Genomic DNA, 57,671 nt, shown 5'->3' with positions numbered 1-57,671 from the left:
ATTTAGGCTGTGTTGCTGATCGGATTATCCGCCTCCAGCACGGTAAATATCTTAATGAAGAGAGTAATCATCATGTGGCGTAAAACGGTCGGTTTATGCGCTTTACTGTTATTGCTGAGCGCGTGTAAGCAAGAAGAAGTTGCCGTGGGGGAAGTTGCCCCCCAATTGGCGGCTTATGATCTGCAAGGTAAACCCGTTGCACTTGAACAGTGGAAAGGCAAACAAGTTTACCTCAATTTCTGGTCAGCAAGCTGTGGTGGCTGCCTGGCAGAGATGGCAGCGTTGGATAAATTAAGTCAGCAATATCAGCAGGATATTGTGGTGGTGGCTATCAATACTGATCCGGAGCAGGTGGATATTGCCCCAGTACTGGCGCAGCGTAACATCAGTTACCCTGTCATTCGCGATCAACTGGGCATCACCCAGGAGCGCTATCAAGTCATTGGCACGCCAACCTCTTTTATGATTGACCGCAGCGGTAAGGTGACGGAGTTGCATCAAGGGGCGCGGGATGAGAAAGCGCTGACCACATTGTTCCAACAATGGGTGGCGGGGGCATAATGAAAGTCTTGTTACTGGCTACGTGCATAATTGTGTTTAGTGCCGCAGCTCAGGCCGCCACTGACGGCGAACATATCTATAAACAAACTTGTTCAAGTTGTCATGGGCGCCTGGCCGATCGAAAAGGACTTGATAAAGCACCGCCACTGATATCGTTATCTCGCAATGAAATCGTTGAGGGTCTAACCGAGCGGCGTGACGGCAAGATTGTCGGCAGAGGTAATAAGGCAAAGGCACATTTGACTGATGATGATATTCAAAAATTGGCAGACCATATCGAGAGCTTAAAAGCGGCTAAGTCCACAACCCCATAAAGTCATTTTACGCGATATTCTACTGATTTTATGAGTTGGATAGGCTGAAGCCTTGCTGCTGACAAACTCCAAAGACTCGATCTTGTAAGGTGAGGACAGGTAGAAGAGTAAAGCGTCCGTGCCAAGGATGGCGCGGGGCGATCCCCCAGGGAGGGGTTTACGGCGTCTTTACGATCTGCCTGTTTTCACCGTTACGGGCACTTTGTCATTAACCTCAAGTTTTGCTGTGAGCTTGCCTGGCAGGGTAGCTTCATTTAATAAGATTTATGCTGTACTATATGTTGCATATTAAATGCATCTTTAAATTATCTGAGGAATATCAGCATGGAAAATACATCAGCCTTGCTTTGCTACAAACAGTTACCTGTCTGGAATAGCGCTGGCGTACCCGCGATGTTTCGTGAAAAGCACAATACCAAAGCCGGAACATGGGCCAAATTAACGATTCTGAGTGGAGAAATGGATTTTTTGATCCTTGATGAAGCGGGTAACACGCTGGAAAGACACTCTTTCTCTTGTGAGAATCAGCCTCCCTTTATTGAACCACAAGTTTGGCACCGTATTGCCGCGTGTTCAGATGACCTGCAATGCCAACTCAGTTTTTATTGCACACCAGAAGATTTTTATCATAAGAAATACAATTTAACACCCACTCATTCTGAAGTGATTGAGGCCGTGAAAACGGTGAAACCCGGAAAAGCATTGGACTTAGGCTGTGGCTCCGGACGTAATTCGTTGTATCTTAATTTATTAGGTTTTGATGTGACTGCTGTAGATAAGAATGATGAAAGTATCAGCCGCTTGCAGCAGATCATTGAGCAGGAACAACGGTCGAATATTACCGCCAGCACTTATAACATCAATGAAGCCAGCCTGGATAATCGCTACGACTTTATTCTTTCAACCGTCGTGTTAATGTTCCTACAGCCAGAAAGAATCCCTCATATTATCAAGAATATGCAAGAGTGTACCTTACCTGGTGGTTACAACCTGATTATCTCCGCAATGTCGACAGATGACTTCCCTTGTACAGTGCCGTTTTCCTTCACATTAAAAGCGGGTGAATTACGCCATTACTATAAAGATTGGGACATCCTTAAATACAACGAAGATGTTGGGCAATTGCATAAAACCGATGCACAAGGTAACCGGATAAAATTGCGTTTTGCGACCCTGCTGGCGAAAAAAACGGCATAACCTTAGCAAATTCGTAATATTCAACGCTCCGTTGGGTAATCTCTTATTTAGCGGAGCGGTAAATTGGGATCATCACGTAATCGACCGACAATATAATCAATAAAAACACGAAGTTTGGCGGGTAAATAGCGTGTTGGAGGGTAGAGCAACCATAAACCCCCGCTATATGAGCTGATAAAGCACCATTCGGGTAATACCTGCACTAGCTGTCCCTGCTGCAAGGCTGTTCTGGCGGTAAAATAGGGTAAACTACCAATACCGATATGTTGTAATACGGCATCTAGCCTGACACCGGTGTGATTCGCGGCGTAGCGGCCCTTTACTGCAACCGTGATAGCCTTAGTCCCTTGACGAAACTTCCAACGTGCATCCCCCGGTGTTTCTCCGAGATAAATACAGCTATGTTGAGCTAAATCATGAGGATGCAGCGGTGTACCCTGGGCAGCAAGGTATTCAGGGGTTGCGCACAGTAGATGTTCGATATTCATCAGTTGCCGCCCGACCATCCCCGGAGGGGGTTGGTCAGTAATCCGAATGGCCAAGTCTACATTTTCATCAATCAAATCGACATAGCGGTCATCTAATATTAGCTGCACATCTATTTTGCTATAGCGCTGTAAAAATTCCGGCATATGAGGGTGAACTACAAATCTACCCACCGCTTTTGGCACACTGACGCGAATAAGCCCTTCCGGTTCCTGGCTATATTGGCCACTGATCTCCATCACCGAGTTGGCGGCATTGAGCATGGTGTTACAACGTTTAAAAACCTCTTCGCCGCTTTCACTTAAACGCAATTTACGCGTCGTTCGTTGCAATAAACGGGTTGCCAGTGCTTTTTCAAGCCGACTTACGCTGCGGCTAATGGCTGAGGGTGAAACCCCCAATTGGCGGGCGACAGCTGAAAAACTGCCAGTTTCGACGACCTTAACAAAAATAGCCATTTCACTCAGTAAAGCTAGCGGAAGATTTGTGCTCACAGCGCAATAGTCCTTTGAGTATGTAGCGGATTATCACATCAGACTGACAGCAATATAATCATAATGGAAATGATAAAAGGATAATGATTATGACGACCCGTCTATTTTTTGAGAACGATACGCTGACAATGGATGTTGATGTACTGAGCTGTACGCCGGATGGCGAGGAATTTGCTGTGCTATTGCTGGCGACTATTTTCCATCCGCAAGGTGGGGGGCAACCTTCTGATATCGGTTATATCGGCGATAATCAAGTGTTGCGGGTTGTTCAGCAGCAGGAGCAATTAGTTCATTATCTGGCGAAACCCATTAAGCCAGGAACCTATTGTGCTCGTGTGGACAATGAGCGCCGCCTATTAAATACGCGTATGCATTCAGCGGGGCATCTTATTGGAAATATTGGTGAAGGTTATGGTTGGCAGCCTGTGAAAGCACATCACTGGCCAGGGGAAGGGCGAGTATCATTTAAACGGACACAAAACCCACAAGTACTTGATATTGATATTATTCAGGCGGCGTTGGAACAGTTTATCCGGCAAGATTTACCCAGACATATTTCAGTACAAGATAATTTCCGCGAAGTTGGTTTTGGCGAATTATCGGTCTATGCCTGTGGTGGCACCCATGTCAGTTCATTGCGAGAACTGGGTAAGGTTACTGTGCAGTCAATTTCGGAGAAGAAAGGTGTTTTGTCGGTTAATTATCGGGTTGATTAGCCTGTGAACATAAACGACATAAGCAATTTCTGATATGACCTGCGAGGATGATTATTTTAGCATTTAATGCTGTTGAGAATTATTAATTAACTTCATTGATAATCATTATCACTGAGTGTAATAATATCATCCATATGAGTTTCGTGGAGTATGGATTGTGGCGAATGCAGCTGAAGTGATTTACCCTTCAACAACTGCGATTTCTGATGAAATCGCCAGTTTGTTCGCCCGTACATTCGTGCACTTCTCAGAATCGTTTTATGTTGATGCGATAGAAATACCTAAAGACAGTGTATTGCTTGAGCAGTGGGCGGCAGAAAATAGCCTACCCACGTTGATGCAAAACTATGAAAATCACTATTACAGCGATACTGATCTTAATCCGAATCAGAAAGCGCTGTACTCGTTATGGGGGCAATGGTATTTCGGTTTGGTTATTCCACCGATGATCTTGATGTTACTGGCATTACCTATAACGATAGATACCCGTCCAGAAAGAGTTCGCATAAAATTTCATGTAACAGGGCGGCCTGAAGCTATTTACTACCAACACGACTGGTTAGATAGCTCGCCGTCATCTTTGCTGCAACGGCTCTATTTATTACTCGATCATCATATTATTCCTGTTATGAAGAGAATCGAGCGCCAACCAAAAGCCAATACCCGGCTGATATGGAATAACATAGGTTATTTGATGTTTTGGTATCTGCGCGAATTTGCAAATAAGTTAGGCCCTATTGAGGGTTATGACGTCATTATTGAAAATCTTTTTCTCACCTCAAACTTGCCTGATGGAAGAGATAATCCGCTCTATCGCACTGTTATTCCGCGTAATGGGGGGATGGAGCGCCGTACTTGCTGCCAGCGTAATAAACTTCCTGGTGTCGGCAGTTGCCTTGATTGCCCGTTAGAATCTCGTCCATAACCGGTATATCATTCAGCTTACAGATAAAGTAAGCCCTGAAGGATGTTCCGGTGAATAAAGAAAAAATTGCTCATTTAAATGCGGTCAGTTGTAAAGCTCGTACGGTCATGGAGCGAGAAGGGCTTGATGCTTTGGTTGTCACCGTCTGCGATAATTTCTATTACCTGACCGGTTTTGCCAGTTTCTTTATGTATACCTTCCGGCATACCGGTGCAGCTGTCGCGATTATGTTTCGTGATGAAAGCATTCCATCTCAAATCATCATGAATGAATTTGAAGCCGCCAGTACGCATTTTGATATGCCCAACATGGAACTGAAAACCTTCCCGGTGTGGGTGGATGTTGATGACCCGCGCAACCCACTGAATCATCAGAAAAAACGTGAACGCCCTATTGGTCCGCCGATCGAGGCTGTCTTTGGTTTGGTGAAAGATGCCCTGGAGAGCGCAGGAGTGTTGGATAAGGCCATTGCGATTGAATTACAGGCTATGTCTAACGGTGGTAAAAGTGTGTTAGATAAAGTGGCCCCAGGGCTGAAGTTGATTGATTCAACTGCGCTATTCAATGAAATACGAATGATTAAAAGCCCATGGGAAATTCAACATCTGCGAAAAAGTGCTGAGATTACCGAGTTTGGTATCGCCAGCGCGGCTAAGCATATCCGAGTGGGGTGTACTGCGGCCGAATTGACTGCTGCATTTAAAGCGGCTGTCATGACTTTCCCTGAGACTAACTTTTCTCGCTTTAATCTTATTTCAGTTGGCGATAATTTCTCACCTAAAATGTTCCCTGATGAAACCCCGGCAAAGCCTGGCGATTTAATTAAGTTCGACTGTGGAGTCGATGTGGCGGGTTATGGTGCTGACCTTGCCAGAACATTTGTTTTGGGGGAACCGGATAAACTCACACAACAGATATATGACACTATCAGAATCGGCCATGAACATATGCTCTCAATAGTAGCTCCGGGCGTTAAGTTAAAAGACGTGTTTGATAGCACTATGGATGTGATCAAAAAGTCCGGTTTACCGGATTATAATCGTGGTCATCTTGGCCATGGCGATGGTGTATTTTTGGGGCTGGAAGAAGCACCTTTTGTTAGCACATTGGCAACAGAAACATTCCGGCCAGGTATGGTGCTCAGTCTGGAAACACCTTATTACGGTATCGGAATTGGTTCGATTATGCTGGAGGATATGATTCTCATTACCGAAAGCGGTTTTGAGTTTTTGAGTAAAATGGATCGTGATTTGTGTCGTTATAATTAATTTTGTCCCCGGCCTCATTATATGTGAGTTAAGTGCATCCCTAAAATAGACTCTGGTTTTCTAACGGAGTCTATCTTTAATATGAAAAACACTCAGATTGACTCACAAGGAAATAATAAAATTCACATATTAAATATAGAGTTAAAGTAGAATCGTGATTTCATGCTGAACCAGGGCTATTATGTTGAACCATTAAAAATGAAATCATTCTGTTTTTGACTATAACGCGAGTGATAATCGCTAACATCCATGATTGTATGATTTTATATAGATGGATGCATAAAGAATATTTTAGAAAATCAAATTTCGAAGCGGCGAATTTCTCCATAAACAAATTGAAAACCAAATTGTGCTATCTCTTTGCAGAACACTCTGTCGCAGCATTCCCTTAGTAAAAAAATTTAGTCTTTAAATTTTGTCTTTTGGTAGCATATTTGACTAAGAATAATCTTAAACCAACCTGGATTAACGCCCATACTACTTTTTTTCCTCTATTAATCGCTGGAATAACAATATTCTATAATAATTACGCAATAGTATTTTCTTTCAACTATCCTATGTAACATGCTGTAATACATTCCAAGGACTTCATTTCATCATAATTCCATAATGAAAAATGGATGTTCGTGAAGTAGCTTTTCTTGAAAACCAAACAAGTTGCTGGCTTAAGGGTTATATAATGTATAACGCATTCACGACACTGCTGCGCCCGTTGCACCGGCACAGAATTACTTTATTAGCGCTATTAATTTCCGGCCTTTCAGTTAATCCAGCTTTGGCAGAAACACAGTATGATTCATTGATCATCAAAGCCAGAGCTGGGGATACCGCGCCGGTCCTTGATTATTTACAAAAAGAATCTAAAGCCGGGCCGCTTAATAGTGGTCAGGTTGATGACTGGCTGCAAATCGCCGGTTGGGCTGGGCGCGATCAGGAGGTCATCGATGTTTATGAGAGATATCACTCCTCGGTGAATCTCTCCTCGCGTGGGTTGGCCTCTGCTGCGCGGGCTTATCGCAATGAAAAACGTTGGGATCAAGCGCTGGCATTGTGGCAAAGCAGTTTGAAGAAAGACCCCACCAACCCTGATCTCATTACCGGTATGATCATGACGCAGGCCGATTCCGGCCGTGGTGGTGCGGCGTTACAACAGGCAAAAGAGTTGGCCGAGAGCAACCCTTCCGCACAAAATTATATGACCCTGTCATATCTCAATCGTGCCACTAATCGCAATTATGATGCGTTGCAGGCCTCCAGTGAAGCGGTGCGGTTGGCACCTGAATCTGAGGAGGTATTAAAAAATCACCTCGAGATATTACAACGAAATCGTATTGCTGATCCGGCATTGCAGCTGGCCAGAGAAAATCCGAAATTAGTGACGGCTGAACAGTATCGGCAACTTGAAAGAGATGCGGCAGCTGAACAAGTTCGTATGGCGGTACTACCAACACGCAGTGAAACTGAGCGTTTTTATATTGCGGATCAGGCATTAGCGGATTATCAGGATTTGTTAACTCGCTGGAGTAAAGACCCTGACGCACAGTCAGATTATCAGCGGGCGCGTATTGACAGACTCGGCGCGTTATTGGTACGTCGTAACACCGCAGAGCTGATTAAAGAGTATGAAAGTATGGAAGCTGAGGGCTATAAAATGCCTGACTATGCCCGCCGTTGGGCCGCTTCTGCATATATTGATCGCCGGATGCCAGAAAAAGCCGCACCGATCCTCACCAGTCTCTATTACGCCGACGGAAAAACATTCCGCAATAGTGATGATTTGCTTGATGCTGATGACCTCTATTACGCGTTGAATGAAAGTGAGCAATTGGATAAGGCTCATCAATTCGCCAAGAACTACAGCGAGCAAACACCTTATCAGGTAGGGGTATATGGCCTGCCGGGTAAAGAACCAAATGATGATTGGATGGAAGGCCAGACTTTGCTGGTTCAATCTTTGGTGGCACTGAATGATTTGCCTGCTGCCCAGAAAAAACTGGAGACGCTATCCAGCACCGCTCCCGCTAACCAGAACTTACGTATTGCTTTGGCGAGTGTTTATCTGGCCAGAGATTTACCGCGCAAGGCGGAGCAAGAACTGAAAGCGGTAGAGTCGTTGGCACCACGCAGCCTTATCCTGGAACGTGCGCAAGCCGAAACAGCGATGGATTTGCAGGAATGGCGTCAGATGGAATTGTTAACTGATGATGTCATTGCGCGATCCCCGGAAGATGTCCCTTCGCAAGAGTTAGACCGGCAACGCAAAGTTCATAATATGTATGAATTGCGCGTAACGGGTAACCGCGTCATCTCCTCTGGAAGCCCCATTACCGGTGATAAAGATTACGGTCTTGAGGCGATTTTATATAGCCCACCAATTGCCGATAACTGGCGCGTATTTGGCGGCGGGAGCTTTGATAATGCCCAGTTTGAAGAGGGTAAGGGTATCAATCGTGCGACCCGATTAGGGGGCGAATGGACTTCCCGTGACCACTGGGCGGAAGCTGAGGTGAATAATCAGAATTATGGTTTTGGCAATAAAACCGGATTCCGTTTAGCAACCTGGTATGACTTTAATGACCATTGGCGTGTGGGTGGTCAGGTGGAGCGACTGGCAAAAGATACGCCGCTGCGGGCGATGAAAAATAATATCACTGCCAACAGTGCCTCTGCCTTTGTATTGTGGAAAGCCGATGATCGCCGTGATGTTGAATTTAATGTCACCCCATCTGATTTCTCTGACGGTAACAACCGTTGGGAATACGAATTGAATGGGCGTCAGCGCATCTGGACAGGGCCTTATCTGACGGCTGATTTCAATTTAGGTTTGGCCGCCAGCACTAACACCAAAGAAGACGTGATTTATTACAACCCAAAAAGGGATTTCACCTACCTACCTGCGGTTACCCTGAATCATATTATGTATCGCCATTATAAAACTATCTGGAGCCAGCAAGTGCAACTTGGTGTAGGCGGCTACTGGGAGAAAAACTACGGTAATGGCCTGGTCACTACGGCAAGTTATGGGCAACGAGTTCAATGGAATGATGTCGTCGATACAGGTTTAGCAGTTACCTACGACAAGCGCCCCTATGATGGTGTTCGTGAACATGACCTCTCACTCGCTTTTGATTTGAATTACCGTTTCTAAGGGAAGTCGCTATGGCGAAGATACTATTTTTTATCCGGATATTTGTAGTTGGAATGATAACGTTGCTGGCTTCCGTCTGTTATGCAGAGAAACCAGTATTTGTTCCACCTGCCGAGCGCGCATTACCGCTCAGTGAAAGGCCGTGGCAGAAGAATACATTTGTGGTGATTGCTTATCATGATGTTGAAGATGAGTCAGCTGACCAACGTTATTTGTCGGTAAGAAGCAGTGCATTAAGCGAACAACTGGCCTGGTTGAAGGACAACCGCTATAACGTGGTTTCCGTCGATCAGATTCTGGCAGCACGTAATGGCGGCACTCCTTTACCTAATAAAGCTGTTTTACTGACATTCGATGATGGCTATAGCAGTTTCTATAATCGCGTTTATCCCTTATTAGAAGCCAATAATTTAAGCGCTGTGCTGGCTCCAGTGGGAACGTGGATAGATACACCACCCAATAAAAAAGTCGATTTTGGTGGCTTAAGCACCGATAGAGATCGCTTTCTGACCTGGAAACAGATCAGTGAAATGGCGAAATCAAAGCTGATTGAAATCGGCGCACATACTTATGCTTCACACTATGGGGTGATTGCCAACCCGCAAGGGAACACTGAACCGGCAGCAGCCAACCTGATGTATGACCCCAAAACCAAAAAGTATGAGACCGAAGCCGCATTTAAGCAGCGGATGGAAAAAGATATTTCGTTGATAACCGAGCGCATTATTAAAGCGACCGGTAAACAGCCGCGGGTTTGGGTGTGGCCATACGGCGCACCAAACGGCACGGTGCTCAACATCTTGCGCCAACATGGCTACCAGATGGCAATGACACTGGAACCGGGTATTGGTAACGTCAATGACCTGATGAATATCCCACGTATTCTGATCAGTAATAACCCGTCATTGAAAGATTTCGCCCAGCTCGTCACATCGGTGCAGGAAAAAGATATTATGCGGGTGGCGCATGTCGATTTGGATTATCTCTACGATCCAGATCCGGCGCAGGAAAAGGAAAATCTGGATAAATTAGTTCAGCGAATTTCCGATTTACGTGTCACTACCGTGTTTTTACAAGCATTTTCTGACCCGAAAGGGGATGGCAATATTCGCCAGGTTTACTTCCCGAACCGCTGGATCCCGATGCGTCAGGACTTGTTTAACCGCGTCGCATGGCAATTAGCTTCCCGCCCGGATGTCGATGTTTATGCCTGGATGCCGGTATTGGCGTTTGAGATGGACCCATCTTTACCGCGCATTCAACGTATTGATCCGAAAACCGGTAAGACCAGCATTGATCCGGACCAATATCGCCGTCTGTCACCGTTTAACCCGGAAGTGCGGCAGCGCATCATCGATATCTATCGCGATATGGCTTATAGCGCGCCAATTGATGGCATTCTTTATCACGACGATGCCGTGATGTCTGACTTTGAAGATGCCTCACCCGATGCGATTCGCGCATACGAAAAAGCCGGTTTCCCAGGTTCCATTGCAGAAATACGTAAAGATCCGGAAACCATGGCCCGCTGGACGCGTTATAAGAGTAAATATTTGGTTGATTTCACCAATGAATTGACCCGTCAGGTCCGTGATATCCGTGGCCCGCAAGTCAAATCAGCCCGTAATATATTTGCTATGCCGATTTTAGAACCGGAAAGCGAAGCATGGTTTGCGCAGAATCTCGACGATTTCCTGGCTAACTATGATTGGGTTGCCCCGATGGCAATGCCGTTAATGGAGAAGGTGCCGTTATCAGAGTCTAACGAGTGGCTAGCGCAACTGGTGAATAAAGTTGCGCAGCGCCCAGGCGCACTGAATAAAACTGTTTTTGAACTGCAATCAAAAGACTGGACCAAACCAGAGGGCAGCAATGCCATCAGTGGCCCAATACTGGCAGGATGGATGCGCCAGTTGCAGTTAAATGGCGCGCAAAATTTTGGTTACTATCCGGATAACTTTATCACTGGCGAACCACCGCTAAAAGATGTCCGCCCTGTGCTATCTTCTGCCTGGTATCCTTTATATGATCGATAGAATTATTGCATTACTCATCCTATGCCTGGTGCTGAGTATTCCCGCGGGAATGATCCTGCTCTTTACCGGCGACGTGTTGCTGAATTTTGTCTTCTTCTATCCGCTGTTTATGTCCGGTATCTGGATAACGGGCGGTGTCTATTTCTGGCTAAAGCGAGAAAGACACTGGCCGTGGGGCGATGATGTGCCGCCCCCGGAGTTGAAAGGCAATCCACTGGTGTCAATTCTAATCCCTTGTTTTAACGAGGGGTTGAATGCGCGGGAAACTATTCACGCAGCATTGGCACAGACTTACACCAATATCGAAGTTATCGCTATTAACGATGGCTCCAGTGATGACACGGCGCAAGTGCTGGATGCCTTATTGGCTGAAGACCCACGCTTGCGTGTTATTCACCTGGCTCATAATCAGGGTAAAGCTATTGCCTTGCGGATGGGGGCTGCGGCAGCGCGCAGTGAATATCTGGTGTGTATTGATGGTGATGCTTTGCTAGACAGTAAAGCGGTGCCTTATCTGGTCGCGCCATTGATTGCTAACCCGCGTACCGGAGCGGTAACAGGGAATCCGCGCATCCGTACCCGTTCGACCTTGATTGGCCGGGTTCAGGTAGGGGAGTTCTCTTCTATCATTGGGCTGATTAAACGAACTCAACGGGTTTACGGGCAAGTCTTTACCGTTTCTGGCGTCGTGGCGGCTTTTCGCCGTAGAGCATTGGCGGATGTCGGTTACTGGAGTCCGGATATGATAACTGAAGATATTGATATCAGTTGGAAACTCCAGATAAGACATTGGTCAGTATTCTTTGAACCACGGGGCCTGTGCTGGATTTTGATGCCAGAAACCTTAGGGGGTTTGTGGAAGCAGCGCCTACGCTGGGCGCAGGGTGGGGCAGAGGTTTTCCTGAAGAATATGTTCAAGCTGTGGCGCTGGCGTAATCGCCGGATGTGGCTACTGTTCCTTGAATATTCACTGTCTATCACTTGGGCCTTTACTTACCTGTTCAGTATCATCCTGTTCCTGCTGGGTCTGGTTATTACCTTACCACCAGGCATTCATGTACAGACGGTGTTCCCGCCAGCCTTTACCGGCATGGTATTGGCACTGACCTGTCTGTTGCAGTTTGCTATTAGTTTGGTGATTGAACGGCGTTATGAGCCTAAACTGGGCAATTCGCTATTTTGGATTATTTGGTATCCAATGGTTTACTGGATGCTAAGTTTGTTCACCACCGTTGTGTCGTTCCCAAAAGTGATGCTGAACACCAAACGTAAACGTGCACGCTGGGTCAGCCCAGACCGCGGGATCGGGAGGGTTAAACCATGAGTGCGCCTCTGATTCATACTGAGCAGCGACTGCTACCGCGCTTAATTGATATAATCATTACCGCTTTGGCTTGGTTCGGTTTTATCTTCCTGTTTGTGAAGGGCTTTTTGGATATGATCCACCGCGCCCCGAACATGGGGCCGATCCCGTTCAGAATGTACATTTTGGCCGGTCTGACGACGTTGGCGCTATATGCAGCCATTGCGGCATTTAATGCCATTGTGCTGATTGTTTGGGCCAAATATAACCAAGTACGTTTTCAGGTGGAGCGCCGTGGGCACCGTCCTCATTTGGATGACGATGAACTCGCCGATAGCATGGAAATGACGGGGGAGATGATTGCCCAATTAAAAGCCGGTTCGTGTCTCACCCTGTATAACGATGAGCACGGGCAATTGTTGGAAGTCAAAGAAGGGTTACAACTTCCCGAAGTCGCACCGGTCGTTAATTTGCGACGAGGGTGATAAGCAATCACCGCTGAATACCTGATAGCAGGTCGCTCTGTGCTGATATCAGGTATTCAGAACCAACCAGTCTGTTATTTCCACCTAAGTTAATCGTGCCAAATCTCACTTTTAGGCCCCCCCTTTCTTTATATATTGCTATGATTTAGCCGGTATTGTTACGGGCAGTCATAATGAACATTCCTATGGAAGCGACATGACAAACGGGAGCACACAGTGAATCAAAACCCTTTTGGACAAATTATTGGTGCAGAATTACCACAGTGGCAGTCAGCGTTGCGGCCTCAACGAGAAATTTTACCCGGACATTTTTGCTATTTGGCCCCGGTTGACTCAGATAAACATGAAGCATCTTTGTATCAGGCATATCACCTGATTCCCGATGCCAGTGACTGGACCTATTTTTATTGTGAGCGGCCAGAGAATGAAAATGATTTCCAGCAGTACCTGCAAACATTAATTAATGCGAAGGATGCTTTGCATTATAGCGTAATGGATGCGCAAACCGATGTGGCGTTAGGAACGGTTGGCTTACAACGAATTGATGAAAAGAATGGTGTGATTGAGATTGGCTCAGTTAATTGGTCACCGCGCTTAAAACGCAATTCAGCGGGTACTGAGGCCATCTATTTGCTATTACATTATGTATTCGACAAATTAGGCTATCGTCGTTGTGAGTGGAAATGTGATTCCTTAAATGGGCCTTCAAATGCGGCGGCAATGCGATTTGGTTTTCAGTATGAAGGGCAATTTCGGCAGGCGATTGTGACCAAAGGGCGCAATAGAGATACCAATTGGTATTCCATCACCGACCGCGAATGGCCATTAATTAAACAGGCATTTAGCGATTGGTTAGCGATGGGAAACTTTGATAGCCAAGGCAAGCAAAAGGCACGTTTACAGGATTTAAGGATCAGTCGCTAATGCTTATAAAATGATATAGCGCGATATTAAAAATAATTAGAGTAAAAAATGAGCAAGCTAAAAAGTTATATTTTTTTACATTTTGATATCGCGAATTTTAAGAGTGTCATTATACTGTAATCATCTGGCGGTATTTTTCACACGGTGCACAGCTTAGGCTGTTATCTATCACTGCGGGGATCGCTAATGGTAAAGTCCATGATTGGGCTGTTAAGAAAAAATCAAAGTTTTATCCAGGCGACTCGTTGTTACGAGGGCATAAGCTCCGACTCTCAAATTCCAGTATTACCATCATCATGTGCTGTTAATATATTATCGTCACTCGTATTCCCGTCCCCAGTTTCAACATCACGTAATAACTCCCCTTGCGATATTGTTTCCCTCCGGCTATTGAACCGGGTGTCGACTCTATTCGCATTTTCATTGGCTATTATTGGCTGCAAAGGAAGCCAAAACCGCATCTGTATGTGAAACATAATCGCGCAGGCTTTCCTGCTGCGGTAGTTGAATCAAACTGAAAGGTGCCACTATGGGAAGACAGAAAGCAGTGATCAAAGCTCGTCGTGAAGCGAAACGCGTTATTAGACGTGATTCACGTAGTCATCGTCAGCGTGAGGAAGAAAACGTGACATCGTTAGTGCAAATGGGCGGTGTTGAATCAATAGGTATGGCACGGGATAGCCGTGATACCTCCGTTATTCAGGCGCGTACGGAAGCTCAAGGTCATTACTTATCAGCCATAGAAAGTAAGTTGCTCATCTTCGCCACCGGTGAAGCAGGGTGTGGTAAAACCTTTATTAGTGCGGCCAAGGCTGCTGAAGCATTAATTCACAAAGAAGTAGATAGGATAATTGTGACGCGACCTGTATTACAGGCAGATGAAGACTTGGGTTTCTTGCCCGGTGATATTTCTGAGAAATTCGCGCCTTACTTCCGCCCGGTGTATGACATTCTGCTGCGCCGACTCGGATCTTCTTTCATGCAATATTGTTTACGGCCGGAAATCGGTAAAGTCGAAATTGCGCCTTTTGCGTATATGCGCGGGCGTACCTTTGAGAATGCGGTGGTGATCCTCGATGAGGCACAAAATGTGACCGCCAACCAAATGAAAATGTTTCTTACCCGCCTCGGTGAAAATGTCACTGTTATCGTGAATGGTGATATCACTCAGTGCGACCTGCCGCGTGGGGTGAAATCAGGTCTTAGCGACGCACTGGAGCGTTTTGCTGAGGATGAAATGATTGGCATTATTCGCTTTGATAAACAGGACTGTGTCCGCTCTGCACTCTGCCAACACACCTTGAATGCCTATTCATAACTCAAGGTTATGAATGGATGACCCGATAAAAAAGGGCAAGCGCATCAAACGCTTGCCCTTTGCTTATCCCCTTACGGGGATATCGACAAAGAATTGCCGCTACAACATAATTTCGCTACAGCATAATCGTCATCATATACGCGGCAAACAAGGCCAGATGGGCGGTGCCGTTGAGCACGTTGGTTCTGCCGGTCGAGAATGAGATTTGCGACAGAATCAAGACGCTGACCATGACCACGATATGTGGCGCTTCCAGGCCAAAGTTCAACTCCTGCCCAGTCAGTACGGCAATTAAGGTTACCGCTGGCACAGTTAGGGAAATCGTAGCCAGCACCGAACCGAAAAACAGGTTCATCGCCCGCTGCACCTGATTGGCCAATACTGCTTTTAATGCACCCAACCCTTCCGGTGACAAGATAAGCAAAGCAATCAGGAAGCCGGTAAATTTAGCCGGTGCATTTAACTCTGTCAGCAGCGCTTCCAGTGGGTTGGCATCAAATTTAGTCACTGCGATTACCGCAACCAAATGAATCAACAGCCAAAATGTGTGCCACAGGCTACTGTGAGATGACGGTTTACCGTGATGCGGGTCACTTGGGTCATCCCCTTCGTCTTCATGTTCGTAGACAAACAGGCTTTGGTGAGTTTTGGTCTGAATCAGCAGGAAAACGCCATACATCGCCGCCGAAATCGCGGCGACTACCAGTGACTGTGCCACGCTAAAGTTGCCACCGGGCAGGGTACTAGGCAATACCAACACAATGATAGCCAGTGGGAAGATAGCCATCAGATACTGTTTGATACCGACCAGATTGACATGCTGGGTGGCAAATTTACGCCCACCGAGCAGCAACGACACACCCACCAATCCCCCGATAACAATCATAATGATGGAGTAGAGAGTGTCGCGCATCAAGGCGGGGGCGGCATCACCTGTTGCCATCATCGCCGAGATCAAACTGACCTCCAGCACTACCACCGACAGACTAAGAATCAATGACCCATAGGGTTCACCCAAACGGTGTGCCAAAACGTCAGCATGGCGTACCACACTGAAAGCACTACTCAGGATACCGACCAGGGCAATTAAGTTGATAACAATGACGGCAGCGAAATTGCTGGTATCCCCCCAGAGATTAAGAATAACCAGCGCAATAATAGGCAGGATAAGGGAGTATTCGTGATGGCGAGATTTAGATCGGCCAGGATCATTTTGCGACTTCATTTCGAGCACGCTCCTAATAACTTTACTGCATTAAACGGGCATTAGAGCCATTTAACGATAATTAAGCGCCATATTGCAGGCTAAGTAGCTTTAAGACTAACAAATAACAAGGAATTGTCGCAGGAAATTTACAAGGCTTTAACGGGGAACGGCAAAAAAAAGTCAACAAAATGGACATCAGAGGATAATGTCCATTGATTTTAAAGATATTAATGAGATCTAGTTGTCAATATTGTCCATGACTTCATGACGTTGGTGATGATAGTCCTCCTCATTGAGGCCTTCACGCCAATAGGGGACAGCATAGAGTTGTTGGCGCTCGCAGCCTTTCTCACGACGGAGATAACGGCGCAACTGCACCACCATTCTATCTTCACCGGCCAGCCAAAATGTAGCTTCCTCCATCGGCAGTTCGAGTGCGCAGAATTGGGTGATAACTTCATCGGTTTTTTCAGTACCACCAATGACCCAACTCAGTTCAACACCTGCTGGTTTCACCAGATTGAGCACATCCTGTGGGGTATCGACACGAATAATGACATGACCCTGCGCATCGGAGGGTAATGTTTCTAACAGTGCCGCAATGGCAGGTAATGAAGAAGGGTCACCAACCAGATAGCTGTATTCAGCCGCTGGCAGCATGGTTTCAGGGCCGCCGGGATTGGTAATGCCTATCCAGTCACCTGATTTAGCGTTACGGGCAAAATTAACCGCAGGACCGCTGTGATCATGAAGCGCAAATTCAATATCTATCTCACAAAGCTCAGGTCTGACGGCCCGAACAGAGTAGGTTCGAACAATCGGGCGTACTTCTGCTGCTGGCCATTGCGGGCCTTTCTCACCAAGCACTGGCAGTTCCGGCTGTGTTTGGTGTGCTAATGGCAGGAAGACTTTTAAATGCGCACCGGCACAATCTGCCGGGTAATTGTGTAACGTTGGGCTGTAGAAAGTGATTCGGCGTAGGTGTGGGGAAGTGTCTACCACCTTTTTGACTTGCACCAGGCGTGGAGGGGTTGGACGGTATTTGGGTTTTGCTGCGGTTGCTTCTGTGGTCACAGTTTATCCTTCTTATCTTATGGCGTTTTATTCTTGTTCATCAGCAGCATGGATGCGGCTTATCAAGGCATAAATTATACCACCAACCAATGTTAATGATAATTATTTGCATGAATGGAATGTAAGGAAAATGAAAAGAGTGAGTTGCCCCACCGGAGTGGAGCAACAATGTGATTTACCGAAGAATTAGCTGATAGGCTGCACGATAGCCACACGGCGAAAATGCATGCGTAGTCGCAACATGGTCACCAGAGCAACAATCATCACTGCCATGGCGGCAAGAGGGAGTTGCTGTAAGTGCAAGCCAAATGCCAGCAATGTGCCACCGAGCCAGGCTCCCAACGCATTGCCTAAATTGAAAGCACTCTGATTAAAGGTTGATGCCAGATTAGGAGCATCTCGGGCTTGATCCACCACCAATAGCTGTAACATCGGGCAAAGAGCAAAAGCCACTATACTCCAGATAAACAAGGTCAGAACTGCCGGTAAGTAAAAACCAATGGTGTAATGCAATGCCAGCAGAATACCTATCAAAATGGTTATTAGACGTGTCATTGAACCGACCAGATTTTTATCACCTAACCGGCCACCCAGCACACTACCAATGGATAATCCAACGCCGAGGATCAATAAGACAATTGTGACACCATGTTCAGAAACACGGGTAACCTCGCGCAGCAGAGGGGCAATATAGGTGAAAACGGTAAACAAACTGGTATTGGTTAATACTGATAGCAGTAAAGCGGTTTGCACTTTTTTCTGCATCAACGTTTTGAACTCTAATTTTGGGCTAATTTTCTTCATCGGAATATTGCTAGGTAACCAGGCGATCACGGCGATGATGGCGCCAATACCAATGGCGCTGACGCCCCAGAATGCGGCACGCCAGCCGAAAGCCTGCCCAATGGCCGTGCCCAATGGCACACCCAGCACATTTGCCAGCGTGACCCCCATAAACACTAATGCAATTGCACGCGCACGGCGATTGGGTTGAACTAAATCAGTGGCGACCACAGAAGCTAACCCAAAGAATGTGCCATGACACAACGCCGCAATAATACGCGCTGCCATCAGCAAGTTATAAGTTTCAGCCAAAGCACAAAGAATATTGCCGAGAATAAATAAAACAATTAAACCCAACAGGGTTGATTTTCGCGGTACTCGTGCTGTTGCAATAGCCAACAATGGAGCACCAATCACCACTCCCATGGCATAAACTGATACTAACATTCCGGTTTTAGGGATACTGACCCCGAGATCATGAGCGACTTCTGGTAATAGTCCCATAATGACAAACTCGCTGGTACCAATGCCAAAGGTAGCAATGGTCAGCGCGATAATAGCCAACGGCATGAATAACTCCTGAACCGGCTCAACGGGCATGAAGAGACTGAAGAATAGTCTGTGCAGGTAAATTTATCGGCCGATTCTAGCACTGCTCCAAAAGAGCGTCTAACAGCAAAGTGCTATATTAAAAAGTTATTTAATATAGCTGATTTTATTTTTGTGTATTAATTTGCGTGAAGCTGGCCATTTTCTACAAATTTTTATTTTTTTGATAATTAAGCCTATTTTTCAATCTTTCGGTTATATCCAACTTTCTGTATAAGCCATTCACTTTGCTTAGTACAAAAAAGCATAAACAACGGTTTTTTTGTATTTGTTTGTCGCTATTATCCCCGCGATTCTGTAGATCAATCAGAATGAAAGGGGCAAAGTATGAATTTCCAACAGCTTAAAATTATTCGGGAATCGGCCCGTTGTAATTACAATCTGACTGAAGTGGCAAATACATTATTTACCTCGCAGTCGGGTGTGAGTCGGCATATTCGCGAGTTAGAAGAAGAATTGGGTATTGAGATATTTATTCGGCGTGGAAAACGCCTGTTGGGAATGACGGAGCCGGGCAAAGAGTTACTGACAGTCGCGGAACGCATGTTAAATGATGCCAATCAAATTCGCCGCCTGGCTGATGTTTTTAGCAACAATGATAGCGGTCAGTTGCATATTGCGACCACGCATACTCAAGCCCGTTACAGTTTACCGCGGGTAATCAAAGAGTTTCGTCTGCTGTATCCACAGGTCAAACTGGTTATTAGCCAGGGAAATCCACAAGAAATTGCGGCGATGCTCCAATCCGGTGAGGCTGATATCGGGATTGCCACTGAAGTGTTGATGAGTGATGAGTCTGTCGCGGCGTTTCCTTATTACCGTTGGCATCACGCGATTGTGGTGCCCGAAAATCACCCATTAACACAAGAGCCGAACATCACGCTGGAAACCCTGAGTACCTTACCATTAATTACTTATCGACAGGGGATCACCGGCCGATCACGGTTGGACAATGCCTTCAAAAATGCCGGTTTAACCCCCGATATTGCCCTTAGCGCACAAGATTCTGATGTGATCAAAACTTATGTGGAGCTGGGCATGGGCGTGGGTATCTTGGCGGATATGTCCTACGAAGCGCATCGTGATAAGGGGTTGGTACGAATTAACGCAGAGCATCTTTTTGACGCGAATACCGTGTGGTTAGGATTAAAACGGGGGCAGTTACAACGTAACTTTATTTGGTTTTTTATCCAACTCTGTAATCCAACACTTTCTCTGCATGATATTAAAGAGAAAGTGTTGGCAGAAGCGCCAGACGAAGTTGTGATTGATTACCAGATTTAGTTCGTATGTCAGGCGGTGATTAGGCCACATCGTCAGACAAGGTCATTATTGTCTGGCGTAAATCGCACCTGTACCTCTGTCCCGCCGACGTCTCGTTGATGAATATCACACTGCCCATTCAGGCTAGCGGCTCGGTCTTGCATAATCATCAGGCCATAATGGTTTGGCCGTTTATTGGTTTGACCAATCCCACAACCATTATCAATGATAGACATAACGACATCGCCTTGCTCAGCCGTGACTTTCACCACGGCTTCAGTGGCATGAGCGTGCTTATAGATATTGTTCAATGCCTCACGGGCAATGTTTACCATATGAATGGCTTGATGGTTAGGAACAAAGTCTGACGGTAAATTGAAATCGAGAGTAATGGGTAAGTTGGCGCGCTCGCTGAATTCATTGACTAAGTTTTGGAGTGCGGCTTGCAATGTTGCTTCATTGAGTTTCAAACGGAATGTGGTCAGCAACTCCCGCAGTTGGCGGTAGGCGATATTAAGTTCATCACGCATCTGCTGTATCAATAGCTTACTGGGTTCGGGCAAATCCGGAACTTGCATCTGCAAACAACTAATTTGTATTTTCAGACAGGAAAGTGATTGCGCGATGGAGTCATGCAGTTCGCGCGCAATGGCTGAACGCTCCTCCATCAACAAGAGTTGCTGCTGATGTCTCGCCTGGCTTTCCAGCGCCAATGTGCTGGTCAATTGCTCGACCAACATATTTACCAGTTGTTGTTGATCGGAATTAAGTGGCGTTTCTGATGGGAGCTTTGCCAGTAATAAACCATATTGACCCAGCTTGTCGCTTAAACTCCAACTCAGTGATTCCCGCGCTGTCGGCGGGTTCACGGCAATGAATGACCCGCTAATAGTTAATTGTGTTGGGCGATTTTGCGGCGGTAAATATTCACCATCTAAATTATCAGCCAGTTGTGAGCGATAGAGGTGATTCTCGTATAAACAGATTTGTACATTTTCCAGCGGTGTCAGTGTTTGCAACTGTTCGATGACCGGCACCAAACGTTCACTTAATGGTTGACGTGTATGCAATTGGCGGCTGCTATGATAAAGAAACGCCAGCACCTGGTTTTTCTGCTGTAAATCAGCCGTTTTTTGCGTAACTCTCTGCTCCAGATCACTGTATATCACTGACAGTTCTTGTGACATTCTATTTAGCGCTGTGCCCAACATCCCCATCTCGTCTCGCTGATGAGGTAGAGTAAAGCGCTTGCTGAAATCACCGCGTCCAATCGCATTCGCCATCGAGAGCAATTGCAGCCATGGGCGCAATAAACGGCGGCGAAGGTAATAAATGGTGGCGAGCATCAACCCCAGAGTCAACACAATGAATACCAACTGAATCATCATCACCAGCTGTAAACGCTGCTCGGTTTTATGGTCAATGGCTAATACCAATGCATCAAGCTGGTGGACAAAATCGGCCACACTGGTGGCAACATCATCGGGCTGCTTAGCTTGTAGCAGTTGTGGTTTTAAGGTGGTTTGCCAGTAACGTTCGATTTGTTGGTATTGATTGGTTAACCCCTCCCGCTGGAGGGCGTGTTGCAAATCACCGCTGGTTTTGTCTTGTTCCAATGCCGCTAAATAGGGCAGTTCCCCTTTATCTAACGGCACCATGGAAAGCAGCCGGTAACTTTGCATTCGCAAAGATCCCGCTTTATTGATGGCATGTGCGTTACCTTGAATACTTTGAGCCATCCATGACGAAATCGTCATGCCAGCCAACCCCAACATACCCAGTAGCATCATCAGCAAAGCAATCTGATTAACTAATGGAATTAGGTAACGTTTCATAAAGCGGGATCCCTGTCATTTAATAAGCTGGCAACCTTGCCGTTGTTCATCCCGCAATGTGAGCGCTAGTGGGATTTCATGCCGGCGGCTGTCATCATCATACGGAACAGCATAGAAACTGCCAATAAAGCCAGCACACTGCCGCACCAGATAAGTAACATCCAACCGACTCTCTTCCACCAAGGAGATTTTACTGGTTCAAGTGGTTGGGATGGTGATGGTGATTTCATCATTCAGTGATAACCCTGTTCGTGATTGATTTTCCCTCGGAATACGTAGTAGCTCCAGAAGGTATAAACCAGAATGATCGGAATAATAAAGAGTGCGCCGACCAGCATGAATCCCAAACTTTGCGGAGGAGCTGCGGCCTGCCATAAGGTAATTGATGGCGGAATAAGATAAGGCCAAATACTGATACCCAAGCCGCTGTAGCCCAAAAACACTAACAACAGGGTCAACAGGAAGGGGGCATAATGCCCGCCATGCTTGACTGCGCGCAGTAATGCCCAACTGGCGAAGAGCACCAATATAGGCACCGGTAGGAACCAGAACAAATTGGGCAGGCTAAACCAGCGTGCAGCAATCTGTGGGTGAGTCAGTGGTGTCCAAATGCTAATAATGGCAATAATGAGCAACATCATCAGGGTGAGTGGGCGCGCCAGTTTATGCATCACTTGCTGCACATGGCCGTCAGTTTTCATGATGAGCCAGGTACAGCCAAGCAGGGCATAGGCAATGACCAGCCCTAAGCCACAAAACAGTGCAAAGGGGGTAAACCAGTCAAATGGCCCACCACTGTAACTGCGACCGGTGACTGGGAATCCGTGAATAAAAGCACCAACTACCATTCCCTGAGTAAAGGTGGCAATCAGCGAACCGCCAATAAAGGCTTTATCCCAGATATGCTGTTTCTCCGGCGTGGCTTTAAAGCGGAATTCGAACGCGACACCGCGGAAAATCAGCCCCAGCAGCATTAAAGTCAGCGGAATAGCCAGCGCATCAAGAATCACCGCGTAAGCCAGCGGGAACGCCCCCAGTAAAGCCGCGCCCCCAAGTACCAGCCAGGTTTCGTTGCCATCCCAGACTGGGGCGACACTATTCATCATCAAGTCCCGGTCACGGCTATTTTTTACCAGTGGAAACAGGATGCCAATGCCTAAATCAAAACCATCCATCACCACGTACATCATGGTGCTGAATACAATGATGACAAACCAAATCAGTGGAAGATCGATACCCATAGTTAGCTCCTGTTTTGGTTATTGTCAGTGGTCAAGACGCCGCTATCAGCATTGGCGTCGCTGACTGCCGACAGTGGTCTGGCAGGTGTTGCGTGTTGGCCGGGCCCGCCGCTATCTTGTTGGCGACCTTCATGGGCGATTGGCCCTTTGCGGATAAGCCGCATCATATAGGCGTAACCCACACCAAAGACTGAGCCATACACCAGGATAAATATCAGCAAGCTGATGCTCATATGCATTTCACCGTGGGACGACACTGCGTCACTGGTGCGTTGCAAGCCATAGACAATCCACGGCTGGCGACCCACTTCGGTGGTAAACCACCCCGCCAGAATGGCAATCAACCCTGATGGCCCCATCCACAACACAAAATAAAGGAAGGGACGAGACTGATACAAACCGCCACGCCAACGCAGCCATAAACTCCAAAAACCGGCCAAAATCATCAACATGCCTAATCCGACCATAATGCGGAAAGACCAAAACACGATGGTTGAGTTAGGGCGATCTTCGGGTGGAAAAGATTTCAGTGCTGGGATCTGCTTATCCAGGCTGTGAGTCAGGATAAGGCTGCCTAAATAGGGGATCTCCAGTGCGAAACGGGTTTTTTCTTGCTTCATATCTGGCCAGCCAAACAGAATCAGCGGTGTGGGTTCGCCCGGTTTATTTTCCCAGTGGCCCTCAATGGCCGCAATTTTAGCTGGCTGATGTTCCAGCGTATTCAGGCCGTGGGCATCGCCAATAACTGCCTGAAGAGGGGCGACAATCAATGCCATCCACATCGCCATCGACAGCATTTTTCGCATCGCCGGAGTATCGCGTTTACGCAGTAAATGCCAGGCGGCAGAGGCGCCGACAAAGAAGGCTGAGGCCAGGAAAGCGGCGGTTGACATGTGCAACAGGCGATAGGGGAATGAGGGGTTAAAGATCACTTTTAGCCAGTCAACTGGCACCACTTGCCCATTAATGACTTCAAAACCTTGTGGTGTCTGCATCCAGCTATTAGAGGCCAGAATCCAGAAGGTTGACATGAGTGTTCCCAATGCCACCATGCAGGTGGCAAAGAAGTGCAAGCCGGGGCCAACACGATTCCAGCCAAATAGCATCACACCCAAGAAACCGGCTTCGAGGAAGAAGGCGGTCAAGACTTCATAAGTCAGCAGCGGGCCAGTGATGCTGCCAGCAAATTCAGAGAAAAAGCTCCAGTTGGTACCAAATTGGTAGGCCATAACCAGGCCGGATACCACGCCCATACCAAAGTTGACGGCAAAGATTTTTGACCAGAAATGGTAGAGGTCGCGGTAATCTTCATTTTTGGTTTTTAGCCATAAACCTTCGAGTACCGCCAGAAAACTGGCAAGACCTATAGTGATGGCCGGGAAGATAATATGGAACGAAATGGTGAAAGCGAATTGGATTCTGGCCAACTCGAGAGCGGTTAAGCCAAACATAGCGACCTCGCTAAAAACATGGTACTGCCTCATCAAACTATAGAAGAAATCGTGCCACAGCGGCGATTGGGTGACACCGCCACGGGCAATTATTTCGCGGAGTAAACTTGGCAGTTAGTTAACCATAAGTTAAAGTGGCTATAATAGTGACAATTAATTCAATATCACCTATAACAGTTGGCTTATGACGCGATATGAACAGTTAGCGCAACAAATCCGTGCGCAAATACAATCCAAGGTCTGGCAAGCGGGTGACAAACTGCCGTCGCTGCGGGAAAGTTGCAGGCAATCGGGTTTAAGTTTAATGACCGTGGTGCAGTCCTATCAGTTACTGGAAAGCCAGGGATGGATCGTGGCACGCCCGCAATCGGGATATTATGTTGCTTCGCGTCCAACCCAGTTGCCGCAACCTCAGCGGGGGAAAAAACTGCATCTGGACGAGCAAGTAGACATCAATACTTTTATTTTTGATGTATTACAGGCGGGAAAAGATCCGGCCATCATGCCATTTGGCTCGGCATTCCCCGATCCGAGCTTATTGCTGCAACCTCGCCTGTCACGTGCTCTGGCGGGGGTTGCGCGTAAAATATCACCGCAAAGCTCGGTGACAAACTTGCCGCCGGGTAATGAAAGTTTGCGCCGTAATATTGCTCAGCGTTATGCCGCCAGTGGGATGAATGTTTCACCCGAAGAAATTGTGATTACCGCCGGTGCGATGGAGTCCCTTAGCCTGAGTTTGCAGGCGGTGACGCAGCCTGGCGATTGGGTTGTTATTGAATCGCCAGCGTTTTATGGTGCGTTACAGGCCATAGAGCGCCTGCGCTTAAAAGCTATTGCCATTACCACGCACCCGCAAAATGGGATGGATCTTGACGCTCTTGAACAGGTCATCAACCAGTATCCGATCAAGGCGTGTTGGCTGATGACGCACTTCCAGAATCCACTTGGTAGCACCATGTCCTGGCCTCAGAAAAAACGGCTGGTGGCGCTGTTGCAACAGAATAATATTTCGTTAATTGAAGATGATGTTTATGGTGAGTTGTACTTCGGTGCTGAGCGCCCCTTGCCGGCCAAAGCACTCGATCAGCACCGCCAAATTCTGCATTGCTCCTCTTTTTCAAAATGTCTGGCTCCGGGATTTCGAGTCGGTTGGGTGGCGGCGGGAGAACATGCACAGCGGGTGCAACATTTGCAACTAATGAGTACCGTTTCGGCCAGTGTTCCGACTCAGTTAGCTATTGCTGATTACCTTAGTCAAGGAGGGTACGATACTCACCTGCGCCGGTTGCGCCGTATTATGGAGCAGCGGCTAAACGCACTACGCCAGGCGGTGGTTGAGCACTTTCCCAAGAACGTCAAAATCAGCCATCCATCTGGAGGCTACTTCCTGTGGCTGGAATTGGAACCGCCATTTAATGCCAGTGAATTATACCGGCGTGCATTGGCGCAGGGCGTCAGTATTGCGCCGGGACGGATGTTTACCACTGGCAATCAGTTCGATCACTGTTTTCGCCTCAATGCTTCATTTGCCTGGTCGGAGCAAAGTGAAAAAGCCATCCGAATTCTGGCTATGCTGATAACTCAATTGACCAGTGGTGTGGATAACCGCTCGCGCTAATCCTGTCATTTCCCCTCCTTAAATCGGTTAATACTGATGGCTCCAGAAAATGGAGCCATAACCGCATGATCTGCTGTTGAACTAACCGCCTTATTGTTGCGCTTGTTATGCATAAACGTCTTTGTCCATCCTTTTATCCTCCCTTTCCCGGTAGCAGAAATGCACCCAATTGATGCATTGACTGCTCATTTATAGGGCGTGAAGAATCTCCAGTGTTGTTTTTATGTTGCAAAAGTGTGATCTGATAGAGCAAAAATCAACATTGGTTGCCAATGCATACAATTTCGAGCTAAACCCCTCTAATGGGTCATTTTGATGGTCAATAGACCGTATGAATGCGAGTGTTTTGCATAATTATGCATTGTAAAACTTTGTTTTAATGAGATTTATACATTTTATTCACATTGTGAACGGTGTGGCACGAAAGCTGCTCTACACTTTATATCAGGTGAATATATTTCATTCTTCATTGTTAACAGAATAAGAGATTTTGTTGGGCGGCAGGGTGATTCCTGGCAATAAGCCTCTCAAACCATAGGCCTCACAAACAACAAGTCTCTCAACCCATATTTACGCTGATTAAAGAGGCCATTATGGAACAGCCAATCCCGGTTACCCGACAGTCTTTTGATGAATGGATCGTCCCAACTTATGCTCCAGCTGACTTTATTGTGGTACGAGGCGAAGGGGCGACACTGTGGGATCAACAGGGCAAATCTTATATCGATTTTGCGGGTGGGATTGCCGTCAATGCCTTAGGACATGGGCATCCGGCCGTAAAAGCTGCATTGATTGAGCAAGCAGACAAAGTATGGCATTTGGGCAATGGTTATACCAATGAACCGGTGTTGCGGCTGGCAAAACAACTGATTGATGCCACCTTCGCTGAAAAAGTATTTTTCTGTAATTCAGGCGCTGAAGCCAATGAAGCTGCACTGAAATTGGCGCGTAAATATGCCTTGGATAATTTTGCCAATAAGCCGGGACAGCAGGGCGAAAAGAACCAGATTGTTGCCTTTAGAAATGCCTTTCATGGCCGGACACTGTTCACCGTTTCGGCAGGAGGCCAGCCCAAGTACTCGCAGGATTTTGCTCCGTTGCCGGGGGGGATTAGCCACGGCATTTTCAATGACCTGGCCTCTGCCGAAGCCCTTATTACCGATCAAACCTGTGCGGTGATTGTCGAGCCGATTCAGGGGGAAGGGGGCGTGTTACCCGCAGATAGTGAGTTCCTGCATGGCCTGCGTGCATTGTGTGATCGCCATAATGCGGTACTGATTTTTGATGAAGTACAAACCGGTGTTGGTCGTACCGGTGAGTTGTATGCCTACATGCACTATGGCGTCACCCCTGATGTCCTGACCAGCGCCAAAGCACTTGGGGGCGGGTTCCCGATAGCCGCCATGCTGACGACCACAAAATATGCCAGCGCACTGAATGTCGGCAGTCACGGGACAACTTACGGCGGTAACCCATTGGCTTGTGCGGTGGCAGGCACCGTTTTATCTCTCATCAATACACCAACTGTATTGTCGGGCGTGAAAGAGCGGCATCAATGGTTTTTGGATGGTTTGGCGGATATTAATGCGCGTTACAAAGTTTTCGCCGAAATACGCGGGCGCGGTTTATTGATTGGCTGTGTGCTGAACAGTGATTATGCCGGCAAATCCAAAGATATCATTCAGGCCGCTGCCCAGCATGGATTAATCGCCTTAATTGCAGGCCCCGATGTCGTCCGCTTTGCGCCATCACTGATTATTTCCCAGCACGATATTAAAGAGGGCTTGGCCCGACTTGCTATGGGTATTGAGCAGGTCTGTCGTAAGGCTAAGTCGTAACATATAAGCCGTAACACATCGGCAGTCAGCAAGGACCTTGAATATGATGAGAGTTCGCCCGGTAGAACGCCGTGATTTAGCCGATATTCTGGAGTTGGCTGGGAAAACTGGCGTTGGTATGACCTCACTGCCACAAAATGAGCAACACCTCGCCGCCAGAATTGAGCGCGCATTAAATACCTGGCAAGGCTCTTTGGCTGCGGGTGAGCAAGGTTACCTGTTCGTATTAGAAGACACTGAGCGAGAGAAAGTCGTGGGCGTCAGTGCGATAGAAGTGGCTGTGGGAATGAATGACCCTTGGTATAACTTCCGTGTGGGGACATTAGTTCATGCCTCTAAAACCCTCAATGTGTACAAATCAGTGCCGACGCTATTTTTGAGCAATGATCACACTGGTTATAGCGAACTCTGCACACTGTTTCTTGACCCTGAATATCGTAAAGATAAAAACGGCCCCTTCTTATCGAAAGTTCGTTTTCTATTTATCGCCGCATTTCGCCAGCACTTCTCGCGCAAATTGATTGCTGAGATGCGCGGTTACACCGATGAACAAGGCCGTTCACCATTTTGGGAAAATGTCGGTCGTCACTTTTTCGCTATCGAATTTGCAAAAGCCGATTACCTGAGTGGAACGGGGCAAAAAGCGTTTATTGCCGAATTGATGCCGAAACACCCGCTGTATGTGGATTTTTTGGCAGAAGAAGCCCGTGCGGTGATAGGCCAGGTTCATCCTCACACTGCACCTGCTCGCGCGGTTCTGGAGACTGAAGGCCTGCAATATCAGGGATATGTCGATATTTTTGATGGTGGGCCGACTTTGGAAGCCAACACCGACGAAGTGCGGGCGGTGCGCGATAGCAGCCAGCGAAAAGTGGTTATTGATGATATTGATATTGACCCAAGTGGCAGCGCTTATTTAGTGGCCAATGACCGTTACCAAGAGTTTCGTTCCATATTAATTAACACCCATCTATCAGACGAATTTCTGCATTTAACCACTGACAATGCAGCGGCACTGGGTGTGGTGACGGGTGATTCGGTTCGGATAATCAGCCTTTTTGCTCCGGAGACAAGAAAATGACCCATCCTGCACTGTTTATTCAGGGGGAGTGGCGCACCGGTAAAGGTGCCCATTTCGATAAACATGACCCTATGGGTCAGCAATTATTGTGGCAAGCGCGTGCCGCCGATAGCGCAGATGTCGCCGCAGCTTGTCGCGCCGCGCGTGATGCTTTCCCCACATGGGCGCGAACACCACTGGAACAGCGAGTGGCGATTATTCAGCGTTTTGCCGTATTACTCGAACAACATAAGCAGCAATTGGCGCGAACGATAAGTCTGGAAACCAGTAAACCGCACTGGGAAACGCTAACAGAAATTCAGGCTATGGTGGGCAAAGTGGCGATTTCGTTGCAAGCCTATCAAACCCGAACCGGCAGCAGTCAAGCGCCGATGGCAGATGCTATTTCAGTGCTACGGCACCGGCCACATGGCGTGTTGGCGGTTTTTGGCCCTTATAACTTTCCCGGACATCTCCCCAATGGACATATTGTTCCTGCCTTGTTAGCGGGCAATACCGTGGTGTTCAAACCCAGTGAATTGACCCCGGTAACGGCAGAAGAAACTGTCAAGTTATGGCAATTGGCAGGCATTCCTGATGGCGTACTCAATTTAGTTCAGGGTGGACGTGACACTGGCGAAGCGCTGGCGGCTCAACCTGATATTGATGGTTTACTGTTTACCGGCAGTGCCAATACCGGTTACCACTTACACCGGCAACTGGCGGGGCAACCAGAGAAAATTCTGGCGTTGGAGATGGGGGGGAATAATGCCCTGATTGTTGAGCAGGTCAAAGACTGTGATGCAGCGGTAAACCTCGCGATTCAGTCGGCTTTTATCTCTGCTGGTCAGCGTTGTACCTGCTCGCGCCGCTTGTTGATCAAGAGTGGCGCTGAAGGCGATGCGTTTTTACAACGTTTTGTTGCAGTGAGTAAAGCGCTCCGTATTGGGCGCTGGGATAGCCAACCGGCTCCTTTTATGGGGGCGGTGATTTCATCTCAAGCGGCTGAAAAAATGCTGGCAGCACAGCAACATTTGTTGTCATTAGGGGGGGAAGCCTTATTAACCATGACCCGACCTGACAGCCAAAGTGCGGTTTTGACTCCCGGTATCATTGATATTACCGGTATCAGCGAGGTTCCTGATGAAGAGTATTTTGGCCCACTGGTGAGTGTTATTCGCTATAGCGATTTTAACCTGGCACTAAAAATAGCCAATCAAACCCGATTTGGTTTAGCCATCGGCCTGGTTTCAGAAGACAGGCAACAGTTTGAACAACTGCTATTGGAAGCCCGTGCAGGTATTGTTAACTGGAATAAACCTTTGACCGGAGCCTCCAGTGCGGCTCCATTTGGTGGGGTTGGGGCTTCAGGTAATCATCGACCAAGTGCATTTTATGCCGCAGATTATTGTGCCTGGCCCATGGCATCACTCGAAAGTGAAAGCCTGACACTGCCGGCGACACTGTCGCCCGGCATTTCATTCGACTTACCCGATTAGCCCATTTCCCTGATTAACTCATAGGTGTGGACGGAGAATACGATGGCAGGATATGAAGTTAATTTCGATGGATTGGTTGGGCTGACACATCACTATGCCGGATTGTCTTTTGGCAATGAGGCCTCTACCAGGCATCAAAATACGCTCTCCAACCCACGGCTGGCTGCAAAACAGGGCCTGCTAAAAATGAAAGCGCTGGCCGATTTAGGCTACAAGCAGGGGATTTTGCCACCACAGGAGCGCCCAGCGATGGGGGTTTTACGCCAGTTGGGTTTTAGCGGCTCAGATGAACAAGTATTAAGTGAAGTGGCGCGCAAATCGCCGCGGCTATTATCGGCGGTCAGCTCCGCCTCATCAATGTGGACAGCTAATGCGGCAACAGTATCACCTGCCTCGGACAGCGCTGACGGGCGAGTTCATTTTACCGTTGCAAATTTGAATAATAAATTTCATCGCGCCATCGAGGCAGATACAACTTCAGCAATATTAAAAAGCATTTTTAATAATCATCGTCACTTTGTTCACCACGATGCATTGCCTTCCGTTGAGTTATTTGGCGATGAGGGCGCAGCTAATCATAATCGCCTGGGGGGAGAGTATGACCGCCCGGCGATTCAGGTATTTGTTTATGGCCGTCAAGGGCTTGAAAGCGGGGTGATGCCCAGCCGATATCCTGCGCGCCAAACATTGGAAGCCAGCGAAGCCGTGGCACGTTTGCACTTGTTAGACCCTGAACGCGTTGTTTTTATGCAACAAAATCCGGCGGTGATCGACCAAGGGGTGTTCCATAATGATGTTATCGCGGTCAGCAATCAAAACGTGTTATTCCACCATCAACATGCCTTCGTACCTGATATCCGAGTAATGGACGATTTACGTCGTAAAATGGGGCGAATTGAGCAACAACTGTTCACCATTGAAGTGCCCGCAGCACAAGTTTCTGTCGCGCAAGCGGTATCGAGCTATCTGTTTAACAGCCAGTTACTGAGTAAACCCAATGGCAAGATGTTGCTGGTGATTCCACAAGAATCCCAGGAATGTCCCACAGTGTGGGAGTATCTGTCTGAATTGATCATCAGCGGTGGCCCGATTGATGAGGTCAGGGTTTTTGACCTGCGCGAAAGTATGCACAATGGTGGTGGCCCGGCTTGCTTACGGCTACGTGTTGCGCTTAATGACACTGAGTTAGCGGCAGTAAACAGCAGAGTGATGATGACTCCCGCTCTGTTTGTTACGCTGAATAATTGGATCGATCAGCACTATCGCGACCGTTTGCAATTTAAAGATTTGGCTGACCCACAGTTGTTACAAGAAGGGCGGCAAGCATTGGATGAATTGACCAAGATACTCAACCTGGGTTCGATATACCCGTTCCAACATCCTTAATCGAAATATCAAAAATCGAACGGCATGAGCCATGAAAAAAGATAAGCAAAGGGAAGGGACGATGATGCCAGATTTTCTGTCAATCACCCTGGCGGGGGCTCCACCGCCACTCACTAGCGGCGCAACATCAAACCTTAAATGGCAATGGCTGGATGAAGGGGTGTTGATGCTCACCCCCCACAGAGCCTGTTCGCAATCAGTGGTGTTATCGGCAGGTATCCATGGAAATGAAACAGCTCCGATTGAGATTCTAAACCAATTAGTCTCTGATCTATTAGCTAGCCAACTGCCATTAGCAGTGCGTTTGTTAGTGATATTAGGTAATCCGCCCGCTATCAGAGCAGGAGAGCGTTACCTCACCGCCGATATCAATCGCATGTTTGGTGGTCGTCATAAAAATCATTTACCCGCAGATGAGGCAAGACGGGCCGAAATTCTCGAACAAAAAGTCGGAGAGTTTTTTGCAGCTGACCCACAATCTTTACGCTTACATTATGATTTACATACGGCAATTCGGGGTTCACATCATAACCGATTTGGCTTGTTACCCTACAGGACGTCGCCTTACTGCGCGACAATGTTACGTTGGCTAAAAGAGTGTGAGCTAGATGCATTAGTGATGCATACCGCAGCGGGAGGAACTTTTGCCCACTTCAGTAGTGAGTTCTGTCAGGCGGCCAGTTGCACGTTGGAATTGGGTAAAGCGTTACCCTTTGGGCAAAATCAGCTTGAACAGTTTAGTGCGATCACTGCGGGCTTGCGTGCATTAGCCAGTGGAGGGCAACTGCCTGCTCGGTCTACCGAGGCAATGATATATTATCGCGTCGTGAAATCACTCCTGAAGCAACATGCTGATTTTAAACTGTGGGTGGCAGATGACACAGTCAATTTCACTCGCTATCCGCAAGGAACATTGATGACAGAACAACCTAATGAGCATTATCGCGTTGAGCATGAATATGAATGGATCTTATTCCCCAATCCGCGAGTTGCGTTGGGATTGCGTGCAGGCATCATGCTAGTGCAAATGGATGAGAATGAGATACCGCAAGTATAAGTAAGGCTATATCCTAAGATAGTAACGTAAGTTAATATCACCACAGGGCGTTTTACTTAAGCTAAATTTAAAGAGGTATATCTTTTTTGGTATGTAAAAAAGTGATTTTGCAACATCAATAACTCATTTCTCTTTCATTAAATAAGAGATTATCTTATTAAACTTATATAACTTTCCTGTCACTAGATAAAGCCTACCTAATTAATAACACCCTAAGTCCACACTTTTTATAATCCTATCAATGCTATTTATACTTTGCTCTTTTCTTCGTTGCACCAAATAGGATATTCACCCCCAATTATTTGTATTTTAAATAGCCGATAAATGACTTTGGATATATAAAAAATAGATTATAAGTGTGATATCCGCTCCATTTTACAAATCTAACGACTCAAAAGAACAAAAAAGAAACAAATTGAAATGACTTTGCACTGAAATGGTGCTACTGCACTGTTTTGGTTATATCTAATTACCTAAAAATACAGTTAATCAACGAGTTATGGAAAGTTCCATTAAAAACATTTTGTTACAATTGATTACCTGTTTATACCTATATATCTTCAATTTTACCGTTTTAACTTTTCGTGCTTAGTGATAATGTCTCTTCGCTTTACAAAGACAGGTAACTATAAAAAATTAAAAGTTAACTTTTATGAGGCTAAATAACTAATTTAGTCCGCGGGTTAATTTTATTAAAATTTAAAGGAAAAATAATGATGAAGCGCAGTGTGCTGGCCTTAGCGGTCACCTTGAGTATGGTTCCTACTCTCTCAAACGCAGCAGAAATCTATAATAAAGACGGCAATAAACTGGATCTTTATGGCCGCGTAGCCGCTAAATACATTTTCACAAATCATAATAATGCCGACGATACTTATGTGCGTTTTGGTTTTAAAGGTGAAACACAGATTAATAGCCAACTGACCGGTTACGGCCAGTGGGAATATAACGTTGCCGCTAAAAATGCTGAATCTCAGGGCGACAAAGGCAATAAAACCCGTTTAGGTTTTGCCGGTTTGAAATTTGCTGAATTTGGCTCTTTCGATTATGGCCGTAACTATGGCGTAGTGTACGACGCATTGGCTTATACCGACATGCTACCTGAGTTCGGTGGCGACTCAATTGCTTACACTGATAACTACATGACCGGTCGTTCAACCGGTCTGGCAACTTACCGTAACTCTGACTTCTTCGGTCTGGTCAAAGGCCTGAATGTTGCTGCTCAGTATCAGGGTCGCAATGATGACGGTGATACCACCAAGAATGAGCGCGCAATTCAGAAAGCTAACGGTGACGGTTATGGTTTGTCTGTTGATTATCAAGACATCGAAGGCAGCGGCGTTGGCTTCGTAGCAGCATACTCTAATTCTAACCGTACCTTGGGTCAGAAGAATCTGGCTAACAGTGCTACCGGTGATAAAGCTCAAGCCTGGGCTACTGCGCTAAAATATGATGCAAACCAGGTTTACATCGCAGCTATGTACGGCGAAACGCTGAATATGACACCATACAAAGCACTGATCGCGAACAAAACCCAGAACGTAGAATTGGTTGCTCAATATCAATTCGAAAATGGCATTCGCCCATCTATCGCTTATGTTCAGTCTAAAGGTAAAGACCTGGATGCAGTCGGCAGTGCTGACTTGCTGAAATATGCTGAAATTGGTGTGACTTACTACATCAATAAAAACATGTTTACCTATGTTGACTACCAAATTAACTTGCTGGATGAAAACAACCCGCTGGGTCTCGGCACCGACGATACTGTTGCGGTTAACCTGACTTATCGTTTCTAAGTTAATTCAGTAAAGATTACCCTTTTCTGTGTCGGAAATAGGTGAATAAAAAGGCGGGGTTATCCCTGCCTTTTTTGCATTTAAAGCCATTAAACGTTAGCTAAGAAAGTATTACGTTAAATTAACGCTGATACTGTTGTTCACCCCATTTCAGCATCGTATTAACCAGCTGCTGGAGTAACTGTTGTAAGTGTACAGCCCGTTCTGGCAGATAAGAATAGGGTTCAGTCTCAGACATGTAGTTTAACTGTGATAACTCAAGTTGCACCGCATGTTGATGGCTCGGTGGTGAACCATACGCTCTAGTTATGTAACCACCTTTAAAGCGGCCATTTAATATATGACTAAATGCAGATTGACGTTCGCAACACGCTATCAATAGCGAGCTTAGCGATGGCGCACAACTGGCACCACTATTGGTCCCAAAATTCAAGTCTGGCAGTTGCCCATCAAACAACCTCGGGATTACGGAGGCAATCGAATGGGCATCAAGCAGCAATGCATAACCGAATTTGGCTTTAAGCCGCATCAATTCGAGCTGAATTTGCTGGTGGTAAGGCCGCCAAATGTGTAACAAGTAGGATTGACGTTCTTGAGGAGACGGCGTTTTGCCTGGCACAAAACAGGGGCGGCCATCGAACAGTGTTTCCGGGAATAAACCAGTAGTTGCGGTGGTATACAGCGGCTGATCATCTTCTGGACGGTTCAGGTCTACCACCAAGCGGGAATAATTACCGACAACCATGCTTGCACCAATATTATGGGCAAAATCATAGAGGCGAGGAATATGCCAGTCGGTATCTGAAAGCGGTCGGGCAGCTTCCGTCAGGCCAGTCTCAACGACGGGAGTCAGCCGTGTACCTGCATGGGGGATGCTGATAAGTAAAGGCAGTTTCCCCATCTGGAAACTCAACGGATCAAGCAGATTCATGGGCGAGCTTCTCCTTGGAAAACGACAGATACAGGTAATTGACCGCCGAGCCAGTATGCCAGTTCCGCTGGGCGCGATAATGGCCAATGAACCCAATTTGCTAATTTACCAGTTTCCAGTGTTCCTTGAGTTTCTTGCAACCCCAGAGCCTGAGCCGCATGGCAAGTGACACCGGCGAGTGCTTCTTCCGGAGTCATTCGGAACAAGGTGCATGCCATATTGAGCATCAGTCGGAGTGAGAGTGCTGGGGATGTCCCCGGATTGGCATCACTGGCTAACGCCATCGGCACGTTATATTGGCGAAATAGTTCAATTGGCGGGCATTGCGTTTCTCGCAATAAATAATAAGCCCCCGGTAACAATACCGCGACAGTACCCGCATCTGCCATTGCTCTAACATCTGACTCCGTTGCGTATTCGAGGTGATCAGCTGACATGGCATTAAATTTGGCAGCCAACGTGCTGCCATTGAGCGAAGAAAGTTGTTCTGCATGCAGTTTTACTGGTAACCCGGCTTGTTGTGCCGCTAAGAATACACGCTCAACTTGTGCAGGTGAAAACGCCAGATGTTCACAAAAAGCATCAACAGCATCAGCGAGCTTTTCTTTTGCAACCTGGGGAATAATGGTGTCACAAACAAAATCAATATAATCATCAGCCCGACCAGCAAACTCGGGTGGTAACGCATGAGCAGCAAGGCAGGTTGTTTTAACTGTGACAGGCAATAACTCACCTAACTGACGAGCCACGCGGAGCATTTTCATTTCACTCTCAAGGCTAAGGCCATAACCCGATTTAATTTCAATACAGGTCACACCTTCAGCGAGTAGGGGCTGTAAACGAAACAATGCTTGTTCCAGTAATTGCTGTTCACTGGTGCTTCGTGTCGCTCTGACTGTCGACACGATACCGCCGCCATTGGCGGCAATTTCTGCATAGCTCACACCATTAAGACGTTGTTCGAACTCGGCACTTCGATCGCCACCAAACACCAAATGGGTATGGCAATCAATTAACCCGGGAGTGATAAGACCACCTGAGTAGATGACCTCGCGTGAAGCGCTGAATTTGGGTAATTCATTATATGGCCCGATCCAGACTATTTTACCGTTAGTTATCGCCATTGCTCCTTGCTGGATCAGGTGATACTTGCCTCCACGCATGGTCACGATATCGGCACCGTACCACAAACTGTCGCAGTGAATTGTTGACACCATCTGACTCCCTAAGACGTACAAAATTAAGTTGTATATACAATTATGGACAACCTAGCGCATAAATTCACTATCGGCAAGATAGGGATTTAAACAATTGCGTAACACTTCGCACTTCTCGCAGAGAAAAAAAATTGATCAGGACGTGACGGTGCCTTGTGGGGTAAAACGGCCATAGAGTTGATAGCGAGAACCGGGATAAAGCAGTTGAGCGGCGGTCACGATGGCTTTGCCATACCAGGTTCTACGGCGAATCAGTAGGCATGGTTCATGCTCATCTAATTGTAACAATTGTCGCTCAAGTGGATTTGGGATAACAGCTTCAACAATATGTTCACCTTCAGTCAGCGGGGCGGCTTGGGTGAGGTAACTGTAAGGGGTGATTTGGTTGAAATCCTGCTTCATATAATCGGGTGCGGTGCTGGGATTGACACAGCGATTTTCGACCTGAATGGGAACATTATTCTCGTAATGAACAATTTGCGAGTAGAACAGTTGCTGGCCCGGCTGAATGCCTAAAGCAATCGCTTCTTCAGAACTGGCTGGCCGTGCCTCTAACTGCAAAATTTTACTACTATGGTGATGACCACGTGCAGTGATTTCGTCAGCAATATTATGAACTTCCAGTAAGGCACTATGTGCTTTTGCTTCAGCAACAAAGGTTCCTACGCCTTGCATGCGGATCAAAAAACCTTCACTGGTAAGCTCACGCAACGCCCGGTTGATGGTCATACGACTGACCCCTAACTCGGCAACGAGCTCACTCTCTGATGGCACACGTTGGTGAGGCTGCCAGACCCCAGTTCTAATTTGGCGAATGATAGCCAATTTAACGCGTTGATAAATAGGGGCAGGAGTATCGTCCATTGCGGGACTTAATTGTAAGGTCGTTTGTTGTTCCGCCACGACGTTAACCTCGTCAGATTAGAATATATACGCTAAGTCTACGGTTGAATTTAGCGTGTGTATATGTATATACAAGTTAGTAATTTAATTAATTGACGCAGCTGCTGCTCAGCGCGTTTGACTCTGAACAGAATATTGGGATATCGCTATGCCAGTTTATTTTACCAAACGTGCTTTTTTACCTGATGGATGGGCAAATGACGTACAGATAACTGTCAATGAACAGGGCAACATTCAGCGCATTATGGCGGGCAGCAGCAGTACGGATTGCCAAATTCTCTCGGGGCCGATAGTGCCCGGCATGCCTAATCTGCATTCTCATGCTTTTCAGCGCATGATGTCCGGGTTAGCTGAGATTGCTGGCAACCCGCAGGACAGTTTTTGGACATGGCGAGATTTGATGTATCGATTAGTTCAGCAATTGACGCCAGAGCACGTCGGTGTGATTGCTCGTCAGTTGTATATCGAAATGTTAAAAGGTGGCTATACCCAAGTCGCAGAATTCCATTATTTGCATCATAGTCCTGACGGTAATCCATATAGTGATCCGGGGGAGATGACACTACACCTAAGCCAGGCGGCGCAAGAGGTCGGAATAGGGATGACCTTATTACCGGTATTGTACAGTTACGCTGGATTCGGTGGTCAACCCGCTCAACAAGGGCAGCGCCGTTTTATTCAAAACACAGAAAGCTATCTCAAGCAGCAGCAAGTTATCACTAAACAACTGGCGAATCAGCCCCTACAAAATCAAGGCTTGTGCTTTCATTCATTACGCGCTGTTGAGTTAAGTCAAATGCAGGAGATATTGCAGGCATCGGATAAACAGTTGCCAGTTCATATCCATATTGCTGAACAGCAAAAAGAGGTTAACGATTGTCTTGCCTGGAGTGGGCAACGGCCCGTGGAGTGGTTGTATGATCATGTGCCTGTCGACAGTCGTTGGTGCCTGGTTCATGCCACACACTTGGATGAGTCAGAACTTGTTCGATTGGCTAAAAGTCAGGCGGTAGCCGGATTATGCCCAACAACGGAAGCCAATTTGGGGGATGGCATTTTCCCGGCAGTAGATTATTTACAACATCATGGTCGCTGGGGGATAGGCTCCGATAGCCATGTTTCTTTGAGTGTAGTGGAGGAATTACGTTGGTTAGAATATGGGCAGCGCTTGCGTGATCAGCATCGTAATCGCCTGACTAATGAAAAGTATCCTGCGGTTGCCGATTTACTTTATACCCAGGCTTTAGCCGGAGGACAGCAAGTTTGCGGCAGTAATATTGGTCAGATAGCAGAAGGTTATCGTGCCGACTGGTTAGTTTTGGATGGCGATGATCCTTATATTGGTGGTACAGAATCTGCTTCTTTATTAAATCGATGGTTATTTGCGGGGGATAAATCGCAAATTCGGGATGTTTATGTGGCGGGCAACGCGGTAATAGTGGATAGATATCATCCCATGCAACAGCAAGCTGCGCAGGCTTTTCTGGCGGTACTAAAAGCCTGTCAACAGGAGGTCTGATGAGCTTTACCGTTTTTGATTTTGCCAGTTTACCGGTTAGCCGTTGGCGAAATGGTGGAGGTGAAACCCGCGAAATTGCATGTTGGCCAGTCGGGGGGGATGACTTTGCCTGGCGTGCCAGTATTGCGACGATTGAACAAGACGGCCCATTTTCAGTATTCCCCGATATTGACCGATCAATTACATTGCTCTCAGGTGAAGGGATAGTGCTCTCCAGCCCTCACTGGGAAGCCCATACCCTTTCAACCCCATTACAGCCTTTTGCTTTCCCTGGTGATATACCCATCCATGCTCATTTACTTGGGGGGAGCAGCCAGGATTTTAATATCATGACTCGCCGAGGTTGCTGGCAGGCTAGCGTAACATCTATTAGCTCACCGCAAGAACTTCCAGTCTCACATGGCGGATTAGTCTATGTCGTAAAGGGGGAATGGCATATCAGCCACACAGAAACGCATGAACTTAGTGCTTCGCAAGGATGTTGGTGGTTACCAGCCATTAAAGGTGGTCAATTACAGCCACTACTTCCTGATAGCTGTTTATTATGGGTTGATTTATTTCCCGAACGATAAAAACTAACCATTCACATTGCTGACAAGCCTCAATGATGTTGTCTCTCGTGGGGGATAGACAAAAGATCACAGTTTCTGCGCACAAGGATGGTGCGACACGAGGCTACAAAGGTGTAGTGCGTTAATGAGGGGTAAAACCTGTTGATTGATGACATTGTAATAATATAACATTACATTTTAATCAATCAATAGGAGTTGTTCATGCCAAAGAAATTGCACCACCTATCCATCGTTGCACTTAGTGTTTGTGTGTCCTTGACCAGTTTGAATTCATTTGCTCATGGCAAACATAGTCATAGTCATAGCCATGAGCATCAACAATCTGAAGCAGCACGGAAAGCAAGTGAAGGTATCTTTGCAGATAAAGACGTTAAAGATCGGCCACTCAGTGATTGGGATGGTGTATGGCAATCGGTTAATCCCTATCTGTTACAAGGTGATCTGGATCCAGTGCTGGCAGATAAAGCCAAAAAAAACAAAAATAAAACCCTTGAGGAGTACCGAGAATATTATAAAAAAGGCTATGCAACTGATATCACGATGATTGGTATTGAGAACAACACTATTGATTTCCATACCCCAGAAGCGGTTAACTCCTGCCAATACAGTTACTCTGGTTTTAAAATAATGCACTATGATTCAGGGAAGAAGGGGGTGCGCTATTTATATGAATGCAAAGATGCCAGTTCCAAAGCCCCGAAATATGTCCAATTCAGTGACCATATCATTGAGCCACAGAAATCCCAGCATTTTCATATCTATATGAGTAATGAATCACAAGAGAAGCTGCTGAAAGAAATGGATAACTGGCCAACCTTTTACCCGATAACGTTAGATAAAGGTGACATTGTCCACGAGATGTTGCATCACTAACAGCACTAAGGCTGCGTAAGTGAGTTGCGCGGCTTTAATTTTTTACCTGACGATAATGACACTCTTTTTCTTAATAGCCGAGTGACGTTATAGACATTAAAAATATATATTCCATAGCCAATCTAAGAATTAACTCACAAGCATATGGTATTAATTCTTAAATAACGTCCTCTTCTCCTAACTGAAAAGAATGGCAGAAGCCTTATCACTAATCTTTTTTTAATTTTTATTAAAATGACAAAAAGTATGTCGAAAAAAATGATGGCATTTCATTTATTACCTATTCTAAATTATTTTGTTAAACGACATGATGCCACTTGAAATGGGAAAATAAGGATACTCTTAGATTGTTGGTTTTACTTCTTTAAATACAATATAAATAACATGTGTAAAAACATAAATATAAGATCACTGTAGTATTTTATTTATTCATTTCTCATTCAAGTAACCAACTGATTAAATTGAATTTATTGTGTTTTGTTGGTTTTTTTTGACATGGATCTATTGATGATTCATTTATTTTACAAATCTATAATTATTAATTAACAACTGTTAAATTACATGTTTTTTTACGCACGTTTAATTGAAGGTGGAATAACCATCGCAATGAGACAAAATAATGCTATTTTGTCTCTCTTGTCGCTGCATTTTACAAAAATTAGAATTAAACCCCCTTTTTGTTATTTATTCCGCGTGATAGCATTTACTCGGTAACACACTCCTGAAATATAATAATTAACGTCATAAGTTAATTATTTAAATAATAACGCCCGAAATATGATGATAGCTGTTCTACTCGTTGAGATAAACTTATGCACGCAAACCGTTTGAAATTTAAAAAATCTATTTTAGCCATTTTATGTTTACCCTCTTTCGCATTTGCGCAGGTGGTATCAACACCAGTTATTGCCGTAGCAGGGCAAAATATCACTATCCCAACGGGAGACAGCATTCAGATTGCAATCGGTAATGCTATTTCGGCCAGTGGTGGTGGAGTTGTTGCTGGCACAGATGTTGAGGCTGGTACTAGCGCGAATGCCGTGGCTGTAAATGCCAGCGGTATGGGCTCGTTAATAACACTTGATGGCATGACGCTGCTTAATGGTGCACAAGGCGGTGCCTGGATGGATAACGGTGGGTTGGTTAAACTCGGCGGCAATACGATCATCAATACCGGTGGTAGCAACAATGGTGCAACCGGTATTTATGTTAATGGGGTCAATACACCGAGCGATACCTTTGGTTCCGGCATCACTATCAATATTGATGGAACACATAGTGACCAGAATGCCTGGACGGGGGTTCTGGTAGATGGGGCGGGTGCCAGTGCGGTATTTGATAACCTGAGGATACAAGGCGACTCCGCTGACATCGGCGTGCTAGCTCAGAGTGGTGCCAGCGCTAATTTGACTAACAGCAATATTACCATTAATGGTCATACGCCAACGAATTCACTCATTATTCCGCAGGACGGAACCTATTTTAATGGTTTAAGTGGGTTTGGTCTTGGGGCTCTCAATGGTGGCCATCTTACTGTTTCTGATAGTCATATCACCGTCAATTCATCTGCCACAGATAGTGCATATGGCATCTTTACCGGTGGTGGTAATGCAACGCTTAATCTGAGTGATTCGACCATTTCGATAATGGGAGCGAGCGCCAGTCGTGGTTACAAAAAAGTGGGTCTTATGACCAAAGCTGGCAGCACTGCCACAATCAATAACCTACACATTTTAACCGCAGTGGACCATTCTGACGGATTATATAATGGGGGCGGTAATCTCACTGCTGATGGATTGACGATTGTGGCCACCGGTAATCAATCGATTGGTGTTGTGTCAGCTTTCCCAATGGCAGTAACCAAGATTAGCAATGCCGATATCACCATGATGGGAGCAAATTCGATTGGGGTGGCAGTGTTCAATAGTGATATTGACCTTATTAATAGCAAAATTGCGGTACAAGGCAGTAACAGTTTGGGCATCTCCGCTGAAGTTAATGGCGACAACAGCAATATTAAGATGTCGGGTGGTGAGCTGACGAGTAGCGGTGCTGCAGTGCAGGTTGCCAGTGCGAATACACATATCGCTTTCACCGATGGGGTCGTTGTGACACCTGACAATGGAGTGTTACTTGATGTGCTGAGCGCCGGTAGTGTTGCCTTTAGCGCCGATAGCGGTGCAGTGCTAAATGGCGATATGCAGGCAACAACGGCTGGGAGTACTACTGTAACGCTGGGTAACAACGCGAGCTGGCATGGTTCGGCGCGTAATATCGCAAGTCTGGCAATGGACAATAATGCCAGTTGGACCGGCGCGGCAAATAGCACCGGTGCGGTATCAATGAACGGCGGCAGCCTGTGGCAGGTTATTGATGATTCAGATATTGCATCACTGGCGCTGAATGATTCAACGCTTGCCTTTAGTACACCGAATGCGGGCGTTTATAAAACCTTGACCATAAATGGTGATTATGCCGGTAGCAATAGTCAACTGATGCTGAATACTGAACTCGGTGATGATACTTCGGCCACGGACAAACTGGTGGTAAGAGGTGATACTTCGGGTCATACCGATGTTGTGATTAATAATATCGGCGGTCATGGTGCACAGACGGTTCAGGGCATTGAAATTGTTCAGGTTGATGGTAACTCGCAGGGAACATTTGCTAATAGTCAGCGTATTGTTGCCGGTTCTTATGATTATTTTGTTCGTTCTGGTAGCACTATTGATGGCGCTAATGCAAAAAACTGGTACTTAACCAGTGATTATGTACAGCAGGCACCAACTGATCCTAATATTCCAGTGTTGCCAACTGATCCGAATTTACCGACTGATCCGCGCACGATCCCAGATCCAACGGATACCTCAGGTCGAGGCGCAACACCTCGCACGGCGACAGTTCGCCCTGAAGCAGGCAGTTATATCGCTAATATGGCGGCTGCAACTAAATTGTTTAATTTGCGTCTGGAAGACCGTGCAGGGCATGCTGAAAACTCCAGTATCTGGCTACGTCAGCAAGGTGACCGTACCAAGTTTAATGATGCAACGGGCCAGATTAAAACCTCAATGAATAGCTATGTGATTCAGGGCGGGGGCGAAGTTGCCCAGATGCAGTTTGGTGATACAGACCGCTTAGGGGTTGGTTTGATGCTGGGTTATGGTGAATCAGATAGCAAAAGTGACTCAGGTAGAACCGGTTATCACTCTAAAGGGAATGTCGATGGCTACAGCGGCGGGGTTTACGCCACCTGGTATCAAAACGCAAAAAACCTGAATGGATGGTACATCGACAGTTGGCTGCAATACAGTAAACTGAAAGCGGAAGTGGACGGTGAGCAACTGTCAGGTGAGAAATATGATATCAATGGCCTGAGCGCATCAGTAGAGAGCGGTTATCGGATGCCGGTTTATCATGGTGAAAATGGTGATGTATTCGTGACACCTCAGGCGCAGGTTATCTGGAATGGCATCAAAGCTGATGACCATACCGAAACCAATGGCACTCATGTGACATCGAACGGAAATAACAATGTCCAGACCCGTTTGGGTGTGAAGCTCTCTCGTGACAGTGTTAGCGATATGGATAAAGGCAAAGATAAATTGTTTACCACCTACGTTGAAGCTAACTGGCTGCACAACACTGAGCAAGCTGGCACCGTAATGGATGGGGTTGTCATCCAGCAGGCGGGTAATTCTAACGTTGGCGAGTTGAAATTAGGGGCTGAAGGGCAACTGACTAAACACGTTAACTTATGGGCTAACGTTGCCCAGCAAATAGGTGATAAAGGTTATAGCGATACAGCACTAACAGTCGGATTTAAGTACGCTTTCTAATCTGTGATGCATAAAGGCCTGCCAAAAGGACAGGCAGGCCTCTTACCTCAGCCGCCACACTGGCGAGTGCCTGTTAAATCTCAAAGTGTGATATTTATAAAACATCCTTCCATTAAAATTGAAATTTTGTTTCCAAGTTGCTATGGTCTGCACAGTCAAGTCTAACTATCACACCCAATGGGTTAAAGCTCGTTGGCGCAACGGAGATAATAAATGAAAATCGCACTGATGATGGAAAACAGCCAGGCGGGTAAAAACGCAATCATCCTGAAAGAGCTGAACGCCGTAGCCTCAGAAAAAGCGTATCCGGTATATAACGTAGGTATGAGTGATGAGAACGACCATCACCTGACTTATATTCATCTGGGGATTATGGCCAGCATCCTGCTTAATGCTAAAGCCGTTGATTTTGTGGTCACAGGTTGCGGTACGGGCCAGGGTGCAATGATGTCATTGAACATTCATCCAGGTGTAGTGTGCGGCTATTGTATCGATCCAGCAGATGCTTTCCTGTTTGCTCAAATTAACAACGGTAATGCACTGTCGCTGCCATTCGCCAAAGGTTTTGGCTGGGGTGCTGAACTGAATGTGCGTTACATCTTTGAAAAAGCGTTCACTGGCGTGAAAGGTGAAGGCTACCCACTGGATCGTAAAGAGCCGCAAGTGCGTAACGCGGGTATTTTGAACCAGGTGAAAGCGGCTGTAGTAAAAGACAACTATCTGGACACACTGCGCGCTATCGATCCGGAATTGGTGAAAACAGCCGTGAGTGGCGAGCGTTTCCAGCAGTGTTTCTTTGATAACTGTCAGGTTGAAGAAATCAAAGCATTCGTGAAACAAATTCTGGCGTAATAATAGTAATAACTATCAAAAACAAGGCTTCTGACAAAGTTAATGAAGGGGAGACGTGCCGTTGGGATCGTAATGGCGTAGCCATTGAAGTGCCCCTAGGGATGGTCAACCCTTCACTCACTGAACGATAATAGCTTTGTCATTAACCTAAAAGGCTCCCGAACAGGAGCCTTTTATCTATCTGCGACAGCATAAGAACTTAATCAGCTAGCATTTAGGTGTTGTTCCTTGCGCGGGCAGATAGCGCAGTGGGTCAAGTGCAGTTGCCCGATAACGAATTTGGAAATGCAACATTAGGGTATCTGTTCCTGTACTCCCCATGGTAGCTATTTTCTGTCCAGCTTTAACATCCTGACCATTTTTCACCAGCATGGTGTCATTATGGGCGTAAGCGGTAATGAAATCCTCGCCGTGCTTAATCATGATGAGATTGCCATAGCCACGCAGTTGATTCCCGACATACACTACTTTTCCTTTGGCTGAAGCATAGACTGGCTGCCCGCGTTTACCCGCAATATCAATCCCTTTGTTGCCGCCATCGGCAGTAGAATATTTCGATATTATTTGGCCGCTAGTGGGCCAACGCCAACAACGGCTTGCACCAGGTGGCGGTGTCGATTTAGCCAGCGCAGTACTTGATGATTTGCGTTTAGTTGACGTCAGACGCCCTGTTGAACTCGAACTATCAAGCCGCAATTTCTGCCCAACTTCAAGCCGATAAGGGGGTTTTAGTTTGTTGATACGGGCAAGGTCACTGACTTCACTGTCACTGATCCAGGCTATAAAATAGAGGGTGTCGCCCTTTTTGACTGTGTAGGATTTATCACTGTAACTACCTTTTGGCAATTTGGCGTAGTCACGATCCGATTTATTTGAGCACCCAGCGACGAGCAAGATAGCCATTGCATATAGCGCCAACCGTGGCCACAACCGCATTCTGCTTCTTGTGTTCAAAACGTATCCTTTATTATCATGATTTCAATGACTCTCAGACACTTATCATAACATTGTAACAATAAGCGTCAAAAGCCAGAACAACGCTTATGGTCGCGATATTTATTTTGCCCGCATCAGGTTTGCTGGTGCGTATCACATGGCAAGGATTATTGAGCAACTGATAGTTTAGATATTCACATATGATTTTTCATATATATCGTTGATTTTATTTTTATGCACGGTATTCTAAGCCTGATATGTTCAGGAGAAAATAATGTTTTTAACGCCGCTGCAATTGTTCAAAAACTTATCTGATGAAACCCGTCTGGGTATAGTGCTGTTGCTCAAAGAACTCGGTGAACTGTGTGTTTGTGATCTCTGTACCGCTCTTAATGAACCCCAACCAAAGATATCACGCCATCTGGCTATGCTTAGAGATAGTGGGTTACTGCTAGATCGCAAACAAGGAAAATGGGTACATTATCGCCTCTCTCCACATATTCCTTCATGGGCAGCACAAGTCATAGATCAAGCCTGGTTAAGCCAACAGGATGAAGTCCAGAAGATGACACGCAACTTATCGACGGCGAATTGCACTTCCAACGATAAGAGAAGTTGTAGGTAATTTTTTTACCTTAACATATATGAAAAAACGAATGTGAATTATAAGGGCAAGCCCACAGATAGCATGGGTAGTTTACGAAATAACTTATCACATTAACAAATAGGGCCGTTTATACAGTCCTATGGGAGGTTTTATGTTGTTGGCAGGTGCAATATTTATCCTGACTATTGCTTTGGTTATTTGGCAACCTAAAGGATTAGGCATTGGGTGGAGTGCGACTTTGGGTGCAGCGCTGGCTTTAATGACCGGTGTAGTACAGGTTGTTGATATTCCGGTGGTCTGGAATATTGTCTGGAATGCGACTGCCACTTTTATTGCAGTGATAATCATTAGTTTGTTGCTTGATGAGTCAGGTTTTTTTGAATGGGCAGCATTGCATATTTCTCGTTGGGGGAGGGGACGCGGACGGTTATTATTTACTTATATTGTATTATTAGGGGCTGTAGTTGCGGCGCTGTTTGCGAACGATGGTGCTGCACTTATTCTGACGCCTATAGTAATTGCTATGTTGTTGGCGTTAGGCTTTAGTAAGGGGTCAACACTGGCGTTTGTTATGGCCGCTGGGTTTATTGCTGATACGGCCAGTTTGCCACTGATTGTGTCTAATTTAGTGAATATCGTCTCTGCTGATTTCTTTAAACTTGGCTTTGCTAAATATGCCTCTGTAATGATACCAGTAGATATCGTTGCTATTATCGCAACACTTATCATGTTGCATTTATTCTTTCGTAAGGATATTCCCGCTACTTACGAAATCTCCCGGCTAAAAGAACCAGGTAAAGCCATTAAAGATCCGGCGACATTCAAAACCGGTTGGATCGTTTTGATTTTGTTGTTGGCGGGTTTTTTTGTTCTGGAACCACTCGGCGTTCCAGTAAGCGCAATTGCTGCTGTTGGTGCAGTGACTCTATTCATGGTGGCAAAAAGAGGACATATAATTAATACCAGTAAGATTGTCCGCAATGCACCTTGGCAAATTGTGATTTTTTCGCTTGGGATGTATTTAGTGGTGTATGGCCTGCGCAATGCGGGGCTGACTGATTACCTTTCTGGTGTACTTGATCAACTGGCAGAACATGGACTGTGGGTTGCTACTTTTGGAACGGGATTTCTGACAGCATTTCTTTCTTCTATTATGAACAACATGCCGACAGTACTTGTTGGTGCCTTGTCTATTGATGGCAGTACGGCCTCTGGCACGATTAAGGAAGCTATGGTTTACGCCAACGTGATTGGCTGTGATTTAGGGCCAAAAATTACGCCAATCGGCAGTCTGGCCACTTTGCTCTGGCTGCATGTTTTATCACAGAAGAACATGAATATTAGCTGGGGATACTATTTCCGTACTGGAATTATCATGACCCTACCAATCTTGTTTGTCACGCTGGCTGCACTGGCATTGCGCCTTTCTATCACTTTGTAACGAGAAAGCATTATGAATAACGTGACCATTTATCACAACCCAGCCTGTGGAACATCCCGCAATACGTTGGCGCTTATTCGTAATTGTGGAACAGAACCCGCAATTATTTATTATCTGGAAACACCACCAAGCCGCGATGAGCTGGTTAAGCTGATTGCGGATATGGGAATAACTGTAAGAGGATTATTACGTAAGAACGTTGAGCCTTATGAGCAACAGGGATTGTCAGACGATATATTCACCGATGAGCAACTGATTGGTTTTATGCTGAGATATCCCATTCTTATTAACCGGCCTATTGTGGTGACCGCGATTGGGACTCGTTTATGTCGTCCGTCCGAAGTGGTTCTCGAGATTTTGCCAAGTGCACAATAAGTTATGTTAAATTAAAAGCCAGCATAACTGTGTGGGTATTAAGTATGATTTAGCGCAATAAGAATATTAGATTCTGAATCAAGAATTTCATTTTAATCTATTGATAAGTATTAATAATATTTAAGTAGTGTTGGTTTCCCTTCGCTATTGTATGCATATTTGATTTGGTTCGTATTCATAAATACGAAAGGCGTAGCCTCTCCTACATACATCGGGGGTCATACAGCCGCTGGTGCAGGGGGGTAATCTGTACCAGCGTAGTGGTGGTATTTATGTTCCTCGTATTACAGTTCCCGCCCGATAACCACGTTTAATGAAAGACTCAAATAGCGATAGAGATGCTGTGTCTGGTTCGCTCTCACTTCATCGATTTAAAATTCAATTAAAACAAATGGTTAAATTTAATTTATTTTTACCTAAATTTACATATATGCATGTTAATTGACTAAATTTAAATTAGTAAATACAAATCAGAGTGATAGGTGAGGTATATTTGCCATATAACTTTACATTCACATTTTATTTAGAATAATAGTTTATTATTAGATTGCTCCTACATCAATGTATGACTTTAAGGATTTTAAAAATTTCTTTATTAAGTTTCTTTATCTGGGATTAACTTATTAATTGGGTTTAAAACCCTACAATAAATAAATAGTCAGTCTAAAATTGTCATATATCACCATTTTCCCAGAACAAAATATGCTATGTTTTTGATTTGTTAGTCCAATCACCCACTCATGCTGTATTTACCAGATAAAAAAATCGAGTATAATTCTTTCAATAGTTTTTAAAGCTACATAACGTTACGTTCTTAAGGAGTGCGGGCAAATATAGTTTTCTTGCATCTATTAGATCTTAATATTAAAACTATTATTCTTTTTTATCAGTAAGTTGAGTTAGTGTGCGGCTCATAATTTTTTGATTATATTTATATTGATGACTTTTTGAATCATCAAGAGGTCAGACGTATTAACTCATAAAATATCATCAAGAAATGAAGAAAATCTCATTCATACATTAGCTATGTCTGGGGAGTAAGTAAGTGTTGAATGCTTATACATAGGTAATAAACCAATTTATGGGTTTATTTATCTATGGCTTTTATAACAACCAATTCCGAGTAATCGGGTATACCATTTAAATAAGGAAATATCATGCGTAAGAATTTATTAACTCTGGCTCCGGCTGCATTGTTGTTACTGGCTACTACTGGCGGTGCTCAGGCGGCTTCTAATGCCCAGATGACTATCACGGCCAACGTGGTTGCAGCGACGTGTGACGTCAGCCTGTCTACCAATAATCTGGATCTGGGTAACTACACACGTAGCGAATTTACTTCTGTCGCCACACCGATTGCTGCCAGCGTTAAGCCTTTCACTGTTGGTCTGAACAACTGTCAGGACCCATTGGCTGCTGGTGATACCGCGGGTTTGGTAGTAACAGGTCAGACACTGGGCGGTAACCCGAACATGTTTAACACCACCGGCACCAACACCGGCATCATGCTGAGCAAGGTCGCTACTCCGACTGCTTTTATCAACAACAATGACAAACTGATCGTTGCGACCGCCGGTTCTACACCTGCGGCAGGTGATTTCAATACCAAGACTCTGAGCTTACAAGCTGGTCTGGCTTCAACCTCTGCAACAGCAGCAGATATTGGTGCTGTTAGCGCACCTATCCTGTTCAGCTTTGCCTACAACTGATTTATCTCTGTTCTCAAGCGGGCATTATTGCCCGCTTTTTTTATCCCACAGGAGCCGTAGAATGCCCCGTTTCTTCCCTATTTTTTCCTTGATACTGCCCTTACTTGTCTCGCCTTTCGTGGCACAGGCGGAAGGATTTGGTATCAACGCCACCCGGCTGATTTATCCTCAGGGTGCCCCCAGTATTAGTGTGACAGTTCGTAATACTTTGGCTGCAACACCTTATCTGGTGCAAACCGGAATAAGCCGTATGCAGCATAAATATGAAGCGGCACCGTTTTCGGTTACGCCACCGCTATTTCGTCTGGAAGCGGGCAGCACTAACCAAATTCGTATCGTGGCTCAAAACGTGAATGTGCCAAATAACCATGAGTCAGTATTCTTTTTTCATGCCAGCGCTATTCCAGCCAGCACCATGCCTGAGTCGGGTAATCAACGAGCAGGCGTCAGTGGGACAGTGCAATTTGGCGTCGGTAATATTATCAAGTTGTTTTACCGCCCGTCAGGATTGCCATCGTCATCCGCCGCAGCACAGCGGGATCTGCAATTTTCCCGGGTAAAAGACGGTATTAAAGTCAGCAACAATTCACCGTATTTTGTCAGTTTTGCCAGCCTTAAAATAGGTGATCAGGCCGCCAAACTCGATAGCCCTGCAGCATTGATGATCGCGCCATTTAGTCATCATACCTACCCAAGTTCAGTCACCACCGGCAAGGTTCAGTGGCAGACGATCAATGACGAAGGGGGCATTAATGTCTTCAATCAGACTCTGCCGTAACCTCTCTTTATTTGCCATCGTCCTCGGGTTGCAAGGGCTGTTTGCAGCCCCGCTATCTGCGGTGACGCTCAATTTCTCGGCGGTACTGAACCCGGGGACTTGCACTTTAAGCCTGAATAAAAGCGTCCTGTCACTGGGCCCGATTGCTCAATCTCAACTCACCGCTAATGCGTTGGTGAGAGCCGAGCCTTTCACTCTTAATGTGCAAGCCTGTAGCGGTACTCATCCCAGTTTTACGCCAGTGGTGAATGTCAGTGGTGAAGGGATGATTCAGAGCGGTAAGTGGTTGTTTCGTAGCAGTGATTCTGTCGCCAGTGGTATGGGGGTGATGTTGGTAAAAACAGAGACACCCCCTAATTACAATCAACTCGAAGTCAAGAATGGTGACGATATCCCACTGGCAGCCACAGGGGTAAATCCAGTTAACCAGAGCATCACGTTTTATGCCGGTGTGACCTGCGGCAACGCTGCAGAGTGCGGCAATCTACAACCTGGTGAATTGAACGCCCGGGTGCTCTTTAATCTTGTTTATCGCTGAGGTCACTATGCTACCGGTTCGCGCCTCCTTGCCAGCCAGAATCAGCGTATTTTTGCTACTGCTGCTGGCAACTGAAAATACCATTGCAGCCAATGTGGGCGGTATCAGCCTGAGCCAGACGCGCATGGTGTTTTTGGCGACGGACAAAGCCCAGACGCTGACCGTAAAAAACAGTGATAACCAAACCTATCTTATTCAGAGTCGGGTGCAACGTAATCTTGATGATACTGCATCAGCTCCTTTTATTATCACGCCGCCGCTTTTTCCATTGCGCGCTGATAACCGTCAGTTGCTGCGTATTTTGCCGCAGGATACCGCGGGCCTGCCCACTGATCGTGAGTCGCTGTTTTACCTCTCGGTAGTCGGTATTCCGGCACAAACAGAACAGAACAGTGCCAGCAATCAGGTCTCTATGGGGCTGCGCTTTATGATTAAGCTGTTTTATCGCCCAACGGGTCTGGCTGTTTCTCAAGATACCGCCGCTTGTGGCCTGGAGTTCAACGCGACAGCTCAAGGCGTGCGCGTGAACAATCCAACACCTTACTACCAGACGCTGGGGCAACTGGTGCTGAATCACACCACTATCGATTTGGATAACCAACCCTCAATGGTGGCCCCGATGAGTACTGCGACTTATTCAGTCTCCGCGCCCGTGACACAAGCTAAATGGCAAACCATCAATGATTTCGGTGGGTTATCGACTCAATGTCAGCAAGCAGTGTCGTCAATCAAGGAAACATCATGAGTTTTGTCTTTCCCAAATACCTCATTGCTTTTGGGCTGTGTTTACTCACTCTTTTTTCTGGCTTTGCGGCTGCCCAAACGGCCCCCAATAAGCCGGGGATTTCGTTTTACGTGTTGCGGGTTATCTATCCTGAGACCGAGAAAAAAGGCGTCAGCCTGACGGCCTATAACAAAAGTGCCGCGCCGTACTTAATGCAGTCCTGGATACAACCTGTCGATCCCATTACTGGTGATGTGAATATGACGAGTACGGATCAGGGGGCGATGCCCTTTATCGTCACACCGCCACTGGCTCGGTTGGAAGCGAATAGTGAACTGACATTGCGCATCCGACGTAATGGTGAACCGCTGCCGACAGATCGTGAATCGGTGTTTTTTATCTCAATGAAAGCCATTCCAGCGCAGCAAGAGACTGACAAGGGTGCGCAAGCCGGGCAGATGGCGCTCACCGTGGTGAGCAATATGAAAGTCTTCTACCGGCCTGAAGGATTGGCTAAACGAGCGGTAGCCGATGTGTCGTCACAACTGAGTTTTCGTCGTGAAGGCAATGTGCTGATTGCAGACAATCCGACACCTTACTGGCTGACTTTTTCCAGGCTTCACGTCGGGACTCGCGAAATGGATAAAGCCCAGCTTCGATTGATGGTTCCGCCTAAAGGTCAGCGCCAGTACCGCTTGCCAGAAGGTGCCACCGGCAATGTGAGCTGGCAGTTAATTGATGAAGATGGTTGGGATACACCTTTCAATCATCAAAATTTGTAGTCCTTTGATATGACCTCTGACCTTTGTAATGGATAGAAGAAAAATGAAAATCCACCACGCTGAATTAACAATATTGCCATCGTTGGTCGGCGTTGCTTTCCTGACAGCAACGACGCCTGCGAGTGCGCGGGATTACTTTGACCCTGGTTTGCTGGCGCTGACCGGCGGGCAATCTGCTACTACAGATTTGAGTGCTTTTGAGACTGCAGGCCAGATCCCTGCGGGAAGTTACCTGGTGACACTGTTTGTCAATCAGGTGGATTTAGGCCAGCACCAGGTGATGTTTAAAGCCGATAAACAAGGGAAAGTGGAGCCGGAATTAACCCCTGCATTTCTGCATGAGATGGGGGTAAATACTCAGGCGTTGCCCGCTTTTGTCGGATTGCCGCCGGATGTTGCTATCGACAATATCAATGAGCTGATCCCCGAGGCACGCGTCCGGTTTGATTTTGCGCAGCAACGGCTGGAACTCAGCATTCCACAGATAGCTATGCAGGCTAATACCCAAGGTGCAGTTGATCCCGCCTTATGGGATCAGGGCGTTCCGGCCCTGCTGCTGAATTACAGCGCCAACGGAGGGCGCAACTGGCAGGATGGTCAATACGACGGCGGGAATACGGTACAAACCAACCTGTTTGCCAGTGTGCGCGGTGGGTTGAACTGGCAGGCATGGCGGCTGCGCAGTGATATGACTTACACCTACAACGAGAGTCGTGGTGGCAATAGCGACAGTCAGAACAACCAGCAAACCCAGTTTTCCAACACTTATCTGCAACGGGATATCGCCGCTCTGCGTTCAGAAATATTAGTGGGGGAGAGTAATACCGAAAACGACGTTTTCGACAGTATCCCGTTCCGTGGCATCAAGCTCAATTCCAGTGACGATATGCTGCCGATTAGTCTGCGCGGCTTTGCTCCGGTCATCTCCGGTATTGCGCAAAGTAACGCTCGGGTCACTATCAGTCAGAACGGCAATGTGGTGTATCAGACCTTTGTGGCTCCGGGGCCTTTTCGTATCAATGACCTGTTCCAGACTGGGCAGGGCGGTGACCTGACGGTAACTATCACCGAAACTGATGGCACCGTTCGTACACAAACAGTGGCGTTGTCATCTCTGCCAGTGATGCGCCGCCCCGGGAGCCTCAAATATGAGCTCACCACCGGGCGCTATAACGGCGGGATCACCACTGGTTCGAAAGAATCCGATTTTGTGCTCGGCACATTAATCTATGGCCTGCCTTACGACGTCACCTTGTATGGCGGCGGGCTGGTGGCGCAGGACTATGCCTCTATGGTCGCCGGTAGCGGTGTGTCATTGGGGAGTTTCGGCGCGCTGTCGGCGGATATCACCACCTCAAGCACCACGCTGGCCGGTCAAGATGGCCGCCAGCAAGGCAGTTCTTATCGGATTCGTTATGCCAAGAGTCTGCTGGAAACCGGCACCTCAATAGATCTGGCGGCTTATCGCTATTCCACCCGCCATTATTACAGTTTTTCCGATTTTAACAGTCAGGGCTATCAGCTCAGTGAGGGGCAGGTGCCTTGGGCGCTTGAGCGGCAACGCTCTAATTTCCAGGTGCAGCTCAATCAGCAACTGGGGTCATGGGGTTCAACCTATTTGTCATTACAACGCAATGATTTTTGGGGTAATGACAAAGTGATGAATACGGTATCGGCTGGCTATAACGGCAGCTACCGTGGTGTGAGTTATGGGCTGGCTTACAGCATTAATCGGGTCAAAGGCGAGGGTGACTGGCCGGAAGACCGCCAATTATCGCTGAATATGCAGGTTCCTTTGAACCTGTTTAGTCAGGCTCAGTCTGCCAGTCGCAGTTATGCCCGTTACCAGATGACCCATAATAATCAGGGGCAGGTACAACAGCAGGCCGGTATCAGCGGCAGCGCGTTGGATGATCGTCTCTCTTATAGCGCGATGCAAGGCTGGTCAAATGGCAATACTCCGAGCACCAGCTCGTTGAATGCCGGTTATCAGGGCAGCAAAGGCATGGCCAATATGGGTTACAGCTATGGCAGCCAATCGCGCTCATTAAATATGGGCGGCAATGGTGCGGTGGTAGTCCATCCGGGCGGCGTGACACTCAGCCAGATGTTGGGCAGTTCGGCCGCCATTGTGAGTGCGCCGGGGGCGGGTGGCGTGAGTGTGATGAACGGCAATGTGCGCACTGACAGCCGTGGCTATGCGGTGGTGCCTTACTTGTCGAACTACCAAAACAACAGCATCAGTTTGAACCCGACCACCTTGCCGGATGATGTCGATATCACGCACTCCAGTTTGAATGTCTATCCGACCAAAGGGGCGGTGGTGATGGCGAACTTTGCCACCCGCGTCGGTTATCAGGCGCTGGTCACCTTGCAACAAGGCAATCAGCCACTGCCTTTCGGGGCGCTGGTGACAGTTGATAACGCCAGTGATGGCAAAACCAATACCGGTATTGTCGGTGATAACGGGCAGGTGTACCTGAGCGGATTGCCGGAAAAAGGCCAGTTGCAGGTGAAGTGGGGCAGCAGTGCCGAACAACAGTGCCGGGCGGTATTTAATCTAAATAAAGTTGAAGCGCCATCAGCCAATAACCCAATACGCACAGTGACCGCTCGCTGTGAGGGAGCATAAATATGCGCCTGACATTATCAGTTACTGAAAACAGCACGGAATATGATCGAATGAAAACACCAACAATAAATGGCCAAATATATCGAAAAGGGTATTTATACCTGCTAACGCTATTACTCGTTTTAATGGGCATAACTCAGTCGGTTAGGGCCGAGACTATTACTATTGGTAAGGGCAGCGGTATTATTTGGGAAGGGATGCCTTTCAATGAGACATTATCTGGGCCGCTAGATAGTCCGCGGTTTACTTCGAGTTATTCATTATTAAGTATTTCTAATAGATTTGGGGTCTGTGCGCTGAACAACGTACTTACCAACATCGGTGGTTATAAGGCATTACAAATAGCGCCGGGGGTGGGATTAATTCCTCGGGCGAGTGGGGCCGTGAGCTACGTACGATACGATGGAACGCCTGATAGCATTACCGGAACCATTGGTTTACCCGAGACTAAGGGTAAGGTAGCCAGCGGTATGACGGTGTACAGTCCAACTGGATTAGAGTGGTGTTTACCGCCATCATTTTCCGATAGCGGAAGTTTTTATAAGGCTGATGCTGAGCGAATTGCCCAACTCGCAGGGACATGGGTATTGGTTGCTGACGGGACTCAAGTGAGCAGTGAAGCCATTATACCTGCAATGTATTTTGGTAGTTTTTCTTATGTTTCTTCGGGAGATAGGGGCGTCACTATTTTACCGCCAAGTATTACATTACGTATCTCGACATTGGAATGTACCGTCTCAACACCGACGATGATTAATTTTGGTAGCGTCGAACGCCTGACGCAGGTGGGAGCCGAGTTAGCCACTTATTCTTCTCCTATAATGACTGCTTGTTCGCAAGCATCTGACCGAATAAATGCCAATATCAACCTGCAATTCAGAGCATTAACCAGTTTATACGAAAATCAACCGACCCGTTTGGCGCTGGCGCAAGGAGGTGGTTATATCACTGGCGAAATTAATAATGGAGTGACGGGCAGCGGTGTATGTACTGGCACCAGTGGGCTGCCTTTTGATAACTCGGTGGTTAAAATAGGTAATATTCTGGCGACTGAAGCAACCAAAGTTATCAATAATCAACTGACCTGGCGTTTATGCTCTGGTGGCACGAGTTTACCCATTGGGAATGTAACGGCATCGGCAGAAATGCTGGTGACATTTAATTAACTATCGCACCTGTTTATTGTTGGAGATGATCTTTAGCAACAGCTTAAATGGATATAAAACTCACATTTGAGCTGTTCAACAAAATCAATATGCTTTTCCGCCAGAACCATTCTTTGGGTTGTAATAATACATTGCTCTCTGTATTGCCATATTTAAAATTCAACAATTGAGCTAATGCATGTCTAATATAATAATATTCAGTAAATATGATCTAATTAGATATTTTTTTAATGATGTGATATCTGGTATCCTTGATAATGAAAGTAATGAATTTCATTCTTCAATTACTATTTGCGCATCACTATCAGAGCTTCATAAGTTAATTTCAGTTATTGATAATGCACGAATAATTTTTGACGCCGATAATATAAGTAAATTAGATTTGCTT

The 57,671-nt window shown here is 46.5% G+C and carries 47 protein-coding genes and 2 pseudogenes (1 of these 49 running past the window's edge); 37 read left to right on the top strand and 12 right to left on the bottom strand.

Translation table 11 applies throughout. From position 1 onward, the window contains the following. The 4 genes from FTB31_RS06905 to tehB form a co-directional block, all read left to right on the top strand. Positions 1–83, top strand: partial view of an ABC transporter ATP-binding protein gene (locus FTB31_RS06905; protein ID WP_005168971.1) — the 3' portion only. It extends 631 nt beyond the left edge of the window; 83 of the gene's 714 nt are visible here — the last part of the coding sequence; its start codon lies off the left edge, out of view; the stop codon is at positions 81–83. Next, complete coding sequence (locus tag FTB31_RS06900) at positions 73–561, top strand: TlpA family protein disulfide reductase (protein WP_050075413.1); 489 nt, start codon at positions 73–75, stop codon at positions 559–561. Before FTB31_RS06905 ends, FTB31_RS06900 begins: the two co-directional genes overlap by 11 nt. Further along, a complete protein-coding gene (locus tag FTB31_RS06895; RefSeq protein ID WP_050075414.1) occupies positions 561–875 on the top strand; it encodes a c-type cytochrome in 315 nt (104 codons plus the stop codon). Before FTB31_RS06900 ends, FTB31_RS06895 begins: the two co-directional genes overlap by 1 nt. A 324-nt stretch (positions 876–1,199) precedes the next feature. Next, the gene (gene tehB, locus FTB31_RS06890; protein ID WP_077175437.1) at positions 1,200–2,072 is read left to right on the top strand and encodes an SAM-dependent methyltransferase TehB; all 873 of its coding nucleotides are present in this window, start codon (positions 1,200–1,202) and stop codon (positions 2,070–2,072) included. A gap of 47 nt (positions 2,073–2,119) precedes the next feature. Here tehB and FTB31_RS06885 read toward each other — a convergent pair whose 3' ends face one another. Further along, complete coding sequence (locus tag FTB31_RS06885; RefSeq protein WP_227731243.1) at positions 2,120–3,052, bottom strand: LysR family transcriptional regulator; 933 nt, start codon at positions 3,050–3,052, stop codon at positions 2,120–2,122. Positions 3,053–3,141: 89 nt separating this feature from the next. Between FTB31_RS06885 and FTB31_RS06880 the strand changes: the two genes are divergently transcribed. The 9 genes from FTB31_RS06880 to phoH all read left to right on the top strand — a co-directional run bounded on the left by FTB31_RS06880 (position 3,142) and on the right by phoH (position 15,175). Continuing rightward, complete coding sequence (locus tag FTB31_RS06880) at positions 3,142–3,768, top strand: alanyl-tRNA editing protein (protein ID WP_227731242.1); 627 nt, start codon at positions 3,142–3,144, stop codon at positions 3,766–3,768. Between the two features lie 157 nt (positions 3,769–3,925). After that, entirely contained in the window at positions 3,926–4,693 is a 768-nt protein-coding gene (fhuF, locus tag FTB31_RS06875; protein ID WP_227728977.1) for a siderophore-iron reductase FhuF, read from the top strand. A gap of 50 nt (positions 4,694–4,743) precedes the next feature. Further along, positions 4,744–5,961 (top strand): M24 family metallopeptidase, encoded by a 1,218-nt coding sequence (locus FTB31_RS06870; protein WP_227728978.1) that lies wholly within the window; start codon positions 4,744–4,746, stop codon positions 5,959–5,961. 679 nt (positions 5,962–6,640) lie between these two features. Then, complete coding sequence (gene pgaA, locus FTB31_RS06865) at positions 6,641–9,109, top strand: poly-beta-1,6 N-acetyl-D-glucosamine export porin PgaA (protein ID WP_050075420.1); 2,469 nt, start codon at positions 6,641–6,643, stop codon at positions 9,107–9,109. A gap of 11 nt (positions 9,110–9,120) precedes the next feature. Then, positions 9,121–11,145 carry a poly-beta-1,6-N-acetyl-D-glucosamine N-deacetylase PgaB gene (gene pgaB, locus FTB31_RS06860; protein ID WP_050075421.1) on the top strand — a complete coding sequence of 675 codons (2,025 nt, stop codon included), beginning with the start codon at positions 9,121–9,123 and terminating at the stop codon, positions 11,143–11,145. After that, positions 11,135–12,469, top strand: coding sequence for a poly-beta-1,6-N-acetyl-D-glucosamine synthase (gene pgaC, locus FTB31_RS06855; RefSeq protein ID WP_005164390.1), 1,335 nt, complete (start codon positions 11,135–11,137; stop codon positions 12,467–12,469). The genes pgaB and pgaC overlap by 11 nt, the downstream gene beginning before the upstream one ends. Continuing rightward, positions 12,466–12,933: a poly-beta-1,6-N-acetyl-D-glucosamine biosynthesis protein PgaD gene (gene pgaD / locus FTB31_RS06850; protein WP_050075422.1), complete on the top strand. Its 468-nt coding sequence runs from the start codon at positions 12,466–12,468 to the stop codon at positions 12,931–12,933. Before pgaC ends, pgaD begins: the two co-directional genes overlap by 4 nt. 216 nt (positions 12,934–13,149) lie before the next feature. Beyond that, positions 13,150–13,857: a GNAT family N-acetyltransferase gene (locus FTB31_RS06845; protein ID WP_050075423.1), complete on the top strand. Its 708-nt coding sequence runs from the start codon at positions 13,150–13,152 to the stop codon at positions 13,855–13,857. A gap of 529 nt (positions 13,858–14,386) precedes the next feature. Next, entirely contained in the window at positions 14,387–15,175 is a 789-nt protein-coding gene (gene phoH / locus FTB31_RS06840; RefSeq protein ID WP_077295237.1) for a phosphate starvation-inducible protein PhoH, read from the top strand. 115 nt (positions 15,176–15,290) lie between these two features. On the opposite strand, the gene chaA is transcribed toward phoH, so the two are convergent. The 3 genes from chaA to FTB31_RS06825 all read right to left on the bottom strand — a co-directional run bounded on the left by chaA (position 15,291) and on the right by FTB31_RS06825 (position 18,809). Next, a complete protein-coding gene (gene chaA / locus FTB31_RS06835) occupies positions 15,291–16,400 on the bottom strand; it encodes a sodium-potassium/proton antiporter ChaA (RefSeq protein ID WP_050075425.1) in 1,110 nt (369 codons plus the stop codon). A gap of 219 nt (positions 16,401–16,619) precedes the next feature. Beyond that, a complete protein-coding gene (locus FTB31_RS06830; protein WP_227731241.1) occupies positions 16,620–17,456 on the bottom strand; it encodes a siderophore-interacting protein in 837 nt (278 codons plus the stop codon). 186 nt (positions 17,457–17,642) lie between these two features. Further along, the gene (locus FTB31_RS06825) at positions 17,643–18,809 is read right to left on the bottom strand and encodes an MFS transporter (RefSeq protein WP_227731240.1); all 1,167 of its coding nucleotides are present in this window, start codon (positions 18,807–18,809) and stop codon (positions 17,643–17,645) included. A gap of 366 nt (positions 18,810–19,175) precedes the next feature. Between FTB31_RS06825 and cbl the strand changes: the two genes are divergently transcribed. Continuing rightward, the gene (cbl, locus tag FTB31_RS06820) at positions 19,176–20,132 is read left to right on the top strand and encodes an HTH-type transcriptional regulator Cbl (protein ID WP_050075428.1); all 957 of its coding nucleotides are present in this window, start codon (positions 19,176–19,178) and stop codon (positions 20,130–20,132) included. Positions 20,133–20,164: 32 nt separating this feature from the next. On the opposite strand, the gene narX is transcribed toward cbl, so the two are convergent. The 4 genes from narX to FTB31_RS06800 all read right to left on the bottom strand — a co-directional run bounded on the left by narX (position 20,165) and on the right by FTB31_RS06800 (position 24,638). Further along, positions 20,165–21,946 (bottom strand): nitrate/nitrite two-component system sensor histidine kinase NarX, encoded by a 1,782-nt coding sequence (gene narX / locus FTB31_RS06815; protein ID WP_050075429.1) that lies wholly within the window; start codon positions 21,944–21,946, stop codon positions 20,165–20,167. Between the two features lie 65 nt (positions 21,947–22,011). After that, positions 22,012–22,179 carry a DUF2474 domain-containing protein gene (locus FTB31_RS06810; RefSeq protein WP_071387004.1) on the bottom strand — a complete coding sequence of 56 codons (168 nt, stop codon included), beginning with the start codon at positions 22,177–22,179 and terminating at the stop codon, positions 22,012–22,014. After that, positions 22,180–23,187, bottom strand: a complete 1,008-nt coding sequence (gene cydB / locus FTB31_RS06805) for a cytochrome d ubiquinol oxidase subunit II (RefSeq protein ID WP_077175431.1) — start codon at positions 23,185–23,187, stop codon at positions 22,180–22,182. 2 nt (positions 23,188–23,189) lie between these two features. Beyond that, positions 23,190–24,638, bottom strand: a complete 1,449-nt coding sequence (locus tag FTB31_RS06800; protein ID WP_227731239.1) for a cytochrome ubiquinol oxidase subunit I — start codon at positions 24,636–24,638, stop codon at positions 23,190–23,192. Positions 24,639–24,822: 184 nt separating this feature from the next. Between FTB31_RS06800 and FTB31_RS06795 the strand changes: the two genes are divergently transcribed. From FTB31_RS06795 to FTB31_RS06765, 7 genes are all read left to right on the top strand, one after another. Beyond that, complete coding sequence (locus FTB31_RS06795; RefSeq protein WP_050075432.1) at positions 24,823–26,256, top strand: aminotransferase-like domain-containing protein; 1,434 nt, start codon at positions 24,823–24,825, stop codon at positions 26,254–26,256. A gap of 593 nt (positions 26,257–26,849) precedes the next feature. Beyond that, complete coding sequence (locus FTB31_RS06790; protein WP_077175429.1) at positions 26,850–28,094, top strand: aspartate aminotransferase family protein; 1,245 nt, start codon at positions 26,850–26,852, stop codon at positions 28,092–28,094. A 43-nt stretch (positions 28,095–28,137) separates the two neighbouring features. Beyond that, complete coding sequence (gene astA / locus FTB31_RS06785) at positions 28,138–29,175, top strand: arginine N-succinyltransferase (protein WP_050075434.1); 1,038 nt, start codon at positions 28,138–28,140, stop codon at positions 29,173–29,175. Further along, entirely contained in the window at positions 29,172–30,653 is a 1,482-nt protein-coding gene (gene astD / locus FTB31_RS06780) for a succinylglutamate-semialdehyde dehydrogenase (RefSeq protein ID WP_227731238.1), read from the top strand. The genes astA and astD overlap by 4 nt, the downstream gene beginning before the upstream one ends. A 42-nt stretch (positions 30,654–30,695) precedes the next feature. Next, entirely contained in the window at positions 30,696–32,039 is a 1,344-nt protein-coding gene (gene astB / locus FTB31_RS06775) for an N-succinylarginine dihydrolase (protein ID WP_050075436.1), read from the top strand. 64 nt (positions 32,040–32,103) lie between these two features. Then, positions 32,104–33,096, top strand: a complete 993-nt coding sequence (gene astE, locus FTB31_RS06770; protein ID WP_077175457.1) for a succinylglutamate desuccinylase — start codon at positions 32,104–32,106, stop codon at positions 33,094–33,096. 713 nt (positions 33,097–33,809) lie between these two features. Continuing rightward, positions 33,810–34,892 (top strand): porin, encoded by a 1,083-nt coding sequence (locus tag FTB31_RS06765; RefSeq protein WP_019079224.1) that lies wholly within the window; start codon positions 33,810–33,812, stop codon positions 34,890–34,892. Positions 34,893–35,013: 121 nt separating this feature from the next. Here the strand turns inward: FTB31_RS06765 and hutG are convergent, their stop codons facing one another. The 3 genes from hutG to hutC form a co-directional block, all read right to left on the bottom strand. After that, a complete protein-coding gene (gene hutG, locus FTB31_RS06760; protein ID WP_077175427.1) occupies positions 35,014–35,823 on the bottom strand; it encodes an N-formylglutamate deformylase in 810 nt (269 codons plus the stop codon). After that, positions 35,820–37,040, bottom strand: coding sequence for an imidazolonepropionase (hutI, locus tag FTB31_RS06755; protein ID WP_077175426.1), 1,221 nt, complete (start codon positions 37,038–37,040; stop codon positions 35,820–35,822). Before hutI ends, hutG begins: the two co-directional genes overlap by 4 nt. 135 nt (positions 37,041–37,175) lie before the next feature. Beyond that, the gene (hutC, locus tag FTB31_RS06750; RefSeq protein ID WP_050075439.1) at positions 37,176–37,943 is read right to left on the bottom strand and encodes a histidine utilization repressor; all 768 of its coding nucleotides are present in this window, start codon (positions 37,941–37,943) and stop codon (positions 37,176–37,178) included. Between the two features lie 148 nt (positions 37,944–38,091). On the opposite strand from hutC, the gene FTB31_RS06745 reads away from it, so the two are divergent. The 5 genes from FTB31_RS06745 to FTB31_RS06725 all read left to right on the top strand — a co-directional run bounded on the left by FTB31_RS06745 (position 38,092) and on the right by FTB31_RS06725 (position 45,595). After that, positions 38,092–39,462 (top strand): formimidoylglutamate deiminase, encoded by a 1,371-nt coding sequence (locus FTB31_RS06745; RefSeq protein ID WP_050075440.1) that lies wholly within the window; start codon positions 38,092–38,094, stop codon positions 39,460–39,462. After that, on the top strand, positions 39,462–40,034 hold the full coding sequence (locus FTB31_RS06740; RefSeq protein WP_050075441.1) for a HutD/Ves family protein: 573 nt from the start codon (positions 39,462–39,464) through the stop codon (positions 40,032–40,034). Before FTB31_RS06745 ends, FTB31_RS06740 begins: the two co-directional genes overlap by 1 nt. Before the next feature lie 201 nt (positions 40,035–40,235). Continuing rightward, entirely contained in the window at positions 40,236–40,907 is a 672-nt protein-coding gene (zinT, locus tag FTB31_RS06735; protein ID WP_050075442.1) for a metal-binding protein ZinT, read from the top strand. Positions 40,908–41,719: 812 nt separating this feature from the next. Further along, a complete protein-coding gene (locus FTB31_RS06730; RefSeq protein ID WP_227731237.1) occupies positions 41,720–44,743 on the top strand; it encodes an autotransporter outer membrane beta-barrel domain-containing protein in 3,024 nt (1,007 codons plus the stop codon). Between the two features lie 213 nt (positions 44,744–44,956). Further along, positions 44,957–45,595: an RpiB/LacA/LacB family sugar-phosphate isomerase gene (locus FTB31_RS06725; protein ID WP_050075443.1), complete on the top strand. Its 639-nt coding sequence runs from the start codon at positions 44,957–44,959 to the stop codon at positions 45,593–45,595. Between the two features lie 207 nt (positions 45,596–45,802). Here FTB31_RS06725 and actS read toward each other — a convergent pair whose 3' ends face one another. Next, positions 45,803–46,531 carry an amidase activator ActS gene (actS, locus tag FTB31_RS06720; protein ID WP_175628117.1) on the bottom strand — a complete coding sequence of 243 codons (729 nt, stop codon included), beginning with the start codon at positions 46,529–46,531 and terminating at the stop codon, positions 45,803–45,805. A 274-nt stretch (positions 46,532–46,805) separates the two neighbouring features. Here actS and FTB31_RS06715 point away from each other — a divergent pair, with 274 nt between their 5' ends. The 11 genes and pseudogenes from FTB31_RS06715 to FTB31_RS06665 all read left to right on the top strand — a co-directional run. Then, entirely contained in the window at positions 46,806–47,156 is a 351-nt protein-coding gene (locus FTB31_RS06715; RefSeq protein ID WP_050075445.1) for a transcriptional regulator, read from the top strand. A 133-nt stretch (positions 47,157–47,289) separates the two neighbouring features. After that, the gene (locus FTB31_RS06710; protein WP_050075446.1) at positions 47,290–48,579 is read left to right on the top strand and encodes an arsenic transporter; all 1,290 of its coding nucleotides are present in this window, start codon (positions 47,290–47,292) and stop codon (positions 48,577–48,579) included. 12 nt (positions 48,580–48,591) lie between these two features. Next, positions 48,592–48,951: pseudogene (gene arsC, locus FTB31_RS06705) on the top strand (arsenate reductase (glutaredoxin)); the annotation flags it as partial. 1,160 nt (positions 48,952–50,111) lie between these two features. Then, positions 50,112–50,663 carry a fimbrial protein gene (locus FTB31_RS06700; RefSeq protein ID WP_077175420.1) on the top strand — a complete coding sequence of 184 codons (552 nt, stop codon included), beginning with the start codon at positions 50,112–50,114 and terminating at the stop codon, positions 50,661–50,663. 61 nt (positions 50,664–50,724) lie between these two features. Next, entirely contained in the window at positions 50,725–51,441 is a 717-nt protein-coding gene (locus FTB31_RS06695; protein ID WP_077295230.1) for a fimbrial biogenesis chaperone, read from the top strand. Continuing rightward, positions 51,416–51,979 (top strand): fimbrial protein, encoded by a 564-nt coding sequence (locus FTB31_RS06690; protein ID WP_077295229.1) that lies wholly within the window; start codon positions 51,416–51,418, stop codon positions 51,977–51,979. Before FTB31_RS06695 ends, FTB31_RS06690 begins: the two co-directional genes overlap by 26 nt. Next, on the top strand, positions 51,966–52,724 hold the full coding sequence (locus FTB31_RS06685; RefSeq protein ID WP_227731236.1) for a fimbrial biogenesis chaperone: 759 nt from the start codon (positions 51,966–51,968) through the stop codon (positions 52,722–52,724). The genes FTB31_RS06690 and FTB31_RS06685 overlap by 14 nt, the downstream gene beginning before the upstream one ends. Continuing rightward, a complete protein-coding gene (locus FTB31_RS06680) occupies positions 52,721–53,485 on the top strand; it encodes a fimbrial biogenesis chaperone (protein ID WP_077175416.1) in 765 nt (254 codons plus the stop codon). Before FTB31_RS06685 ends, FTB31_RS06680 begins: the two co-directional genes overlap by 4 nt. A 43-nt stretch (positions 53,486–53,528) precedes the next feature. Further along, on the top strand, positions 53,529–56,117 hold the full coding sequence (locus FTB31_RS06675; protein WP_077295227.1) for a fimbria/pilus outer membrane usher protein: 2,589 nt from the start codon (positions 53,529–53,531) through the stop codon (positions 56,115–56,117). A 383-nt stretch (positions 56,118–56,500) separates the two neighbouring features. Further along, positions 56,501–57,283 (top strand): hypothetical protein, encoded by a 783-nt coding sequence (locus FTB31_RS06670; protein WP_227722922.1) that lies wholly within the window; start codon positions 56,501–56,503, stop codon positions 57,281–57,283. A gap of 178 nt (positions 57,284–57,461) precedes the next feature. Continuing rightward, positions 57,462–57,671: pseudogene (locus FTB31_RS06665) on the top strand (response regulator transcription factor); the annotation flags it as partial.

Source organism: Yersinia proxima, assembly GCF_902170785.1.
GTDB lineage: Bacteria > Pseudomonadota > Gammaproteobacteria > Enterobacterales > Enterobacteriaceae > Yersinia > Yersinia proxima.
The sequence above is the reverse complement of the archived record's forward strand: the minus strand, read 5'-3'. Positions and strand labels throughout refer to the sequence as shown.

What these genes read in the sequence shown, in the direction of transcription:
- FTB31_RS06795 (WP_050075432.1), top strand. Translation starts at nt 24,823, where the DNA reads ATGACGCGATATGAACAGTTAGCGCAACAAATCCGTGCGCAAATACAA.
- pgaB (WP_050075421.1), top strand. Translation starts at nt 9,121, where the DNA reads ATGGCGAAGATACTATTTTTTATCCGGATATTTGTAGTTGGAATGATA.
- FTB31_RS06825 (WP_227731240.1), bottom strand. Translation starts at nt 18,809, where the DNA reads ATGCCGTTGGCTATTATCGCGCTGACCATTGCTACCTTTGGCATTGGT.
- narX (WP_050075429.1), bottom strand. Translation starts at nt 21,946, where the DNA reads ATGAAACGTTACCTAATTCCATTAGTTAATCAGATTGCTTTGCTGATG.
- FTB31_RS06765 (WP_019079224.1), top strand. Translation starts at nt 33,810, where the DNA reads ATGATGAAGCGCAGTGTGCTGGCCTTAGCGGTCACCTTGAGTATGGTT.
- pgaC (WP_005164390.1), top strand. Translation starts at nt 11,135, where the DNA reads ATGATCGATAGAATTATTGCATTACTCATCCTATGCCTGGTGCTGAGT.
- FTB31_RS06800 (WP_227731239.1), bottom strand. Translation starts at nt 24,638, where the DNA reads ATGTTTGGCTTAACCGCTCTCGAGTTGGCCAGAATCCAATTCGCTTTC.
- cydB (WP_077175431.1), bottom strand. Translation starts at nt 23,187, where the DNA reads ATGGGTATCGATCTTCCACTGATTTGGTTTGTCATCATTGTATTCAGC.
- FTB31_RS06810 (WP_071387004.1), bottom strand. Translation starts at nt 22,179, where the DNA reads ATGATGAAATCACCATCACCATCCCAACCACTTGAACCAGTAAAATCT.
- cbl (WP_050075428.1), top strand. Translation starts at nt 19,176, where the DNA reads ATGAATTTCCAACAGCTTAAAATTATTCGGGAATCGGCCCGTTGTAAT.
- hutG (WP_077175427.1), bottom strand. Translation starts at nt 35,823, where the DNA reads ATGAATCTGCTTGATCCGTTGAGTTTCCAGATGGGGAAACTGCCTTTA.
- FTB31_RS06710 (WP_050075446.1), top strand. Translation starts at nt 47,290, where the DNA reads ATGTTGTTGGCAGGTGCAATATTTATCCTGACTATTGCTTTGGTTATT.
- astD (WP_227731238.1), top strand. Translation starts at nt 29,172, where the DNA reads ATGACCCATCCTGCACTGTTTATTCAGGGGGAGTGGCGCACCGGTAAA.
- FTB31_RS06790 (WP_077175429.1), top strand. Translation starts at nt 26,850, where the DNA reads ATGGAACAGCCAATCCCGGTTACCCGACAGTCTTTTGATGAATGGATC.
- phoH (WP_077295237.1), top strand. Translation starts at nt 14,387, where the DNA reads ATGGGAAGACAGAAAGCAGTGATCAAAGCTCGTCGTGAAGCGAAACGC.
- pgaD (WP_050075422.1), top strand. Translation starts at nt 12,466, where the DNA reads ATGAGTGCGCCTCTGATTCATACTGAGCAGCGACTGCTACCGCGCTTA.
- actS (WP_175628117.1), bottom strand. Translation starts at nt 46,531, where the DNA reads ATGCGGTTGTGGCCACGGTTGGCGCTATATGCAATGGCTATCTTGCTC.
- FTB31_RS06895 (WP_050075414.1), top strand. Translation starts at nt 561, where the DNA reads ATGAAAGTCTTGTTACTGGCTACGTGCATAATTGTGTTTAGTGCCGCA.
- zinT (WP_050075442.1), top strand. Translation starts at nt 40,236, where the DNA reads ATGCCAAAGAAATTGCACCACCTATCCATCGTTGCACTTAGTGTTTGT.
- astB (WP_050075436.1), top strand. Translation starts at nt 30,696, where the DNA reads ATGGCAGGATATGAAGTTAATTTCGATGGATTGGTTGGGCTGACACAT.
- FTB31_RS06740 (WP_050075441.1), top strand. Translation starts at nt 39,462, where the DNA reads ATGAGCTTTACCGTTTTTGATTTTGCCAGTTTACCGGTTAGCCGTTGG.
- FTB31_RS06725 (WP_050075443.1), top strand. Translation starts at nt 44,957, where the DNA reads ATGAAAATCGCACTGATGATGGAAAACAGCCAGGCGGGTAAAAACGCA.
- FTB31_RS06880 (WP_227731242.1), top strand. Translation starts at nt 3,142, where the DNA reads ATGACGACCCGTCTATTTTTTGAGAACGATACGCTGACAATGGATGTT.
- FTB31_RS06745 (WP_050075440.1), top strand. Translation starts at nt 38,092, where the DNA reads ATGCCAGTTTATTTTACCAAACGTGCTTTTTTACCTGATGGATGGGCA.
- pgaA (WP_050075420.1), top strand. Translation starts at nt 6,641, where the DNA reads ATGTATAACGCATTCACGACACTGCTGCGCCCGTTGCACCGGCACAGA.
- FTB31_RS06730 (WP_227731237.1), top strand. Translation starts at nt 41,720, where the DNA reads ATGCACGCAAACCGTTTGAAATTTAAAAAATCTATTTTAGCCATTTTA.
- FTB31_RS06715 (WP_050075445.1), top strand. Translation starts at nt 46,806, where the DNA reads ATGTTTTTAACGCCGCTGCAATTGTTCAAAAACTTATCTGATGAAACC.
- hutI (WP_077175426.1), bottom strand. Translation starts at nt 37,040, where the DNA reads ATGGTGTCAACAATTCACTGCGACAGTTTGTGGTACGGTGCCGATATC.
- astE (WP_077175457.1), top strand. Translation starts at nt 32,104, where the DNA reads ATGCCAGATTTTCTGTCAATCACCCTGGCGGGGGCTCCACCGCCACTC.
- FTB31_RS06680 (WP_077175416.1), top strand. Translation starts at nt 52,721, where the DNA reads ATGAGTTTTGTCTTTCCCAAATACCTCATTGCTTTTGGGCTGTGTTTA.
- astA (WP_050075434.1), top strand. Translation starts at nt 28,138, where the DNA reads ATGATGAGAGTTCGCCCGGTAGAACGCCGTGATTTAGCCGATATTCTG.
- tehB (WP_077175437.1), top strand. Translation starts at nt 1,200, where the DNA reads ATGGAAAATACATCAGCCTTGCTTTGCTACAAACAGTTACCTGTCTGG.
- FTB31_RS06700 (WP_077175420.1), top strand. Translation starts at nt 50,112, where the DNA reads ATGCGTAAGAATTTATTAACTCTGGCTCCGGCTGCATTGTTGTTACTG.
- FTB31_RS06690 (WP_077295229.1), top strand. Translation starts at nt 51,416, where the DNA reads ATGTCTTCAATCAGACTCTGCCGTAACCTCTCTTTATTTGCCATCGTC.
- FTB31_RS06695 (WP_077295230.1), top strand. Translation starts at nt 50,725, where the DNA reads ATGCCCCGTTTCTTCCCTATTTTTTCCTTGATACTGCCCTTACTTGTC.
- FTB31_RS06675 (WP_077295227.1), top strand. Translation starts at nt 53,529, where the DNA reads ATGAAAATCCACCACGCTGAATTAACAATATTGCCATCGTTGGTCGGC.
- chaA (WP_050075425.1), bottom strand. Translation starts at nt 16,400, where the DNA reads ATGAAGTCGCAAAATGATCCTGGCCGATCTAAATCTCGCCATCACGAA.
- FTB31_RS06900 (WP_050075413.1), top strand. Translation starts at nt 73, where the DNA reads ATGTGGCGTAAAACGGTCGGTTTATGCGCTTTACTGTTATTGCTGAGC.